Origin of the sequence: Caldicellulosiruptor sp. F32 (assembly GCF_000404025.1) — a bacterium.
Classification (GTDB): Bacteria; Bacillota; Thermoanaerobacteria; order Caldicellulosiruptorales; family Caldicellulosiruptoraceae; genus Caldicellulosiruptor; species Caldicellulosiruptor saccharolyticus.
Genome location: NZ_APGP01000003.1, coordinates 1 through 49,301 on the forward strand (window position 1 = coordinate 1; position 49,301 = coordinate 49,301).

Below are 49,301 nucleotides of genomic sequence, written 5' to 3' on the forward strand. Positions count from 1 at the left end.
CGCCCAATTGCAGAATATGGTAAAACTCTGAAGAAAATCAAGAGTTTTCTGCGCAAGATATTTTGATAGTTTCGGATTTCCCCTTCTTATTGATAAGCTAAAAACAAATTCATCAGTTCTTTTTTGTGCACCAAGCCTTAAGTTTCCAAGCTTATAATCAGAGCACACCAAATACAGTTTATTTAGTCTCTTGCAGTGCCAAATAATTCTTTTCTCAAGCTTTCTGTTTGACACTCCAATAATAACTATGTGCTTATCCTTTAAAAAACTTTTGTGAAACTTTCCCTTCCTGAGCTTAAGATATTCACTTTTCAACTTTCTAAAGCCAATATCAAACGTTGGTGATAAAACTTCAACCTTGCAACCAGCTCCTAAAAAGGTTTTGGTTTTTATTAAAGAAGCTTTTCCTGCTCCTATAACCCCCACCTTAATGTTACTTGCTACAAGCCCAATATGCATAAGATTTTCAAAGCCCGAATCTATTTCAAGAATATCTTCTTTATTAGGTTTGAGCAAATTTCACCACTTCCCTTTTTGTGGGCTTCTTTTAAAACCTCAATTGCCCTATCAATATATAGATTTGCCACCCTTATCAAGAGCCTTTCAATTTTTTCTATTTCTTCGCTATTAACATTCTTTAGGTGCTTCACCTGCATTTTGCACAACTGTTCTGCATGCTTTTTCATATCCATAATTAATTCTTTATATTTCCTAAACTCAAGCCAATCAACAAATTCATCAATATATTTTTCAATTATATGGTAGTTCTCTTGCATCTTGGAAATCCTAAATTCCCTGTTGATGGTATCCATCTTATGAACTTGGTCTATATCAATTACCTTAACATTTGGAAGTTTATATACCTCAGCATCCACATCTCTTGGTACAGCAAGGTCAAATATAAGCAGGCTTTTTTCCTCTGGGATATCATCTTTATGGACAACTGCATGTGGTGCAGATGTTGAGCATATCAGACACTGTGCTTCTGAGATTGCATCCTTTTTATCGCAATACTCAAACTTTTCAGGATATAGCTTGACAAATTGATCAATTCTCTCGTTTTTGCGCCCAATTAAAAATACTTTGTCTACATCTGAGTTTTTAAAGTAGTTGCAAAATAAAAGTCCAATATTTCCAAGTCCAATTATAGCGACTTTTCTAATATTTGATTCTTTCAAAACTTTCCCAACAACTGATGCAATCGTGATGGGATGCTCGTTTAATCTTGACTTTGTTCGAAACTCCTTTGAACATTTTAAGGCTACCTCAAAAAGCCTTTCAAGGACTGGATTTTTACCGCCCACCAGCTTTGAAATCTCTTTTGCTTCTTTTACCTGAGCAACAATTTGTTCTTCGCCAATTAAAAGTGAATCAAAGCCACATACAACTTCAAATAGGTGTTTCATACAATCTTTGTCTTTGTAAATATAAAATAAATGCATATATTTCTTATCCCAGCCAAGTTCAGCGAAAATTTTTTCTATGTCCACATCCTCATCTGAAAAGAAGTAGATTTCTGTTCTGTTGCACGTACTGAGGATTATAACTTCATTTGCTAATTTTTTTAAGCTAATTAACTTTTCTTGTAGCTTGGTCTTTGTTAGAGAAAATTTTTGTCTGATATCAACTTCTACTTTGTGATTGATTCCTACGACCCATAGCACAAAACATCATCTCCGAAGGTTTTGGACTATACAAATGCTTATATTAAAAAAAAAGCCCTATAAACGATTTTCCTCCATTGGTTAAAACTATAATTTTTTTGAATGTTAAATTTCCCTCAAGAGAAATTTTATCACGTTGCACATCTTGGTGCAAATTTTCTTGAGGGATCAGCAAGTTGGCTTAAGCTTCTTTCAAGCCTACCGAGTTTGAACTTTCTGTGTAAAATCATTATAGGGGCCATTTCACCTCTTCGGATACTCGATGCCCAAATTAATATCAATTTTCTTCTTAGCTTCTCTTAAAAAAAGTTCTCCTTCCCTGGTAAGCTCATAATATGTGTGATTTCGATGTTTAACACTTTTTCGTCGACGATGGTAATATTTAACTATTCTTCTTTCCACTCGCTTGATAAGCCCTCTCTCCTCCAGACTTTGAAGTCGCTTTCTGCTTTCTTCCAAGGACAAACCCAGACGTATCGCTAAAAGTTTTGCGTATTCTGGTCCAAGCTTTTTGAGGTAAGCAAGGATTGTCAGATCAAGAAGTTCATCTTGGTCATGCCTGACCGGCATACTTTCATCTCCTCATTTTATGGAGCTACTTCTTGCATAGGATTTAAATACCAAAAACTTCCTCAGCATTGTATCTTGCGATTCGCTCAATAATTTCTGGGCAAGCTCGATTCAATTCTAAGTATCTTACTGTCTTGGGCACACTCAGTGGGTCATTGGGTCTGAGATTACTGTAGTCGCTATTAAGTACTCCTCGCTGGAAACGTTCCAGATGATTTAGCAACATTTGAGGAGTAAGACCATCTTGGCGAATTGTAAGACCGGGCACAGCACCAAATCCTCCAATCAGGTCAATAATATCTAAATTAGCATGGTCTATTATCACTTTTCGAGGTTCAATTCCTACCTTTGCAGCAATCTCAATTGTTTTATTGGTAATTTCAATCCTGTTTTCTGGCGGAGTATGAAGAATTACTGCAGCCCCATATTCCTTGGCAATCTTCAATTGCTCATGGAGGACCTCCTGCTCCCGCTGGTTTCCCTCATGTAGCCCAATCTCACCAAGCCCAACGACACCACTCATTTTAAGGTAGTCTGGAAGAGCATCGATCACCCTGAACCAATCGTCCGGTATTCCCATAGGGTGAATTCCAATGGTAATGTAAAGTTTAATACCATTTTTAGCAGCAATACTCATAGAAAGAGTTAACATCTGATGGAAATGATCAAAGAGCGTTTCGGCATGTTTTGCTCCAAAAAATAGAGAGCAGCCAATAACTTTCTTTACTCCTGCCAGGGCCATATTTTCCCATCCTTCGAATGGGAGTAATGAAACATGTACATGAGAATCTACAATCTCTTTCATCAACCTCATTCACCTGCCTTATTTTAGATTTAAGACAACATAAATCAAGGCTTGATATAAGCATACCCTTCTGCCTGTTTTCTTACAATTTCTGTTATGCCAGCTGGCACAACTGTCACAAAATCAGGAAGGCTCTCTTCATCGATAAGCTGCGCTTTGAGAGCATTTCGGCATGCTACAAATTTTACTCCTACCTTTGATAATTTCTCCATCTGTTCTAAAAGCGATAAATTAGATGATATACTGCACAAATTACCACTTTCTACTTGCTTACATTTATCTTTAAAAATAGAAACTGCCTCACCATTAATCACTACTTCAATGTGAGCATTGTCTTGCCCAACATCATTCAAAAGATTGGTGATATTTCCAAGCACTATCTGCCACCTGCTTAATTCGTTAATATGGAAGAGAACCTTCAAGCCATTCATCCAAACACCCACTTTCTGCAAAGTTTTAGCTATCTGACAAAATGTAAAAAATATTTTTTGCCCCGCTTTTATTTTACTTTATTTTAAAATATCATTTTCTCTAAAATACTCCGGTAACTGGTCCCCATTGATAACTACCATATCGCCGTTTTTATTATATACCCATACTCTATCTTTCAAAACAACAACATTGTAATCTGCTTCCTTATCCATAGCACATGCATTACCACAACCACTGATAGTTATATTTCCTTGTAAATTGCCTGAAGATACTATATGCTCGGCTATAGCATGGACATCACCAACACCATTTTTGCAATAGCGCGCACCCATGCATGTCTTTATTCCTTCACTATTCCATGCCAATGCTATTTTGAGGAATGGCAAAAGCCCCATGTGGTTAATAACTTCGGCCAATCGTTCGTTTTGCGCAACCTTAATATAGCTATTAACAATCCTTTTAACAGTGTCGATTAGATATTCTTCTTTTATAACCACATCTAACCGAGTACCTAACTGTGGCTGACGGCCTCCTTTGCCTCCAACGTAAATCCAATAGCCATCTTTGACTGCAATAATTCCTAAATCATTTAGTTGCGCCTCAACGCACGAATTAGGACAACCATTTACAGCAATCTTAAATTTTTTGGGCGTCGCAAGCCCTGCAAGGCACTGATTGATTTGCGCTGCCAGAGGTGTAACATCGCGAATTACACGTTTGCAATGTTCACAAGAACATACTTTAACATTTCGTACAACTGGCCCAATATCAGCCAAAGGCAAGCGAACTTTCTCTAACTCTTCAGCTATTTTGTCAAAATCCTCTGGCTTTATGCCAAAAATCATTATAGCCTGAGTAACTGTAAGCTTCGCACCTCCATATTGTTTGCTCAGTCTCCAGATAGTCTCCAGCTGTTCTGGGTCAAGATATCCATTTACAGGATGAATTATAACAGCGTAACTACCATCTAACTGTTGTATAAACCCTTTATTGATGTACTTTTTAACCATCAGTTACTCTCCTCCCTTAACACAAATATCAACATCTGGTTTACAGGTTTTAAATTAAAGTTAGATCTATATTCGGTTTCTGTCCACAAAACTCTTTGAGCTACCATAGCTTCTGGGTTTAGCTGAACATCTTTTCAATTCTTCAAATTTCTTATTCTCATTACTTTGTCAAATAATTAACTTTAACATTAAGTATAACACCTGTAAAAATACCAGTCCAATAAGAAATAGTTATAACATTAATAACAGTTTCTTATATATCTACAAATACCAGTTTTTACATGTCAATATAAAAAGCATGAGGTATAACTTACTTTTGTAAGAAAACAATAAAAACGTTTATTTTGCCTTTGTTATTAGTAAAATAATATGATACTATTATTCTTGATAACATTGAGGTTATATGAGGTGACAGATATGACCTTAAGAGATATAGAGATTTTTGTCACTGTTTGCGAGCTAAAAAGTATGTCCGCTGCCGCAAAAAAACTCTATATGTCACAACCTGCTGTAAGCCAGGCTATATCACAAATAGAAGGAGAATTTCAGATCAAACTCTTTGACAGAATAGGCAAAAGGCTTAGCCTCACATACCCAGGTGAGATACTTTATAGCTACGGAAGGCGTATACTCAATCTTGTCAAAGAAGCAGAAAATATCCTTTATGATGTGAGAAACATGAGGATGGGAAGACTGAATGTAGGAGCAAGTACCACAGTAGGAATTTATCTGCTTCCGAAAATAATTGGTGATTTCAGAGAAAAATATAGTGTGGATGTGTATTTTACAATTGACAACACAGCAGGAATAGAAAAGCTAATACTTGACAATGCTATAGATCTTGGTATTGTGGAAGGACCAGTCCATTCAAGAGATATTATTGTAATACCTTATATTGACGATGAACTGTATCTTGTATCCTCAAAAAACCACAGATGGGCAGAGAAAAGAAGTATTTCTCCTGAAGAGATTGAAAATGAGGATATAATCATGCGAGAAAAGGGAAGCGGAACAAGGGAAGTCTTTGAACAAACAATGGCAAGAAATAATGTAAGGTACAAAATAAAATATGTTCTTAACAGTACCGAGGCAATAAAAAAGGCTGTTGAAGCTAATATCGGTGTTTCGGTAATCTCAAGACTGGCTGTGGAAAAGGAAATAAAAAATGGTAGACTTGTGAAGATCAATATTGAAAACATGAGATTTGAAAGAAAGTTTAGTATTATTTATCATAAGGACAAGTTCAGGTCGAACTTATTTGAAGAATTTATAAAACATCTTTACAATTACATTGCAAAGTAGTTATGAAATTGTAAGAATATAATCTATCACCCCCTTTTCTCTTTAAAATGGATAAAATATGTTTAGACTGTAAATTTGAAACTTCTATTTGCAGATATATCATACCACTTGTTAGCAAACATGGCTAAATGAAAGTTATCGTTTTTTTGTAATTGAACTAATTCATTCTTAAAATCCTTAAATTCATCAATTGAGTTCACTTTCAAGTAAAATCCATCTGCCGTTATAATTGGAAGTTCACTGTAAATATACTGATCAATATCTACTAAGTCGCTTAATTGACCTTTTCTAACTTTTGCAACAAGTTTACCATTTATGTCAATGACATCAAAACTTTCAGGGTAAGAATAAGTTTCACCCTCAATAGGAACCGCATCTCCTACTTTAAATGTTCTTTTGTACTTAGAATGTTTTCTAATAAGACCTTCAGACAATGAATAATAATATTCATCAAAGCAATGAACTATCATCTCTTTGTCATCTTTTACAAATTTAGTTGCCTCTTCTTTTAGGTTAGCTAAGCCTGATATGATGCCACCGCCAGAGACATCATACTCGTCTACTAAAACAAACCTACCTGTTGTAGGATTTACTTTAAATTCATCAAAGCAAATCTTTTCCTTAGTTTTTATAGTCACTTCTGCAACATCGTTTGTTCGAACCTCAAGAGCATTTTCTACTGTCTCAAGAGTTGTCGCATCTATAACTTTGTCTATAGAAACAATTTCACATTCTGTCTCTTGTGTAACAAGCTTTAGTTTATATGTTTTATTCTTCACAAGATTTCTTTTTCCAAGCCAAAACAAATTTGCCCTGAACGTATCTGAAACATATAAAGTATTATCGTTTTTGTGAACAATAACTTCTCCTCTCTTGTTAAAGAACTCATCTTCAATAGTAATTCCAATAGACATTCCTGCCACTACTTCATCTTTTTTATTATTTTCTGGCCAAAACTCAATTGATTTGACTTTGCTAACCTTTCCTTCTGGCAGAATTTTTATTTCATCTCCCACTTTTAACCTTCCAGACTCAAGTCTACCAGCAATTATTCTTCTGTGGTCAAATTTGTACACATCCTGTATAGGAAATCTTAAGGGTCTGTCTTCCAATTCTTTGTCTTTTTCAAAAAGATCCAAAGCTTCTAATAAAGTCTCGCCTTTGTACCATGGCATTTTATCAGACTTTCTTGTTATGTTCTCTCCTAAAAATCCTGACACTGGAATGTACTTCTGAGGATATACGTTGAGCTTGTCCAAAAAGCTGGATATTTCGTATTTTATTTCTTTGAACTTTTCTTCTGAAAAGTCTATCATGTCCATTTTATTGACTATAACATATACCTTTTGGATACCCAAAAGTGATAGAATATATGCATGTCTTTTTGACTGTTCCTGTACACCTTCAGCAGCGTCAATAACAAGAAGTGCTGCTTCTGCATTTGCAGCACCTGAAACCATGTTTTTGAGAAATTCTTTGTGCCCCGGAGCATCTATAATCAAATAGTCTCTTTTTGGTGTTGAAAATTTTATCTGGGTTGTATCAATTGTAATTCCTTGTTTTTGTTCTTCTTCTAATGCGTCTAAAAGATAAGCATATTCAAAAGGTCTGCCTTTTTCTTTGCTTATCTTCTTCACTCTTTCTATTGCAGTCTCTGGGACAGATTTAGTATCATACAAAAGTCTTCCAATTATCGTTGATTTACCATGGTCAACGTGACCTACTACTACAATCTTGAGTAGTTCTCTTGCTGTCATAACTCCCGTGTACCTCCTCAAGTAAATTTTACATGTACCCTTCTTTTCTAAGCTTTTGCATTGCATATGCATCTTCTTGGTCTTGAGCTCGTCCTGCTCTTTCATTTATTTTGGTGTTTTTTAGCTCTTCAATTATCTCATCAATTGTTGTTGCATTTGACTCAACAGGGAATGTGCATGGCGCACATCCAAGAGATCTATACCTCTTACCGTTTTTAGCAAAGTACAAATCAATAACCGGAATGTTTTCACGTTTGATGTACATCCAAATATCAATCTCTGTCCAGCTAAGCAAAGGATGAACCCTTATATGGCTTCCTTTGGGAAAATCTGTATTGAACTGGTTCCAAAACTCAGGTGGCTGATTTGTATAGTCCCATTCTAAATCTTCGTTTCTTAAGCTAAAGAACCTCTCTTTTGACCTTGAACCTTCTTCGTCTCTTCTTATGCCAAGTATCAAAGCTTCAAATTTGTATTTATTAATCACCTGCTGAAGTGCGTCAGTCTTTAGTGCTTTGCAGCAAACAAGTCTTCCCTTCTCAGGCCCCATCCCTTGTTTTATAGCTTCTTCATTTATGTGGACAATTAAATCAAGGTTGTATTCCTTTGCCAATTTATCCCTGTACTTTATCATTTCTGGAATTTTGTAGGTTGTATCTATATGAATTAGCGGGAATGGGCAATGTCCGAAGAACGCTTTTTTAGCAAGCCACAAAAGCACTGTTGAGTCTTTTCCTATTGACCATAGCATTGCTATCTTGCTAAATTTGCTATAAGCCTCTCTCAAAATGTATATGCTTTCTACTTCCAATCTATCTAAGTGATCCATTTTACTCTTCCCTCCCTAATACGTGGTGTTATCATTAGGATTTTGTACAATTACTTCTTTTTCGCCATTTGGCTTTTCAAAAAACCAATAAAGTAAATTATTTTCTTTTTTAACATACATAATAGTTCCTCTGCCACCAATATCTGCCCCTAAGAAGTATTGTATTGCTTGAAATGTACACTCTTTTACACACGCAGCACAGCCCCAGCAATCACGCGGGTCTCTGACAAATGCTTTCTTATCTTCATCTATCACAATTAAATTGCCTGGACAAATTTCAGCACATTTTCCACAGCCAATACATCTTTGTCTGTCAATCCTTATGCTCATATACCTCATCCTTTTTTACTAAGCTTCTAAAGATTATCTTGACTTGGCCATCTTCAAATCGGGAATTCACATACTTCAAAAAGTTCTCATCGTCCTTATAAGGATAATCAACAAATTCTTGGAATGCTCTCCATCTTGTTTCTTTCCTTGCTTCTAAATGATGTAGCAAAACTTTGCAAACATAGAGTCTGTCAATAAGCTCATAAATTTTCATAAGCTGGTAAGTATCTTCTGCTCTCAATCTCTGAGCAAGTGTAAAAAGTTCTTCTATTCTTTCTTTAGCAATTTGTAGCCCTTTTAGATTGTACGCATAACCTGTCGAAATCCCACCAGCATAAACATCCATTACTTTTTGCATAGCTTCTTCTAATTCTTCTGTGGTGTACAAAGGAGAAGTATTGGTGAAAAATCTCTGCACCTCATTGAGTTTTTGTTCTATTGAGGATATATCTAAGGTTTCAAACCCTTTGTCTTTTATATACTTTAGCGCAGAATTTGCAGCTATTTCAGCCTCTGCAAAACAGCCTGTTACATACTTGTGAGGACATCCTCCAACAACATCGCCTGCTGCAAACAAACCTTTCAAAGTTGTTTGTCTTTTTGTATCTACCCAATAACCACTTGCTGAATGACCACCAACGATGTATGGTTCTGAGCCTTCAATTTCGACATTCTCAACCGCCGGTCCTCTGCCACTGTCGATCCACTTAAGTGTCTGCGATGGTGCCATGTGAAGATATGCTTTTATTAGCCTCTGCTCGTCCTCTTTAGAAATCCCAACTGTTTTTAAATAACACGGACCTCGGCCTGCTTTCAATTCCTCAACCGTTGAAAATACTCTGTTGTATGTGGTAGGTCTTCCATATCTTTTTTCATAGTACTCACCTTTTGAATTGATAAACTCAGCTTTTACCTCTTGAGCTATTGTTCCCGTCGGCGCTAAAGTATCCTTGCAGCGAAGAGCTATAAATCTAACTTCGTAACTTGTCATCTCGCAACCTGCTCTGATTCCCATTGCATATCCTGAACCTACATTAAAAGGTGGATACCACATCTTGTGTCTTGAAAATTCAGGGTTGTTAGGCCTGTAGAGTCCTGCAGCACCACCTGTTGCACAAATCACTGCTTTGGCGATGATAATGTAGAAAACATTGCTAATTATAGAGAATCCATATGCCCCTATTACTTTACTGTCTTTGACGATGTAATCAATGATATTCACATGATTTAGCACTTTAACATTTTTTTTACTCTCAACTGCTTTTGCTAAAATTGGTTTTATATTTTCGCCGTTTATTTTTATGTTTCTTTTACCTCTTGCTAAATATTTTCCATTTGAATCTTTTAAGATGACAAGACCCATATCTTCAATCTTCTTTGTAACCTCATTTAATCTTAAGGCCATAGTGTATACCAAATCTTCTCTTACGATATTTTCGTAATCCTCCTTGACATACTGCAGGTACGTCTCGGGAGTTTCTCCTTCTGTGATATAGGCATTAAGAGCATTGACACCTGCAGCAAGGCATCCGCTTCGCTTAATGTTTGCCTTTTCTACAATTAAAACACTAACGTTTGGCGCTTTTTCAGCAATTGCTATGGCAGCAAAACACCCAGCTGTTCCACCACCAATTATGAGTATGTCGGTTTTGAGCATCTTCACTTCAAAGTTCATCTTACTTTATCACCCTTCTTTAGTTTTGGGAGGCATGCCATTTTAAATCTTTTCAAGTGCCTGGTAAAAATCTTCTATTATGTCTTCTACATCCTCAAGGCCAACACATATTCTTATCATATCTTCATAAACACCCATAGCTTCTTTTTCTTCAGCAGAAAAACCTACATATATAGTTGATGCGGGATGTACAACAAGTGTCCTTACATCTCCTATATTGGTTGAGTTTACGGCATACCTTAGTGAATCTATCACTTTAAACGCATTTTCCTTGGTTCCAACCCGTATTGTTAAAATTGCTCCATATTTGCCTCCAAACTGTTCTGTTGCAAGCTGATAATATATACTTTCCTCAAGCCCAGGATAATTTACTGAAACTACCTTTTTATTTTCCTTTAAGGCCTTGGCAAGACTAAGAGCATTTTCGCAAATCTTTTGCATACGAACACCAAGAGTTTCAAGCCCAATTGTATTTAAAAATGCATTAAAAGGCGATATACAGGCACCAAAATCTTTAAGCAAATTATTTCGAAGTCGTGCAATGTACGCAAATTCACCATACTTTTTGTATTCCTTAATAAGCGGATACCTATCATAATCAATTTTCATGTTGCTGCTTGCAACTATAACTCCGCCAATACAGCTGCCGCTTCCATTTATAAACTTTGATGTAGAATGAACCACTACATCAGCACCAAGTTTTATGGGTTTTACAAGATACGGCGTTGTGACAGTGCTATCAACAACAAGTGCAATACCATGCTCATGTGCAAGATCAGCTATTTGCCTAATATTTGGAACATCAAGTTTTGGATTTCCTATCGTTTCTATAAAAATTACTTTAGTTTTATCTGTTATATACTTTTCAAAGCTTTCAACGCTACTGTCCTCTGCAAATCTTGTTTTGATACCAAAATTCTCAAATGATTTGAACAATGAATATGTGCCACCAAAAATGCCGCTTGCTGAGACCATTTCATCTCCACTTTTCACCAAATTCAATATTGCTAAGGCAATTGCTGCCATGCCAGACGATGCGGCAACAGCAGCAATGCCTTCTTCTAAAAATGCTATTCTCCTCTCAAATGCCTCAACTGTAGGATTATTAATCCTTGTATATACAAAACCTGGCTTTTTCCCAGAAAAAACCTCTTCCAGTTCGTGTGCAGTTTCGTATTGGAAAGAATTACACAGGTATATTGGAATATTTGTTGAACCCCTTTCTTCCTTTGGACCAACATTTCCGTGAATCAAAGAAGTATTAAGTCTCATTCTTGTCCACCCTTTTTTACAAATACTGTATATGTTCCATCGTTGTTATTTATCACTTTTAAAATCTCATGACCTTCTTCTTTTAAACTTCTCGGGACATTTTGAATAGGCTCACCTTCGTTCATTCTTATCTCTATGATTTGTCCTACCTCCATGTCCTCCATTGTGGCTTTTGCTTTTACAAACGTCATTGGACACACAAGATTTGTAATATCCAAAAAAACATCAGCTTTGATGTCACTCATTAAAATCACCCCTTTTATTTTCTATTGCTTTTTCTAACTCTTTTTTGAATACATCCCATCCAACTCTCTCTAAGGTATTTCTAAACCTTTCGCCTTGTTTGCCATATTTTTTGTAAAACTCAAGTGTAGCTTGAATGACCTTGTGAACATCCTCTTTTGAAAATAGGATCGGCAAAATCTGTTTTCCAAGTGCTATATTGTTTCCAAACATACCACCAAAATAGAGAAGATAGCCAGGCTTGCCTTTCCACGAATTAGTTGGACACGACTTTACACACCTTCCACAATAGGTGCACTTGTCTCTATCTATGGTAATCTCTTTATTCTTCTCATCTATTTGTATTGCCTTTGTTGGACATACAGCCTGGCAAAGTCCGCAAAACGTGCAGCTGCTCTTTTCCCACTCAGGTTTTACTGCTCCTTTTATACCTAAATCATTTTCTTCAGCTTTAAGGCAATTATTACCACAACCTGTTATTCCGATTTTAAATTTGTGTGGAAGTTCCTGGGCATAATATCTCTTGTCGCACTCGTTTGCAAGCTCTGTTGTGTCTATAATTCCATTTGGGCAAATGTTACTGCCTTGGCAAGCAGTAATTGTCCTTACTCTTGGTCCGCATGCACCAGGCTCAATGCCTGCTTCTGATAACTCTTTTTTTACTGCTTCTATATCCTCCAGTTTGATAAACGGTATTTCTACTCCCTGTCGTGCAGTCAGGTGCACATATCCTCTACCATATTTGTTTGCAACCTCGTATATTTTTTTTAATTGTTCGGCACTTAGTCTTCCACCAACTACTCTTAGTCTCATAGAAAAATAACCTTTTTGGACTTGTCGCATAAACCCCCCTTTTTTTAGCTCATTGTAATTTATCTCTTTCACCTCAGATTACCCCCTAATCCTTTAAATGATGTGGATTTCTTCCTCTTCTACATGAGTTTCATATATCCTAAATGATTTTAAAACAGGATTTTTTTCGTCCATTAGTGATAATATGAGATAGCTCAAACTCTTATCAAAAGCAAGCCTTTTGTCCTCTTCAGACGGCCTTGCGGGTGTGGTTGGATGGCTATGAAAATTACCAAGTAATACCCAGCCATTTTTTCTCATGTCTTTTACAGCTGCAAACTGTTCAAGTGGGTCCATTGAAAAATGCTCTGGACTTTGGTCTACATTGGTAAGCAAGTAAACTTTCTTGACAATTCTCTTTTCATCCTCAATAACTCCACCCAGAAGTCCACACGCCTCCATAGGTAAGGAGTTTAAACAATGATTTAACATCTCCTCATATAATGTTTTTGGCAATATTATCAATTCTAATTTATCCCTCCTGTTTTTTGGCATTCACTTTTGGAACTCTTATCCTTAGCCTTTTAAATCACACTGAGGCTGTTCATAGTCGATTAATTCTTTTATTGTTGGATTTTTACCGCATACCTCACAGCTTTCTCTCTTGTTTATCTTTACTTTTCTAAATTCCATCTTCAAAGCGTTGTAAATTAAGATATATCCTGTTAACAGGTCACCAATTCCAAGCAAATATTTAATTGCTTCTGTTGCCTGGATTGTGCCAATTATTCCACCCATCACACCTAAAACTCCTGCCTGTCTGCAAGTTGGAACTGCATCAGGTGGTGGTGGGTTTTGAAAAATACATCTAAAGCACGGCCCTTTCTCTGGCACATAAGTCATGGTTTGCCCATCAAATCTTATGATACCTGCATGTGAAAATGGTTTTTTTAGCATTACACAGGCATCGTTTATTAAAAATTTTGTTGGAAAGTTGTCTGTGCCGTCGATTATAAAATCATAATCTCTATCCTTGATGATGTCTATTATGTTATTTGAGTTTACCATTTCACGATAAGTTACTACCTCCACATCAGGATTCATTTGGTTTATCTTTTCCTTTGCAGAAAACACCTTTGGCTTGCCTACATCAGGTGTAAAGTGTATTATTTGTCTTTGAAGATTGGAAAGCTCAACTGCGTCAAAATCGACAAGCCCGATTGTTCCAACACCGGCAGCTGCCAAAAACATTGCAGCAGGGGAACCAAGTCCCCCAGTACCAATGATCAAAACCTTAGATTCCAAAAGTTTTTGCTGTCCTTTTGCGCCAACCTCGTTCAGGATGATATGTCTTGAGTATCTTTCAAGTTGTGTATCTGTTAACTTCATAATAGTCCCCCTCCCATGAAATATAGAAACTCAACCTCATCACCATCTTTTACTGTAACCTTATCATATTCACTTCTGGGGATAATTTGACCGTTGAGCTGCACTGTTACGTATTCTTTCATTGAGACATTTAAAACATCTAACATCTCAAAGATTGTCATCTCTCTTTCAATTTGTACTTCATTACCATTTGCCTTAATTTTCATTCTTTTCTACCTCCCTCATAAATTTTCATGTATTTTAAGGCCCCATCTAAGTCTTATCTGATTTTCTAAAGGGCCAAATATTGCCTTTTCTACAACAAGTCCGAAAATAATTGTTACTATCATCACGCTAATGACCTGACTCATATCTGCAAGGTCTCTCCCAACCATAAGTACTTGCCCTAAACCTTTTGTGGCAAAGAGCATCTCACCTGCCATCAGCGCCCTGAATGCAAACGACCAACCTTGTTTCATGCCTGAAATAATATACGGAAGGCTTGCAGGGATAATTACATTTAAGTAAAGGGTTATACCTTTTGCACCCATCGTTTTTGCTGCTTTTATATAAAGTGGATTTACATTTTTAATGCCTGACTCAACTGCAAGTGTTATAGAAAATAGAGAACCAATTGCAGTTACAAATATAATGGCTTTTTCTGAAAGACCATACCATAGTATGGCAAATGGTAGCCAGCAGACGCTCGGCAATGTCTGAAAACCAAGAATAAGTGGTCTTAAATTTCTATCTAAAAATCCGAACTTTACTATTGAAAGTCCAAGAATAATTCCCGCAATAAGAGAAATCAAATAACCTATAACCATTCTTTTAGTTGTTGCCCAGATTGCTATGAACAAAACATTGTTATCCAGAAGTCTTATAAAAGTTTCTGCTACTGATACAGGAGATGGAAACACATAAGGTTTCCATATCTTAAAAAGCTCAACAAAAATTCTATAGACCAATTCCCAAGCTACTATCAGAGCTATATAAAACAGTGTCCTTTTCAAAACTCCAATCGCTATCGTATTCTGCTTTTGCAATCTTTTCCACCTCATCTTTTAACTCTTTCATAATAGCAGATATCATATAGACTATGTCAGGATTATCAAGAAGTCGCGGCCTTGCAAGTCTTATTTCAAAAACCTTTTTGATTTTTCCCGGGTTTGAAGACATAACCACAACTTTGTCTGCTAAAAGAACCGCTTCTTCTATATTGTGTGTCACAAATATAATTGTCTTTTTAGTCTCCCACCAGATTCGCTGAAGTTCAAGCAGCAGGATATTTTTTGTCTGGCTGTCAAGTGCTGCAAAAGGTTCATCCATAAGAAGAACTTCAGAGTCAAGCGTCAATGCCCTTGCTAATGCAACTCTTTGTTTCATTCCACCTGATAATTGGTGAACATAAACGTCTTTAAACTTAGTCAGGTGAACCATCTTTAAGTATTTAAGCGCCCTTTCATTTCTCTCTTTTTTGGGCACACCTCGTATTTTCATACCAAATTCAACATTGTCAATTACTTTTAGCCATGGAAATAAAGCTGACTCTTGAAACATTACAACTCTATCTGGACCAGGTGACAAGACTTCTCTGCCGTTTAAAAAAACCTTTCCCTCAGTGGGTTTTTCAAGCCCAGCTATTATATTCAAAAGTGTAGATTTGCCACAGCCAGATGGACCGAGAATGCATATAAACTCTCCATTTTGTACTTCTAAATTTATTTTTTCTAACACATTTATTTCTTTGTTTTTTGATTGAAATCTCTTACTTACATTTTCAATCATCAATGCCAATTTTTAGTACACCTCTTTGTTTTTGATTCTATCTAAAATTTCTCTATTCACTAATTCTTCAATATTTGGTTTTCCTCTTAAGTATCCCAAGTCAAAATATGACTCAATGGCTTTCTCCAAAGGCTCTCTTTGTATTTCACTTGTAAGTTTGATATTTTTGAATGACTCATTTAAAACATCTTCGGGCAATGGCTTAGAAGTTATCTCAGAAATCTGTCTATTTATCATCTTGCATGATTTTTCAGGATTTTTTTCAATATAATCTGTTATCTCTAAATGTGCTATGAGAAACTTTTCTACAATATCAGAATGCTCTTTTAAAAACTTTGAAGTTGTTATAATTACTGTTGTAGGAATATCTATGTATTGTGCTATTTGACTACTGTCAAGCACAATATTGGCATTTACTTCTTTTTTCAATCTTGTTCCCCAAGGTTCAGGAACAAGTGCTACATCTATCTCATTTCTGTCAAGCAGAGTTTTAATATCTGGATTTTCAGCTTGAATAATCTCAACATTTCCACCTTTGGTAGTATCTTTAAGTCCAGCTTTGTTTAATAAAAACCTTAATACAATATCCTGGGTATTCCCAAATTGAGGAACTGCAATTTTCTTACCTTTTAAGTCACCTAATTTTTTTATATTCAAGCCCTGCCTTGAGACCAGCATCATTCCTCCATTTGCAGCTCCTGCGATAATCTTTATTTCACCGTTTGTCTTTTCAAAGCCGTTTATCGCAGGAATTGGCCCAATATAACCTATGTCAACCTCATCAGCTAAAAACGCTTCTATCTCGGCCGGACCTGCATTGAAAACCTTATATTCAACCTTTACATCTTTGCCTATCCTTTTTTGGAAAATGCCAAGTTCTTTCCCTACCAACGCTTGGGCATGAGTTATATTCGGGAAAAATGCAATTCTTACCTTTATATCTTTGTCTTCTTTTCTTGCATAACATCCTGAAAGGAGAAATAACAAAGTAATTGGCAGTATAATTAAGGCAGCCACTTTATAATATCTTTTTATTGCCATTTATGTGCCCCCCTAATATCAACTATTTTTATCGAAATACTCTGAATTAAAGTTATTTTTTTACCTCTGCCCACACCTGCTTTTGAGCAGAGGCAAATTGTTATTTTTTGTATTCTTAAATTTCTATCTAAATACTTGGTTATTAAAATTATAATATAGCATTATTTCCATGTCAATACCCATTCAAAAATTTATAATCCAAAGTTGCAACAACGATACTAAAGATTGTTAAGTACAGCTGTTATATAGGATTAAAAACATAGCTACCAAATAGCTCACGTATCAAACCAGAGACTAAATTCTACAAAATAGCCCCATCTTTATCGCTACTAAAAAGAAAACTATTTGCTATAATGAAGCATTCAAAAAACATGGCAGTAACACCCAGTTGGATTGAAAGCCAAACATGCTGCCTTACCCATCCTGCCTTCTCTTAAGATACTCTTTGTACCCTGCTTCCTCTAACTCTTTTGCCTTTTCTTCAACTTCATTTTTCATCCTCTCTTTGTACTCGGCTATTTTTTTTCTTATTTCAGGATACTTCACCCCTAAAATCTCAGCAGCCAAAATTCCGGCATTTTTAGCATTGTTGATTGCAACTGTTGCAACAGGAATACCTGCCGGCATCTGAACAATGGATAAAAGAGAATCAAGTCCATTTAAAGAAGATGTCTTTACAGGAACACCAATAACGGGCAAAGAAGAAATTGAAGCAACCATTCCTGGAAGATGGGCAGCTCCGCCAGCACCAGCAATAATTACCTCAATTCCCCTTTCCTCTGCCTCTTTTGCATATTTGAACATCCTCTCAGGTGTCCTGTGTGCAGACACAATTGTCATCTCATACTCAACTCCAAAATCTTCTAAGACTTTTGCTGCCTCTTTCATAACAGGCAAATCTGAGTCGCTTCCCATAATTATTCCAACAAGTGGTTTCTTCATTACATTTTACACCTCCGATTTTATTTTTAACACTTCCTTTACTTTCTTTGCCTTTTCTATAGCTCTTTCTAAATTATCGTCGAGTATTGTTATATGTCCCATTTTTCTGAAAGGTGCGGTTACTTTTTTGCCATAGAAGTGAAAAGAAACACCTTCTATTGAAAGTGCATTAATCAACCCCTCTATGACAGGCGTCCCTTTGTACCCATCTTCACCTAATAGATTTATCATCACAGCAGGAGACAAAAGCTTGGTAGAACCCAGTGGCAAATCACAAATGGCCCGAAGGTGCTGTTCAAACTGACTCGTAATGCAGGCTTCTATGGTATAGTGGCCTGAATTATGCGGCCTTGGAGCAATCTCGTTTATTAAGATTTTTCTGTCTTTTGTCAAAAAGAGCTCAACTCCAAACACACCAACACCTTGGAGTGCTTCAACTGCCTTGATTGCTATCTTCTTTGCCTCATCCTCTATATCCTTTTCAACTCTTGCCGGCACAATGAGCATATCAAGAATGTTTGCAGTCTCATCGAAAACCATTTCTACAACAGGATATGAAACAACATCTCCTTTTTTATTTCTTGCAACAACAACAGCAAGTTCTTTTTCCACGTCTACAAATTCTTCTATATAAGATTCAGTTTTGAGAACTTTATTTATATCATCTTTACTTTTTATAACCACAACTCCTCTACCATCATATCCGCCTTTTGTTGCTTTCTGAACAAGCGGAAAACCGAAGCTTTCAAAAAAAGATATATCAAAGCTCTCTACCCTTTCAAACCTCGGCACAGGAAGCCCTGCACTTTGTAACACCTGTTTTTGCTTCAGTTTGTCTTGAATTATCTCTAAGCAATATGGGGATGGCAGAATATTGTATCCCTTATCATAAAGTTCTTTTAGAACGCTTGTGTTGATATGCTCTATTTCATAGGTTGTAATGTCACTTTTTTCAACAAGCTCTTTTAATTTTTCTGGATTGTAAAAATCACTTACAATCAGCTCGTCTGAAACTGAAGCTGCAGGACACGCAACACTTGGGTCTAAAGAGATAACATAAAACCCCATCTGCTTTGCCTTTTGAGAGAGCATCTTTCCAAGCTGTCCACCGCCAATTATGCCTATTTTCATAAGAGGATAGCCAAAAACTCTTTTGTCCATTCTTTTCCCTCATCTCTCCTTTTAAAAGTGTAGCTGTTTTTAAAATTTTCAAAAAATGACCTCCTCATAGAATTAAGAATATTTTATCTTCAATTCCATGAGGAGGTCAACAGCTTGAAAGTGTATTCTATTTATTTTTAGATATATTCTACTTTATCAACGAAACATAATCCTCTAAACTCCCGTCATCTAAGCAACATTCTATAATCTGTCTTCCAAGAGGATGCAAATCCAATGTTTTGAACTTGACAATCTCTTTCTTGAAGAAATCTATCAAAATCTTTGCACCTTCCATATATCCTTCTTCACCAACTTCTGGCTGAAGGTCAACTTGAAGTAAAAACTTCGGAATATATGTCCCTTCAACCTTCATGTACTCAAGAGCATACCCTAAAAGTGGAAGCTTTGCTGGCTTTAGCTGATCGGACCTTAGTCTCACATTTCCTCTTTTTGCTAAGTACTCTCTTGTAATCCATTGGGGCATAAAGCCTACTTTATACGCACCAATGTATTGATTTGGAATGAGAATATACTGAGTTCTTGTAAATTGTAATATTTGCTCTAAAAGAAGGTTTGCCTGTTTCACCATAAGGCCTGTTGCAAATGGCCAGTAAGAACCAACACCTTCAGAGCTCAAAGCCTCAGCCTGCGTTATGCTTGGGTTAGCATGGCCACGGGGGCTAACAAGCCTCCATAGCCATGCCAGTGCAGGTGGTAGAAGGTGAAATATGCCTACTATTCCATATGTGGGTTTTGACTTTGTGCAAGGTGGTGTTCTTACCCCAAAACTTCGTATATCAACCTCAACAGGCTCATCTACAATATTAGGGATGAACCTGCGAGGTAAAATCACTCTCGGATTTGGACAGGGCTTGCCTGGTTCATCCATTGTATGGTCCCAAATAAGACAAGTTGAACCAGGCACACCTTCTAAGTTTAAGAAAATAAGAGGCTCTGGAGGATGAATGCAAAGCCTTTCTAATTGCGGGTCTGTGCCATAATGAGTGATATTGTCAAGCCTTACAAACCAGCCTTGTTCTGCATCCTTTACAATCATTTTAGAACCTGTTTGAAGGCTGGGATGAACAAGAGCGATATCATCTGTAACAGGATGGATTTCGCAAGACTCTTTTATCTCAAGGTATATTTTCTCTTTTGTAATAATGTTTTCGCCCAAAAGAACCCTGTTGTCTTTTTCTCTATGCATCTGCTGGCACATCTCGCTTTTGCCGCCACCGCTTGCACCTTCGTGCATGATTGTTATGACATTGTCATATGGTGTGACAATTCTGACAGTTGAGGCGTGCGCAGCTACCCAACCTTCCATCTCACCAATGTTTAAAAGTACACCATATACGCCTTTTTTAGCACTCGGTCCTGGATACAGATTATACGAAAATATCTCATGAACACCGTTTACCCTATTGTGTACAACCACTTGTTTGCCGTTAAAATGTGTGTGTCTGAATGGTGGAGCAACGTAAATTACCGCTTTCGGCTCAAAAAGCTCAATCTTTTCGAATTCACTTCTTGGAATAAACCCCTGAATATCAGCAAGTGCAAAACCAAAAAACGCAGCATTAAGCGGTGCTATCACAAGCGCAGGATAGCCGTGTTCTTCCCCACCGGCATAAAAACCATATACAATCAGTTCCTGTGTTTTTAACCATTCAAATGTTTCTTTTCTGACCTCTTCAAAATTATCTCCGTATACATCTTTATACCTTGGCTTATCTGTCTCACCTTCATCACCGATAATCAAACTATCAGGGTCTCTTCGTCTCATGTATACATCTGGATAATTGACAACAATGCCATTTTTGCACCTTGTGACAATTGCCTCAACTACTTCATCCTTGCCTTCAACCTCATATTTGACCTCAAAAATCATATTGTCTTTTCCACCAAGTGATAGGTCAATAAAGTCAGATCTTTTTTCAGGCATAGTTATTCCCTTGCAGCTATTTAAAATATCAAAAACTTCATCTTTTATTTTCAAGTTCAGTAATTTATTCATTGTAATAAATACCTCCTGTTCAAAATTTTAGTTACCCTCAATAAACTCTATTTTCTCACGCACAAGCCTCAAGATGTATCTGTAATCGTCTACAGTTTCCTTTGTTTTCTTGATATCGTCAGAATTATCCTTCAAAAATTCTACAACATAACCTTCTAAACACTGCACAACAATCTTTAAATCTTTGAGAAAGTTTTTGTCTCTGTTTGTGTAGAAGGTAAGTGTCTTTGTGTTGAGGTGAAATACATCCAACAAGACAAGTGGCAATGCCCATATATCAACATAGCTCCCGTCCCAAAAGTATTTGTAAAAGAAGCTTGCTAAAAAAGGATTTGTTTCACAATAATCTTTAAAAAATTTCTCTATAAGTATAAAAAAACTCTTTCTTGTCAAAAGTTTTGAAGCCAAATCTTTTGTTCTGTGGAGGTTTACCTCATAAATCTCAGCAAACAATACAAATACCTCCTTAAATTACATTTTCAACCTTAACACAACAACAAAAAAAGCCAATATTTGCAAAGCTTTTTGCCTTGCAAATATTGGCCTACCTTGCAACTGGCCATTTTTCTGGCCCTTTGCCCGGTCTGCCAATTTTTTACTTTAGACGTTTTTCTAAATTTTCGTTTAGAGTTACTACTATCACCTTTTCTCCATTGATAGTATTGACATCAGAGTATATTCCTGCAATGTCAACATCTATAACCTCTTTTATGAGTTTTTCTAACACATCTTTTGCATTTTCAAATAAAGTCGCTCTTACCTTTTTGATAAGCTCAACTCCCTCTTTTGTCTGGGCAAGCTTTTTTTCTGTAGGGCTTAGAAACCCAATTAATCTTACAACTATTACATCTTCTGTGATTATTGTCTTTATTTGTTTTGGACCCCTGCCCATATACTCCATCTCAAACTTGCTGACTGCTTCACTGATTTTTGCTTCTATCTGTCCTTTTGTCATCCCTTTTTGTTTTTCGCTACAACATTAGTCTGGTTATTAGTATAGCAAAATGAAATTTGAATGTCAAGATTATTCAAAAATTTTTTGTAGTAAACTTTTAACAGATTGATATTAAAGCTATTTTGGACAATCAATCTGTAAATTCTGCAAGTTTACATTTTTATTTTTTCATCGTCAAACAAAAAAAATAGTGCCACCCAAGCTGTTGTCGGGCAGCACCACTTTAGATTTTCGTAAATCTCAAAAGAATATTATTTTTTATCTAAAATCTCATTTAAGTCATTTTCAGGATTTGATATTGGCTTTATGTTGAATTTTTCAACAAGAACTTGAAGAATATTTGGTGATACAAAAGCTGGCAATGATGGACCTAAATAGATGTTCTTTAAGCCTAAGGATAGCAGTGTCAATAAAATTGCAACAGCTTTTTGTTCAAACCATGAGAGAACTAAGGTAAGTGGTAAGTCATTTACATCACAATTGAATGCCTTTCCAAGCTCGATTGCAATGACAAGAGCTGAGTATGCATCATTGCACTGACCAATATCCAAAAGTCTTGGAAACTCGCCAATAGTACCAAAATCCTTTTTGTTAAATCTGTACTTGCCACATGCTAAGGTTAAAATCAACGTATCTTTTGGCGTCTTTTCTGCAAACTCTGTATAGTAGTTTCTGCCTGGTTTTGCACCATCACATCCACCAATTAAGAAGAAGTGTTTAATTTGGCCACTTTTAACTGCATCAATTATCTTGTTTGCAAGGCCAAGCACAGTGTGATGTCCAAAGCCAACAAGTATCTTTTTTTCCTCTTCATCCTCTTGCCAGCCACCAAGTTCAAGCGCTTTCTGGATTATTGGTGTAAAGTCCTTTTTGTCATCCACTTCCTCAATATGTGCAACTCCATCAAAGCCGACAACACCTGTTGTGAAAATTCTATCTTTGTAACTATCTTTTGGCTTTTGCAGACAGTTTGTTGTCATTAAGATACAACCTGGAATTCCGTCAAATTCTTTTTGCTGGTCTTGCCATGCTCCACCATAGTTTCCTACTAAATGTTTATATTTTTTGAGCTCTGGATAGCCATGTGCAGGTAACATCTCGCCATGGGTGTAGATATTAATACCTTTACCTTCTGTCTGCTCTAATAGATCTTTTAGGTCTTTTAAATCGTGTCCAGAGACAATTATAAATGGCCCCTTCTTCTTTGAAATCAAAACCTCTGTTGGCTGTGGATGACCAAAGGTTTGTGTGTGTGCTTCATCAAGTATCTGCATACACCTGAAGTTCATCTTACCAAGTTCCATGCATAGGTTAAACAGTTCATCTGCTGAGATGTTGTTGTCTAAGGTTCTTGCAAGCGCTGTAAAGAAGAAGTTGTTTACATTTTCATCTTGCTTTCCAAGCCTTGCTGCATGATGAGCGTATGCTGCCATCCCTTTTATTCCATATATTAGCAGTTCTCTGAGTGACCTTATATCCTCGTCAATCTCGTCCGCTAAAATCCCAACCTTTTTCCCATCTTCAATCATCTTTTCTACATCTTCTGGTGCTCTGTAATCTACTGCAGCAGGTACGTTTTGTAAGTTACCCACCTGATTTTTGAGATTTTCTTTTACTGTTTGTGCTTCAAGGATATACTTTACAAATCTTTTCTCATCAAAGTTTACGTTTGTAAGTGTTGAAAACAGGGCATCCATCATGAACCTTGTTGTGTACTGTTCAATTTTTCTTCCCTGTTTCAAAAGTTGGTCACCTAAGTAAGCAATACCTTTTAATTGGTACAAAAGTAGGTCTTGCAAGTTAGCAACTCTACTGTCTTTTCCACAAACACCAACCTTTGTGCAGCCTTTTCCACCTGCTGTCTGTTCACATTGAAAACAAAACATTTCTGTTTGAATCATTTCAAACAACACCTCCTAAAAGTTTTCAATAGTCTTTTACCCAAAATTTATTCTTTTATACCACCTTCGGTGGTAATCGTAACCTCAGAATACGGTACAATCTTTTGTGCCTGAAGCATAGCTTTTTTAACTATATTTGCAATACCAGTACAGCACGGCACTTCCATCTTGACAACTGTTATACTCTTGATTTCATGATTTTGGATTATCTCTAAAATCTTTTCATAGTAATATTCAATATCGTCAAGTTTGGGACACCCTATTATTGTAACCTTTCCTTTCATAAAGTCCTTGTGAAAAGACGCATAAGCATACGCAACACAGTCAGCTGCAATCAAAAGGTGGCTACCTTCAAAAAACTTAGCATATGGATTGACAAGAGCAAGTTGCACAGGCCAGTTAATAAGCTCAGACGAATCTTGCACCTCTTGCACTGAAGGTTTAGCTTCCGAAGGTGCAGCAGCTTCTTTTTTCTCAATAATCCTTTCTTGTGAACCTGGACACATACATGAAAATTCTCTCTTAGATTTAGTTTTTTCAATTCTCTCTTTTACAGCCTTTTCATTAAAAGGCTTCACATCTGCCTCAATTATCTCAATTGCCCCAGTTGGACAAACAGGAAGACAGTTCCCAAGTCCATCACAGTACTCTTCGCTCACAAGCTTTGCCTTGCCATCTACCAGCTCAATTGCACCCTCAACGCAGGCATTTACACAAAGACCACAACCATTGCATTTTTCTTCATCAATTTTGATTATTTTTCTCATCATATCCAATCATCCCTCTCTGTTTAGTTGCAATTATATTTTATATGGTTTAGAATATATTTGCGGTAACATATGTTACAGTTTTAAATTTTGAGAGGAGAAATTTTTATGAACTATTCTAAACTATCCAAAACGAAATTATTTAAAGGTATAGAAGAAAATGATATCGAAAGGCTTTTGTGTGGCTGCAGCTTGGTCCAAAAGAGTTTTGAAAAAGATGAGATAATTGCGTTTGAAGGAGATGAATGTACATCAATAGGATTAATTCTTGATGGAATGGTGGATATTAAAAAGGCCTCTGCATCTGGCAAAGAATATACAATAACAACTTTGCTTCCCGGAGATACATTTGGAGAAGCCGTAGTATTTTCTTCATCAAATTTTTTCCCAGCAATGGTTGTTGCAAAATGTAATACTACAATCTTGTTCATACCAAAAGAAGCTATTATCAATATGAGCAAAAAATGTGAAAGGTTCTTGCACAACTATCTAAATATATTGTCAGATAGAATTTTACTTCTAAACTCAAAACTAAAAGAATCTACACTTGTAACTCTGCGACAAAAAATCTGTAATTTTTTGCTTGAAGAGTTCAAAAAGCAAAAAAGCCTCAAGATAAAGCTTTCTCTTTCAAAGCAGGAACTTGCAGAAAAGTTCAATGTGCAAAGACCTTCTTTGTCAAGAGAGCTGATAAAGATGAGAGAAGAGGGACTTATAGATTTTTGGGGAAAGGAAATTTGGATTAAAAATCTGGAAAGAATTGAAGATTGTCTGTATGAAATTCACTAACTTAAAGGAATCAAACCAAAAAAGAGGCTGCCATTTTAGTAAATTTGTGACAGCCTCTTTTTTTATTCAAAAAGCGCATCAATAAATTCTTTTGCATTGAACTCTTGGAGGTCGTCTATCTTTTCACCAACACCAATGAATTTCACAGGAATTTTTAGTTCATCACAGATAGAAACAACAATTCCACCTTTTGCTGTACCATCAAGCTTGGTAAGAACAATTCCCGAAATGTTTACTGCTTGGTTAAATTCCTTTGCTTGAATGAGCCCATTTTGACCAGTTGTTGCGTCAATCACAAGCAATGTTTCTTTTTCGGCCTCTGGAATTTGCTGATTTATCACACGGTCAATCTTTCTAAGCTCTTCAATCAAGTTTTTCTTTGTATGAAGTCTTCCTGCTGTGTCTACAATTAAAACATCAGCCTTTCTTGCTCTCATTGCTTGAATGCCGTCAAACACAACTGCTGCAGGGTCAGCACCCTCAACGTGTTTTATAATATCACATCCAACTCTCTTTGCCCAAATTTCAAGCTGGTCAATTGCAGCTGCCCTGAATGTATCTGCTGCTGCAATGATAACCTTTTTCCCATTTGATTTTAAAAGGTTTGCAATTTTGCCAATTGAGGTTGTCTTTCCAACCCCATTGACACCAACCATGAGAATAATTAGCGGATATCTTTCCCTTAATTTATTCGGCAAGTTTATGATATTAAACATCTCTTCTTTTAAAAGTTCTTTCACAGCTTGGCTATCTGAAATCTTGTTCATCTTAACTTTTTCTTTGAGGTTTTCTATAATCTTTTGAGATGTTTTTACCCCAACATCAGACAGTACTAAAACCTCTTCAAGCTCATCAAATAACTCATCATCCACCTGTTTGAATGCTTTTAACAAATTTTCAACCCTTTCAGTAAAGTTCTTTTTTGTCTTTGAAAGTCCTTCTTTTAATTTGTCAAAAAAACCCCATTTCTCATCATCCTTTCTGTATTTTTTCTAATTTGAGTGACAGCACCTTTGACACCCCTTGCTCTTCCATTGTAACACCATAGAGTACATCTGCAATCTCCATGGTAGGCTTTCTATGAGTGACAATTATAATCTGGCTCTGATTATTGAGATTTTTGAGAAACTGCGCAAATCTCTGAACATTTGCCTCATCTAAGCTTGAGTCAATCTCATCTAATATACACAAAAGAGAACCTTTGAACATTAAAAATGCGAACAGAAGAGCTATTGCAGTTAAAGCTTTTCCCCTCCAGATAGAAGGTTTATATTCTGAAGCTTTTTGCCAGGTGGTTTTACATCAATGTCAACACCAAACTCCTCCCCATCTTGGATTAGTTTTAAGTCGCAGCTACCACCATTGAATAGTTCTTTAAAAATCTCTGAAAACAAGAGCTTTATTTTCTCAAAATTTTCTAAGAATATATTTTTCATATTTTTATCAAGCTCATTTATAAGGTTTTTTAGCTCCTTGCTTGTCTTTTCTAAATCTTCAATTTGCCTTTGCAAAAACTCTACTCTTTCATTCAGTTTCTTTTCTTGCTCTATTGAATAAAGGTTGACTGGTCCAAGCTGTTCAATAGCTGAAGAGATACTTTCAATCTCCTCTTCTTTTTTTTCTGACCACACAATTTCTCCATCTGGCAAATATATCTCTTCGTTAAAAAGATCAAAATATTTTTCTTTTATGGTCCCAATTTGATTTTCCAAGTTGTTTTTTTCAATTATGAGGGTATTTAGCTTTCGCTCTGCATTTTGAATATCCTCTGATATTTTATTTACAATTTCGACCTCCTTAGTAGACATAAAAGCCAAGTTTGAGTGTTCTTTTTCCATTTTCTCAATCTCATCTTTTAGTTTGTCAAGATGATCCTTTTGGACCTCAACCACATGTGAAACTTCACTAATTTGCCCCTCAAGCTCTTTTATCTCTTGATCACACTTTAACTTCTGTTCTTGTTTTTTTGCCTTTTGATCTTCTAAATTTTTTAAGGTTTGCTCTGCACTTTCAAGTTTATGCTTTAAAATAGAAATCTCTGCTTCAATCTGATTTTTTTCTTCTAAAAGTCTCCTGTACTCATTGTCAAACAAGTTGTGATCTTCTTTTAATTTTCTAAGCCTTGACTTTAAATTCGAGGTCACTCTTTCAATCTCTGCTTTTGAATCTTCTAAGATTTGTATGTTTTTTCTGGTAATCTCAATGTCGCTTTGTAGGTTAATTGTCTGATCATTTATAAGTTTTTTTTCATTTTCTAAAGACTGCCTTTTTTGAATAAGCTGCTCTTTTTTGTATTCACACATCTCAATCTCTTTTTGTATACCATCAATCTTAGCAACCAAATCCTTAATTTTACTATCTACTGATTCTTTTTCTTGATTCAAACTATATACTTCTTGATTCTTTTCTAAAATCTGCTTTTCCAGGCTATCGAGTTCAGATGCCAAATTTAAAACTTGGTTTTCCAACTCATCTTTTTCAACTTTTCTTTCAAGCAAAGAAAAGTCAGCTTTTTTTTCACCGCCAACGAAAATTCCACCAGGGTTTATAAGTTCACCAGAAAGAGTTACACATCGTGATCTATATGAAGTTTTTCTTTGATACTCTATAGCATTGTCAATAGTATCAAACACAAGCGTTCGTCCAACCAATAGCTCTATAACCTTCCTAAATTCCTCTTTTGCTTCTACAAATTCATCTGCAAACCCAAGGAAGCCTTCTGCTTTCACATCTTCTTTAGAAGACGAAATTACTACTGTCTCAATTGGAACAATTGTCACTTTCCCAAGCTTTTCATTTTTAGCAAGCTCAATAATACTCTTAGCGTCACTTTCATTTTTAACAACAAGATGCTGTATTGCATTGCCAAGAGCTGATTCAACAGCTTTTACATATTGCCTTTTTACAATGATTAAGCTTCCAACAGTTCCATATAAGTCTATTGGCAAGTTTTTTACCCTTTTGAATATTTCTTTTATGGTTTTACTATATCCTTCTAAATTCTCCTCCATTGCCTTTAATACATTTAGTTTCTCTTTTTTCTTTATCATCTCGCTTGAAAGTTCATGTACTTTGTTTTGTATATCTAAAAGTTGTTTTTCTCTTTCCTTTATATCTTGTTTTATGTTATCAAGCTCTTTTGCTAGTCTTTCTTTCTCAGCTTCCAACTTATTTTTTTGTAACTCTTTCTCTGTCTTTATCATATCCAGTCTTTGAAGTTCATTTAAAATCTCTTTTTCTTCCTCATCTATTCTGTTTTCTCTTTCAAGCAAAGCGTTCTTGAGATGCAAAAGGCCGTTTAACTTTTGATTATCCTTTTCAATCTGAGATATCTTCTCTATTAGCTCTGTTTCCTTGTTTTGAATCTCATTTTCAATCTGAAAAATTCCATCTTTTACATCTTCCAATTCTTCCAAAAGTTTGCTTTGTTTTTCGACAATCTGATTGTAAATATGATCTTTTTTAGAAAGCTTTTCTTTATAATCTGACAAAACTCTTACAATTTCCTGACCTTCTTCATCAATCTTTTTGAGGTCATTTGTTATATCCCCAAGGAGCTGAAATTTGCCTTCAAGCTGTTTTTTTAAAAATTTCAGTTTTGAAGTATTCTCAGCAAGTTCATCTTTCAGTCTACTGTAATTTTCTTTAGCACTTTCATGTTGCTGAGTCAATAAATCAAGTTGAAGCTTCTTTTCGCTCAATCTTTTCTCAATTTCCAGTTTGTTATTTGTAAGCTTTTCAAGATCTTCTTTTAAACTTTCAATTTGTGCTATTGTAGATTTGTAGTTCTCGTTTGCCAGTTTATAGCTAAAAAGATACTTTTCTCTTTTTAAATCTGACAGTTTTCTGTTCAGCTCTATGTATACCTTTGCTTTTTCAACTTCAGGGGCTATTTCTTCAAGCTGAGATTTTAACTCAAATATTACGTCCTGAAGTCTTAAGATGTTTTCGTGAGTATTTTTTAACTTCCTCTCAGCCTCTTCTTTTCTGTATTTGTACTTTGTAATACCACACGCCTCTTCAAATATCTTATATCTTTCAAATGGCCTTGCATTTATTATCTCATCAACTCTACCCTGTGAGATAATTGAATAACCATCTTTGCCAAGACCCGAATCAAGAAAAAGCTCGTAGATGTCTTTTAACCTGCAGGCTGTCTTGTTGATAAAAAATTCGCTCTCACCGCTTCTAAAAAGCCTTCTTGTAATTACAACCTCTTCAAAATCAATAGGTAGCTTTCCATCAGAGTTGTCAAAGTATATAGAAACCTCCGCAAACCCCTGTGACCTTCTCTTTTCTGTCCCGGCAAAAATTAAATCTTCAAGTTTACTTGCACGCAAAAGTTTAAGGCTCTGCTCGCCCAAAGCCCACCTTATTGCATCTGTAATATTGCTCTTTCCACATCCATTAGGTCCAACAATAGCTGTAATTCCTTTTTGAAATTCAATCCTTGTCTTTTCACAAAAAGATTTAAAACCATAGATTTCAAGCCATTTTATGTACATCTTTAGCTCTTCCCCCATAAAGATTAAAACAACAATTATTTTAGCAAAAATACAGGGACAATTCTATATTACTATTGCAACTGGCTCAGAATGATTATTTAAGAATACAAATTAAAAAGAGGCTGTCCATTTGTTTATTGAACAGCCCCTCATAATTTTTGGATTAAATATTACATTCTTGCAACTTTTATGGCTCATACCCGGGAAGATAATTAAAGTCTTCCGAAATTATTTTCCACTCTCCGTTTTCTTTTTCTAAACTATATTGGTAGCGCATACCATATTTTATTTTGTACTCACGTATTTTCTTAGGTAGTTTTTCAGTTTTCTCGACAAATCTTTTCTGTTCTTCAGGTGACATTTTATAACCTTTTGCATTGGTTATTTCATTCAATTCAGAAGCTGGTATTTTATCAGTATCCAAGGCAAGACCAATTGATTTGCTTTCACCAAATACATCCACAGTAGCTGTTGCTTTGTCTCCATCAATTTTTATTTCTAAAAATTTTATATCAGTCATTTTATCTTCAACAAATCTAAGATCGCTATACGCTGAACCAACAACAGCATTCTTGTAAACTTCCAGTCTATTATTAAGCCAACCAGATTTGTTACTAAAATACTTTTTACATGCTTGTTCAACCTCATTCAGTTTCTTATTTATAACTTCTTGAGGAATTTTAATGTCCGGTGCTTTTGCATATTCAGCAGGAAAGATACTTGCCTGGTCGTATATCTTTAAAGCACCTATTATTGTCTCTTTTATTTGTTTTTCATTATTTAATTGTTGATTACTTTTTACACTAATACCAATTATTATTGTACTGCTTACAACTAAAATTAAAGAAATAATTAAAACTATACTTTTCTTCTTTCTTTTCATTTTTTAACACCTCTCTATTTTTATTTTGGGCGAATTGCAACTATTGTTGTTGTAGTACGTTTTTGGTTATACGGACTTAAATGCCAAATTGCATGAAATCTATCATAAGTGTGTTGATCTTGAACATTGCCAGTTCTCCCATAAGTAGAATCGTACCCTAAACCTACAGAAACACCAGCATGATCAAATCTTCCATCTGAATTCCAATCATAAAATAGAATATCACCAGGTTGAAGTACATCATTATAATCGTTAAAGCCTATTTGCCCCTCATATTTCCATCTACCTAAAATCGTTCCCCTGGCTGAGTTTGATAGATATCTGTACAAATCATCAGCTACACTCCAAGCTGTTCCCCAATTCCACCACCAAAGAACTTTCTCGCAATACCAACCATTTTGTTTATCAAATGGCAAAGTTCCTCCCTCATGCATTGCTTGAGATGCAAAATTTGTGCAATCTGCGTCAAAACTAGGGTAGTTTGAATTTCTGCTTAGTGCCCAAATATCTGCATATGAAGCAGCCCCAAAGCTATTGTAAGCTGCTTCAACTTTTACGCAATTGAAACAGTTTATCAGAACAAAACAGATAAGCATTAAAGATATCGCAATGTTTCTTTTCATAGTCTATCCCCTCCATCCACACAAAATACCATGTTTGATTTTAGGCTCTTAAGTATTGCATTTTCAATTTGCTAATGTTGTACTCTTATGTTTCTTAATAATTTCAGCAGAAATATAAATAGTTATACAAAACGGAAATATATTATTTTAGTATACTAAAGTTTTAATGGAATAATATCACCTCTTTGGTAATTTATTTGTCTTTATAATAAAAAAAAGAAAAAAATCAATGTGTACTTTTCACAAAATTCAGAGTTATATTTTATTATCTTTTACCATTTCCGCAACTGGCTTCAGTGATATGAAGACATTCTGAATTTAACAACAGAACAAAGATGTTAAAGAGAAGAGCATACCGAGTTTAGGAATTTGAAAAGTTCAAAAAGAGGATACTGGTAAGTCTTACAAATTAAGAAGGTAGCAAATGTAAATATTTAAAAATTCCCTTTTTAGTATGGAATGGAATTGGTCGATAAGCTTTCGCAATCAAATATTTATAATAGTCATAGCTATAATATTGTATTATTGTTGTAATTAAACACATGCTTAATTAAACTGAAAGGTGGGCATTCAGAACACCCACCCCAACTCTTGACAAAGAGTCAATGATTACACCCAGGTTTAAATTTTCCTGGTGGTCCATATAATTTAAATTAATTTCTGTATTCATAACTCTTTAGAAAGCAGGTACAACAGCACCTTTATACTTATTATTAATGAATTTCTTTACTTCTGGAGAATTCAACGCTTTGGCCAACTCTTTTAGTTCAGGTCTGGATTCATCACCTTTGCGAACTGCTAATACATTAACATATGGAGAATTAGCATTTTCAATAAACAACGCGTCTTTTGTTGGAACAAGTTTTGCCTCTAAAGCATAATTAGTGTTTATAACTGCTGCATCAACATCCGGTAACACTCTTGGTAAAGTTGCAGCTTCAAGTTCAATGATTTTTATCTTTTTAGGATTTTTAATAATATCACTTACTTTGGCTTTAATACCGGCATTCGGTTTTAGTTTTATTAATCCCGCTGATTGTAAAAGCAGCAAAGCTCTACCACCATTTGTAGCATCATTTGGTATAGCAATTGTAGCCCCCTGTTTTAATTGGCTAAGTTTTTTTACTTTTCGAGAATATATTCCCATCGGCTCAATATGCACCTTAGCAATATATGTTAGATTAAGTCTATGTTGTTTTGAAAAATCCTCAAGATAAGGTATATGTTGGAAGAAATTAGCGTCTAACTCTTTGTCAGCCAGTTTAAGATTTGGCTGAACATAATCTGTGAACTCCACAATCACTAATCTGATTCCCTTTTTCTCAAGAATAGGTTTTACGACATTTAAAATTTCTGCATGAGGCACAGGTGTTGCACCAACTTTTATGGTTATTTTTTTCTTTACAGTAGTTTGTGTCTGTTTAGCAAAGGTATTTGCCTGCTTTGCGCCATACCCAACAAGTGAAACTATTAAAAGTCCAAATATTAATAATGTAATCAAAATTCTTTTCCTTACAAGTCTGTTCATAATTAAATCCCTCCTTCTACAATAAATTTTAATGTTACCTATTTCTTGATAGCCGTCGAACAAAAAAATCTCCTATAAGCTGCGTCAACTGCACCATAGCAATCAAAATTGCTACAGTCCAAAGCATTATATCAATCATAAACCGCTGATACCCATACCTGACAGCCAAATCTCCTAATCCACCACCACCTATAACACCTGCCATAGCCGAATACCCTATCAGATTTATAGCTGTAATAGTTATTCCTGAAACTATCGAAGGCAAGGCTTCAGGAATTAACACTTTTATTACAATTTGAAATGGGGAAGCCCCCATAGCTTGTGCTGCTTCGATAACACCACGGTCTACCTCTCTTAAAGCTGTTTCTGTAAGCCTGCCCATAAAAGGAATAGCTGCAACTGATAAAGGTACAATAGCTGCGGTAGTTCCAATTGATGTTCCAACTATCAGTCGAGTAAAAGGCATAAGTACTATCAAAAGAATCACAAATGGTATTGAACGAAATATATTTACAATGGTACTCAATATCTTATTTAAAATATCATTTTGAAGTATTTGCCCCTTGTCAGTCACCATAAGGAGTACACCAAGTGGTATTCCCAACACTGTTGCAATAAGGGTTGAAATAAGCACCATGTATATAGTTTGCCATGTAGAAACTAATAACAGCTGCAAAGTTTCAGACATTATCTATCACCTCCACCTCCAGCCCCAACTCCCTCAGATATCTTAAAACACCTTCAATTTTACTGCTACCTCTCAGTTCAACTATAAGAGTACCATAAGGTATACCTTGAATTTGATCAATATTCCCATAGAGCACATTGATATCCATGTCAAACTTTTTAATGATACTGCTCAAGATAGGCTCAGCAGTAACCTCACCAAAAAAGTCAATCTTGATAATTTTCCATTCCAAATGGCTACGGTGGAGGTTTCTAATTTTATCTTTTAATTCCTCTGGAAGTTCAGAAAAAGTCAAAGATCTTAAGAAATTTCGAGCAATTCTTGTCTTTGGATTTGCAAATATTTCTGTAAGCAATCCTTGTTCAACAATTTGACCTTTTTCCATCACTGCCACTTTGTTGCAAATTTGTTTAACAACATTCATCTCGTGCGTTACCACTACAATGGTAATTCCAAACTCTCTGTTAATTTCTTTAAGAAGATTCAAAATAGACAAAGTGGTCTCCGGATCTAACGCTGAGGTTGCCTCATCACACAAAAGTACTTTTGGATTGTTAGCCAGTGCTCTGGCTATGCCTACGCGCTGTTTTTGTCCACCTGACAGCTGCGAAGGATAGCTATCTGCTTTATTAGTAAGCCCAACCAATTCTAAAAGCTCTTTTACTCTGTTGTCTATTGTTTTTTTGCCCAGCCCCGCAATTTCTAAAGGAAACGCTACATTTCCTTTAACAGTTCGGGATGACAAAAGGTTAAAATGTTGAAATATTATGCCTACCTTTTTTCGCATTTCTTTCAGCTCAGTAGGAGAAAGCTTTGTCATTTCAACACCATCTATTTCTATCGATCCATGGGTGGGTTTTTCTAACATATTTATACATCGTATAAGTGTACTTTTACCAGCACCACTTGGACCTATTATTCCAAAAATATCACCTTTTTCTATGTCCAGATTGATATTATCTAATGCTTTGATAGCTATTCCATTTGAATAGTAGATTTTTGTAAGATTTCTAATTCGAATCAACAAAATTCCTCCCCTGAGAATACTTACTATAACTTTGCTTTAGTTTTATAAAACACTATCTTTACTATGAGCTCCCGTTAAGACCTATTTCTTCTGCAACACTTTGCATCCCTATAATTGTTTGCTCAATTATATAATCTAAGTCCATTTGAAGCATTTTGGCACCATCTTCTATCACTTGACGGTTAATCCCGCTTGCAAAAGACTTCTGTTTCCACTTCTTTTTTACAGAGCTTACTTTGAGATCAACCAAACTTCGACTTGGTCTTAATATAGCAACTGCTGTAATAAGTCCAGTTAATTCATCTATTGTATAAAGTACTTTTTCCATCTGGTGAATAGGCTTTACATCATTAACAATATTGTATCCATGGCTCTCAATAGCCCTTATATACTCTTCAGGATATCCATGATTTGTCAATATCTCTCGAACTTTTTTACAGTGTTGTTCGGGATACATCTCATAATCAAGGTCATGTAATAATCCAATTATACCCCATTTTGTTACTTCATCCTCACCCAGACCAAACAATCTTGCAAAATGTTTCATAACCGCTTCCACAGCCAAAGCATGTTTAATAAGGCTCTCACTTTTTGTGTATCTTTTTAAAAGCTCAAATGCTCCCTCTCTGGTTATTTGAGTTTCACTCACTGTGCTGCACCCCGCTTTTTTGCCTATTCTTTAGGTGTTGAGATAAAGTTGCTGTGATGATTGTGTTAACAAACTCTCATATTAATGCCTACTTAGTTGTCTTTCATTTTAATATCTTGAAAAATGTTTGTCAATAGATTTTAAAATAAAAATTTTGATAATTTAAATCGAAATACTATGAATTTATTTTAAAACATTTTATCTTCCAAACTGAAAACAGCTCACAAAGAAACGTTACTTTGCTCAAAAGATTATTTACTAAAAACAAACAAAAAAAGCAGGTAGTTTTTTTCTACCTGCCTACTTTAAAAAGTCCCCTTTGTTATCTTGCTTGAACTATGAACTTTATTGCCGTTCTCTCTTCCCCATCGATATTAATTTCTGAAAACGCAGGGATTACAATCAAATCAATACCATTTGGTGCCACTTTACCTCTTGCAATTGCAATGGCTTTAACAGCCTGATTTACAGCACCTGCTCCAACTGCCTGAAGTTCTGCGCACCTTTTTTCTTTAATCACAGCAGTCAGAGCCCCTGCCACCTTCTGTGGTTTTGATGTAGCAGCAACTTTTAGAACTTCCATCCTTTCCATACCTCCTGAATATGGTGTTATGACAGCTTGTTCAACTATTCAGTTATATAATTCTACATGATTTAAAAAATTCCTTCTTGGCAAGTAGAAAATTTTTTAAATATCAATGTCCCAAAATTTTATTGTATCTTCTTATTATCATGTTTGCACAGGTATTTATAATAAGGACAATGATAATCAACAGTGTTGCCGTAGCATAAGAGTTCACTTTTGAAAGACCTTCAGAAGAAAGGATATACAAGTGCACAGCCATTGTCCTTGCCGGGCTAAATATGCTTGTTGGAAGGTTCAAAGAACTTCCTGCTGTCAAAAGCACCGCAGCTGTCTCACCTATCGCCCTTCCAACACCTAAAATTACACCTGTCAAAATACCTGGCATTGCAGGAGGTATGACCACTTTTGCAATTGTCTGCCATTTTGTGGCACCAAGGGCAAGACTGCCTTCTCTAAAGGACATAGGAACTGTCTTTATTGCTTCTTCGGATGTCCTCACAATTGTTGGCAAAATCATTATTGACAAAGTAAGCGCACCAGACAAGATAGACCATCTAAATCCAAGAGCAATGACAAAAAAAGCAAAACCAAAAAGCCCATAGATAATTGAAGGGATTCCAGCTAATGTTTCAGTACCAAATCTAATAAGCGACAATATCTTCCCTTTTTTTGCGTATTCTGTAAGATAGATTGCAGCCAAAACACCAATTGGCGCAGCAATAATCACTGCCAAGATTGTAATGTAAATGGTACCAACTATTATAGGAAAGATTCCTCCGCTTTTTCCCATCTCTTCAGGATAGTCAATAATAAATGACAATTTCAATCCTTGTATTCCATTTATTACAATGTGAAATAAGATCGCTAAAAGAATAGCTATTGTTATCAATGTAAATATTCCAATAATGGCAAACACGATACCCTGTATTATTTTATTTTTCTTTATCATCTTTCTTCACCAACTCTTCTTGCAATTACATTTGCAATTGTATTTAAAATCATAATAATTACAAAAAGTACAATACCAGTTGCAAAAAGTGCCTGGGCATGTTTTCCTGATGCATACCCCATCTCAATTGCAATATTTCCTGTGAGAGTTCTTACCTGGTCAAATATCCCTTTTGGAATCTTGGGACTGTTACCTGCAACCATAATTACTGCCATTGTCTCACCAATTGCTCTTCCCATCCCCAATATCACTGAGGCAATTATACCTGACCTTGCAGCTGGTAAAATTACTCCTTTTATTGTCTGCCAGTGGGTTGCACCAAGTGCCAATGAACCTTCCTTATACTCCTTTGGCACAGACCTAATCGAAACTTCTGATATGTTTATAATAGTTGGTAGAATCATAATTCCCAAGATTATTGATGAAGCTAAAACTGAAAAACCTGAACCGCCAAACATTTTTCTTATAAGTGGGACAATTACAACAAGTCCGTAAAATCCATACACAACAGAAGGAATACCAGCAAGAAGTTCAACAAAAGGTCGAACTGCCCTCGCAACTTTTTCGCTCACAAGCTCACCCAAAAATATTGCAGTTGCAATACCAATAGGAACTCCTATTATAATTGCCCCCAATGTTACATACACAGAGCCAATTATCATTGGCAAAATACCAAACTTGCCACTCAAGGGTGCCCATTTTGTGCCAAGAACAAAATTGAAAAGCCCATATTCTTTGATTATTGAAAAGCCTTCTTTGAATATAAATATTGTTATCAACAAGACAGAGATGACAGAAATCGCAGCAGCAAGGAGCAAAATTAACTCGATTAGACCACCCTTTTTGGACATTCCCTTCTTCTCCCTATTTTCAAAATTTTCTGTCAAATTTATTCTATATTAATATCCAAAACCTTATTTAACTCTTATATAATGATACTTTTCTACTATAGCCTGACCCTCACTGCTGAGCGCAAAGTCAATAAAGTCTTTTACAAGTCCTGTTGGCTTGTCCTTTGTCAAGAATAGAAACGGCCTTTGTAGTTTGTACTTGCCGTTTTTGACATTTTCTTCTGTTGCCTCAACACCCTCAATACTTACAGCTTTGACAGTTGAGTCAACAACCCCCATCGAAATAAATCCAATTGCATTTGGGTCTTGTGAAATTGACTGCTTTACAGCACCAGTTGATGGCTGTACAACTGCAGAGTCTGTTATGCTTTCACCTTTCATAACAAGCTCTTCGAATGCACCACGTGTACCTGAACCTTCTTCACGTGTTACAACAACAATTTGAGCATCTTTCCCGCCAACTTCCTTCCAATTTTTGATTTTGCCTGTATAAATATTTCTTATCTGCTGCAAGGTAAGATTTTTGATTGGGTTTGAAGGATGGACAACAACTGCTATTCCATCGACTGCAATCTTAAATTCATTCAAACCTTTTTCTTCAGGTTTTAGTTCACGAGAAGACATTCCGATGTCAGCAACACCGTCTCTTGCAGATTTTATTCCAACCGCAGACCCACCACCCTGAACTTCAATCTTTGTCTCAGGATGCTCTTGCATAAACGCTTTTGCCAAATCGTCTGCCAAAGGTTGAACAGAAGTAGAACCCGCAACTGTAATTGACTTTTTAGTAGATGGACCCTGAACATTTGCGCTTTTACAACCAAACAAGATAACACTTAACATACTTACTATCAAAAACAGAACAGCAATTTTTTTGTTCATCTTTTCACTCCTCAATAAAAATTTTGTTTACAAAATATTTTTACCCTTTGTATCGATTCTTATATTTTTAATTTTATAGTACCAATGTTAAATCAATTTAAAATGAATGTTAAATCTATGTTAAAAACACCTCACAGCCCTTTAATATCAATAATCACCTCTTTTTCACCAGCCAAAATTCTTATCGTATCTGTGTCTTCATATTCGTTTATGATCTTTATTGCATCTAAATTGTACATTTCTTTCAGACGCTCAATATTTCTTTTCTTCTGCCCTACGAGTCTTGAAAAGTTTTTTGGATGCACAAAAATCTCAAAATATTCTAAGTTTTTTTGTAACAACGCATTTTTTATTCTTCTAAATATTATTTCTGAATCAACAAGTTCACCAAATGAAGGATGAAATGGACCTGCAATCACCTTAGCGTTATAATTTATCTCTTCTGTTGGCTGAAGGCCTACTCTTATGACCTTCACACTATTGTCTATAAAAATTTCTTTTATTTGACTACTAATTAAAACTGCATCCTCCAAAGACAAAGGTTGATACTCACCTTTTTGATACATCTCAGCAAGATATGTGTCTTCTATAACCAAGGTAGGATAGATTCTTGCAATGTTGGGCTGATAACGGCATAAAATTTCTGCACTTTTTATATCTTTCTCAGGGGTTGAGTTTGGAAGCCCTACCATAAGCTGCACACCTAATAAAAAATCAAATGATTTTATAAGTTCTATTGCCTTAACTGAATCTTTTGCAGTGTGCCCCCTTTTTGAAGCTTCTAAAACATCATCAAACATGCTCTGTATACCAAGCTCTATTGTTTTTACATTGTAATCTTTCAAAAATCCCAAAATTTCTTTATCTATACAATCTGGTCTTGTGGAAATTCGAATACTTTTTATATTTTCAAAGCTTTTTGCAAGCTCAAGAAGTTTTTGCTGCATTTTGATATCAATAGCCGTAAAATTCCCTCCATAATATGCAAGTTCTACATCTTCACCTTTATTTTTACTAAGTCCTTCTTCAATCTGACGTTTTATTCTCTGCACAGTCACATCCTCTTTTTCACCTGAGATTATCTTCTGGTTGCAGAATATACACTTAAAAGGGCAGCCGTATTGAGGAATAAAAATAGGAAGAATCCTGCTCTTCAATCTTCTATCACTCCCAGCTTTTTAAGTGCATTTAAAGCTGCCTCCTGCTGCGCTTCCTTCTTGCTATTTCCATACCCTTCTGAAATTTTATTTTTTCCAATGTAGAGCTCTGACTTAAACCTTGATAAATTATTTTCAAGGTTTTCATAATCTATATACTTAATCTCAATGTTTTTCTCTCTCTGAATAAATTCTTGAAGCTTTGTTTTGTAATCATAAAAGAGTTTTCCCTCAGCAGCCTTTTTAATAAACGGTTCTAAAAGATTTATCACTATTTTTTCAGCCATCTTGTATCCTGATTCCAGAAAAATACCACCAAATATTGCCTCAAGCACATCTGACCAAATTGATTTGTTATTCTCAAAACCTTCTTCTTTTTCATTCTTTCCAAATACAATATATCTTTTCAGATTCAGCGTTTCAGCAACCTTTGAGAGTGTCTCACTGCACACAATTGTTGCGCGAAGATTTGTAAGCTCACCTTCTGAAAGTTGCGGAAAATGTTCAAAAAGATATTTGCTCACAACAAGCTCTAATACAGCATCTCCTAAAAATTCAAGTCTCTCGTAGCAATTTTTGTCATCATGGGTTGCTGATTTGTGAGTAAGTGCAAGCTTTAATAAATTCGGATTTTTAAATCTATAACCAAGTTTTTTCTCTATGTGTGTCATTTCTGTACTTCTCATTGTCGTATTTCTCCTACCTCATACAAAATATTCAAAATACTCAATAAATATAAAATGCCCCAACCACTAACACACTCAATTGGGGCATTTTAAATATCAACCTTCATATCTTTTTAAAACAAGAACTGCGTTGTGCCCACCAAATCCAAATGAATTTGTCATTGCATACTTGATACTTCTCTCTTTCCCTTGGTTTACTGTATAATCTAAATCACATTCCTCATCTTTTGTAGCATAGTTTATAGTTGGCGGAACAAACTGGTCATATACTGCTAAAGCTGTAATCAAAGTCTCAACAGCTCCTGCTGCACCAAGCCAGTGCCCTGTCATTGACTTTGTTGAGCTAATTGAAAGTTTATATGCATGATCTCCAAACACCTTTTTGATCGCTAGTGTTTCGAATTTGTCGTTGTATGGTGTGGATGTACCATGTGCGTTTATATAATCAATCTCCTGAGGTTCAATTCCCGCATCCCTTATTGCTTTTTGCATTGCAAGCATAGGCCCTTCGCCCTCTGGATCAGGTGCTGTTATATGATATGCATCATCTGATGCACCATATCCAACAACCTCAGCATAAATCTTAGCACCGCGCTTTTTGGCATGCTCAAGCTCTTCCAAAATCAGTATCGCTGAACCTTCGCCCATTACAAACCCATCTCTATCCTTGTCAAAAGGCCTGCAGGCAGTCTGCGGGTCAGGGTTTGTTGACATTGCCTTCATAGCACAAAATCCTGCAAACGAAAGCGGAGTTATTGCTGCTTCAGCTCCCCCTGTGATGATAATATCAGCATCTTCGCGCTGAATCATCTTAAACGCCTCACCAATTGCATGAGCAGATGATGCACATGCTGTGACAATTGTTTCATTAATTCCTTTTAAACCATAAGTTATGGCAATGTGCCCTGCTGCAATGTTTGCTATCATCATTGGAACAAAAAATGGACTTACCCTTGATGGTCCTTTTTCTCTCAATATGTTGGCCTGCTCTTCTAATGTTTCAATTCCACCAATTCCACTTCCAATCACAACCCCAACTTTTGTCTTGTCGATATCTTCCAAGTTCAATTTGCTATCCTCAATAGCAAGCTTTGTTGCTGCCAAAGCAAAGTGTGTGAATCTGTCCATTCTCCTTGCTTCTTTTTTATCTATGTAATTTGTTGGGTCAAAGTCAACAATCTCTGCTGCAACCTTTGTTGGGTAGTTTGAAACGTCAAACTTTTCCACAACTTTGATACCATTTTTCCCAGACTTTATCGCACTCCAGAAGGTATCTATATCAAACCCTAAGGAGGATATAACACCAAGGCCAGTTATAACAATTCTTCTTTTCAATGTAAGCAACCTCCTAAGTTTTAAAGTTGAATACTTTACCCCTGCTTTTTTAGGTATCTAAAGCAGGGGTAAGTACTTTCTTATTGATGCTCTTCAATATATTTCACTGCATCGGCAACTGTTCTAATCTTTTCCGCATCTTCATCTGGAATTTCAATGTTGAATTCCTCTTCAAGCTCCATGATAAGTTCAACAATGTCCAATGAGTCTGCTCCAAGGTCGTCTAAAAATGATGATTCAGGTGTGATTTTGTCCTCTTCAATGTCAAGTTTGTCAGCTATAATCTTCTTTACCTTTTCAAAGATTTCACTGTTCACAAAAAACACCTCCAAAAATTTTGGATTTTAAAATAATGCTCACTATAAGAATATTATTACATAACCATCCCACCGTCAACAACAATAACCTGCCCGGTAATATATGACGACAAACTTGATGCCAAAAACAGGGCTACATTTGCAACCTCCTCAGCCTCACCAAACCGACCAAGTGGGATGGAAGAAAGCATCATTTCTTTTACCTTGTCACTTAAAACCTCCGTCATGTCAGTTTTTATAAACCCTGGTGCAATAGCATTCACTCTGATATTTCGAGAAGCAAGCTCTTTTGCAAGCGACTTTGTAAGACCTATTATACCAGCTTTTGACGCAGCATAATTTGTTTGCCCTACATTTCCTATAATCCCAACAACAGATGAAATATTTATAATATTACCTTCTCTTTGCTTTACCATTATCTTTGATGCTGCTTTTGCGCACAAAAAGGCACCTTTTAGATTAATAGCAATCACCTTGTCAAAATCTTCCTCATTCATTCTAAGAATTAATCCATCCTTAGTAATCCCAGCATTGTTCACAAGAATGTCAAGTCTTCCGAACTCTTTTTCTATTTGTGAAAACATAGCATTTACTTCCTCTGAGTTTGAAACATCACACTTAATTGTAAGTGCTTTTACTCCCAATTTTTCTATTTCCTCTTTTAGAGTTTGGGCCTGAAACTCACTGGAAGAGTAGTTGATAACTACATTTGCACCATTTTGACCAAACTTTAAAGCTATCGCCCTTCCAATACCCCTTGAAGCACCTGTTATCAGTGCTACTTTGTCTTTTAAAAGCTGCATATCCTAATTTCCTCCTATTTTAAAATCTACTTATTGCCATTACAGGTTTTTTACATCTTCCACCTTATTTATATTGACAATCTTCAAATCTTTCTTTATTTTCTTAACAAGTCCGCTCAAAACATTTCCTGGACCAATTTCAACAAATGTGTCAAATCCCTCTTCAATCAGCTTATTTACACATCCTAAGAAATTGACCGTTGTATATACCTGTTTTTCAAGAAGGGCTACAATAGTGTCTTTTGATAGATACTCTGCTGTAACATTTGACAGCACAGGAATTTGAGGCTCTTTAATATCAATCTCCAAAAGATGCTTTTTCAATTTTTCTCCTGCTCCTTTAATTAAGCTGCAATGAAACGGAGCTGAGACATTGAGCTCGACACACCTTTTTGCTCCCTTTTGCTTTGCTATTTCCATTGCAAAATGTACAGCTTCTTTGTGCCCAGAGATGACAGTCTGGTCAGGTGAGTTTATATTTGAAATCTCAACAACACCTTTGCTACTTGCTTCTTGGCAAACCTCTTTTACAGCGTCTATTGAGAGCCCAATCACTGCCGCCATTGTGCCAATGCCCTCTGGTACTTCATTTTGCATGTACTCACCTCTTTTTGAAACAAGCAACACTGCACTTTTAAACTCAATGCTTCCTGCAGCAACCAATGCTGAATATTCGCCCAAGCTCTGACCAAAAGCAGCATCTGGTTTTATTTTGTCTTTCACAGCTTCATATATTGCAATTGAAGTTGTCAAAATTGCTGGCTGCGTTATCTTTGTAAGTTTTAGTTCTTCCTCTGGCCCATTAAATATGATGTGCTTCAAATCAAAGCCAAGCGCTTCATTTGCCAAATCAAAAATCTTCTTTGACTCATCAAAGTTTTGATAAAAGTCAAATCCCATTCCAACAAACTGCGCACCTTGCCCAGGAAACATTACCGCAACCTTTCCCATTTCCCTTTTACACCTTTCCTTTCTATACCCATTTAATAACAGTGGATGCCCATGTCAAACCACCGCCAAATCCAACCAAAACAACCTTGTCACCTTTTTTAATTCTTCCTTCTTCGACTGCTTCGTCAAGAGCAATAGGGATTGACGCAGCAGAGGTATTGCCATACTTGTGAAGGTTTACAAAGACCTTCTCCATAGGTATTTTTAATCTCTTTGCAGCACTTTCTATTATTCTTATATTTGCCTGATGAGGAATAAAAACATCTATATCAGATGAAGAAAGTCCCACCTTTTCTAAAACCTTTTCAACTGCATATGGCATAATCTTGACTGCAAATTTATAGACCTCATTACCCTCCATATAGATTTTTCTGAAGTTTGGATTTTCTTTTACCTGTGAATAAGTTACATCACTCAGTCCAAATGCATGACAGTAAAGCAAAAGCCCGTTTTCTCCATCCGAACCCAGCTCAAATCCCAAAATACCTTGCTCATCACCGCTACTCAAAATTGCTGCACCAGCTCCATCGCCAAACAAAACACATGTTGACCTGTCAGACCAGTTTGTTATTCTGGAGAGCGCCTCTGCTCCTATTACAAGTGCGTTTTTACAAAACCCGTTTTGAATAAAGTGGGTTGCAATTGCCATCGCATAGATAAAACCAGAACACGCAGCTGAAATGTCAAAAGCAAATGCATTTTTTAGTTTTAGCTCTTTTTGAACAAGGCAAGCTGTTGAAGGAAAAAACATCTCCGGTGTAACCGTTGCAACAATCACAAGGTCAATGTCATCTGGTAAAATACCTGCTTTGTCCATTGCATTTTTGGCAGCTCTCACTGCCAAATCAGTTGTGGAAGTTGTGCCATCAACAATCCTTCGCTCTTTTATACCTGTTCTTTGAGTTATCCATTCATCTGAAGTGTCAACCATCTTCTCTAAATCATAATTCGTAAGGACTCTGTCTGGAACATATCTTCCAGTTGAAAGAATCTTGACATTTTGAGCCATTTTTAGACCTCGCTTTCGGCTGTGATTTCTTCCTTAAGTAACTCTAATACATTATTTTCATAAAAAGTTTTAGCTTGATTTATGCCATTGAAAATGGCTTGGCCGTCAGAAGAACCATGGCATTTAATTATAATTCCATCTATACCTAAAAGAGGAGCTCCTCCTACTTCCTTGTAATCATACTTGCCTTTTAAGTTTTTTAAGTATGGTTTTAACAAAAGTGCACCTATTTTAGCTTTAACGCTCTGTTTTGCTATATCCTTTAATATATCAAAAAAGAGAAGTCCAAAACCTTCTGTGAGTTTCAAAACAATGTTTCCTACAAATCCATCACAAACAACTATATCAGGTGGTGAAAATGGCAAATCTCGTGCCTCCACATTCCCAACAAAGTTTATATTCTTTGCATTTTTCAGAATTTCATAAGACTGTTTAGAAAGGTCATTTCCTTTCGTTTCTTCTGTGCCTATATTCAAAAGTCCTACTGTAGGGTTGTTTTTACCAAGGACTTTGCTGGCATACACAGTTGCCATCTGAGCAAATTGCAGGATGTTAATAGGTCTGCAATCTGTGTTAGAACCAACATCAATTAAAAGATACTGGCCACTTTTGTAAGGAAGTTTTGTTGTAAGTGCAGGTCTGTCTATACCTTTAATTCTTCCAACTATCAAAAGTCCGCCTGCCATGAGCGCGCCTGTGCTGCCAGCTGACACAAATGCGTCTATTTGCCTTTCTTTTAAGTATTTTAGTCCAACAACAATTGATGAGTCTTTCTTTTGCCTTATAGCTTTCACTGGCTCATCATCAAATTCTATCTTTTCTTTGCAGTCAACTATCTCAACTCTTGAAAGGTCTTTTATCCTATCTACACACTCTTTCTCAATCACACTTTTATTTCCGAAAAGAACAACGTTGTCTTGACCATTTTGAGCAAGATATATCGCAACTCCTTCAATAACCGAAGATGGTGCATTATCTCCGCCCATTGTATCAATACCTATCTTCATAAGTCTTACACTCCTGTCTGGCCTGTTTCTTTGTTTTCATCATCTATTGCAACAAGAATAAACTTGCCTCTAAAAACCTCTTCATTGTTCCTTTTGATAAACACCCACACTATATACTTGTTATTTCTCTTTTTCTTAAGCTCAGCCCTGGCAACAAGCCTGTCATTTGCAAAGACAGGCGTTTTGTATTTGATATTCGCAATACCGATGAGTGCTGCTTTCGCGTCAATCACAGACATTGCAATGGACTCTGCAAACGCATAGATATGCTGCCCTTTTACCATCTGAGAATTTGAAAATGTCGTCCAAAGTTCCGGTTCAAATGTGGCAATAGCATAGCTGCCAAGTTCTATGTCAATTATCTCACCAACAACATCCCGTGGTGAGATAGTCTTGAGTTTTCCAAGACTTTCTTTTGCCATCTCTTTTATTCTTTCTCTTACCTCTTTGATGTCCAATATAGCCCTGTCAAGCCTAATTGTCTGGACAGAACAACCAAACTCCTCTGCGAGTTCCTCATCTGTTATAAACGGATTTTCTTTTATTTTCTGCAGTAGCAACCTGTGTCTTTCCTTTCTGGATAACTTTGCCATATTTTTATCACCATGATTTAATATTTGATATTAATATCAGGTATTAAATTTTTATGCCAATATTATATAAAAATATGACTTAATTTTCAATAACAAAAAAGCCACTTTTTGAAAGTGGCCAGGAAAAAGGTCTTAAATCTTTTCTAATTGACTTAATTTTTCTTTATAATCTTTAGCATTTACAATTGTGACAAGATAGTTATAAAAATCTTTTCCGATATCTTCTCTTGAAAGTGCAATTTCAACTGTTGCCTGCAAGAACCCAAGTTTGTTTCCAACATCATATCTTTTTCCTTCAAACTCATAAGCGTACATAGCCTCTTTCTTTGAAAGCTCTCTTAAGGCATCAGTTAGTTGAATCTCTCCTCCAATTCCTTCTTTTGTGTGTTCCAATATGTTTAAAATCTCTGGTGTGATTATGTACCTTCCCAAAACAGCAATATTTGAAGGTGATTCTTCCTTCTTTGGCTTCTCAACAAGGTCTTTTACCTTGTAAATTCTATCTTCAATCTGCTTTCCTGCAACAATTCCGTATTTGCTAACATCTTCTTCTGGTACCTTTTGAACACCCAAAATTGTTGTCCTGTACTCTTCGTACACCTCAATTAGCTGTTTTAAACAAGGCTTGTCCGATATAATTATGTCATCACCTAAAAGTACAGCAAAAGGTTCATTGTCAATAAAAAGTCTTGCACAGTAAACAGCATCACCCAAACCCCTTGGCTCTTTTTGACGGATATAATGCACATTGTAGTCAGCAATCTTTCTTATCATCTGAAGGTTATCAAAGTCCTTTTTGTTCTCAAGAGCAACCTCAAGCTCAAACGACTTGTCAAAATGGTCTTCTATAGCTCTTTTGCCGCGTCCTGTGACTATTAAAATGCTCTCTATTCCCGATTCTAACGCCTCTTCAACTATATACTGTATTGTAGGCTTGTCAACAATAGGAAGCATCTCTTTGGGCTGGGCCTTTGTTGCAGGCAAAAATCTTGTCCCAAGTCCTGCCGCAGGAATGATTGCCTTTTTTATAAGCCTTTTCATTCTACTTGCCACCCTCTTCAAATTTTTTGTCAAGAATAAAATTTAACTTTATAGTTATTATTATACCATATTTTACAACAAAAAAAATAAAGCACGACCATAAAAATTGGTCGTGCTTTATTTTCTCAATTATTCTTCGTCTTCTTCATCATACACGTCAAAGTCTTCATCATCAAAGCGGGACTGGAAAATTTCAAATACGTTTTCAAGCTCCTCCTCATCTTCTACACCAACATAGACCTCTTCTCCGTCTCTATCTTCAATTCGCAGTATGATGACCTCTGCCTCTTCGTCTTCCTTTTCAATCTCTTCTAAAGGAAGAAGGACTATATAGTCATTACCATTGTAATTGACCTTATCAAGCATTTCAAATGATATCTCTCTTCCTTCCTCGTCTACTAATGTTACAACATTGTCTGCAAACATATCCATATAATTTCACCTCTTTTCTAAATATAGATTATTGTAATACAAAAAATGGCACATGTCAACATGAAATTCATTTACAATATATTATCCCCACCAAATTTCATCATAACCATCATCCTCATCCTTTGGCCCTTCGTAAAAGTCTACAAAGCAGGTCTTACCAGTAGCCGTGTCAATCAATTTTAACCTGAACATAAAATCTGGATGTTCTATCTTATTAACTGCATCGTAATCATAGCTATTTTCTTTGGCAACCTCAAATCCGTACATTTTTAGGTCAGATATAACCTCTTCAATCTCCCTCTCAAAGTCAATGTCAACCTCAGGAATATTGCCTTCTTTCAAAAGCTTTGCAATCTCTTCAATCTCACCTGTTTGATATCTAAAGCCTCTTTTTATCATCTCAAAACTACCCCTTTTCTAAAGATGGTTTTGTTTTTTTAACAATATAATGATACCCATATTTATCCTTTGCTAAACAGTTCTATTTTTAAAATATTCAATGGTTTTTGTAAGCCCTTCTTTTAACGAATATTTTGGACTCCATGAAAGCAGACTTTTTAGTAAACTGTTGTCAAGCGTGCTGTGTTGAATATCCCCTGGTCTTTTTTGCGTATATACAGCGCTTTTTTGATATCCTGTCAAGCCTGAAATTATTCCAAATAGCTCATTTATAGAAACTCTTGTATTTGTACTCAAATTAAATGTACCTTTTATCGGATTTTGAAGTGCAAGATAATTTGCTTCAGCAACATCTTCTACAAATATAAAATCTCGAGTTTGATTGCCATCACCAAAAATCATAACATCTTTGCCATTTTGCATTCTCTCACAAAATATTGAAACAACTCCACCTTCTCCAAATGGATCTTGTCTTGGTCCATAGACATTTGAATATCTGAAGATAACGTACTCAAAGCCATAACTTTGTGCAAATCTCTCTATATACTTTTCTGCCGTGAGCTTAGATATCCCGTAAAATGACATCGGATTTTTTGGGTGACTTTCATCTATAGGAAGATACTGAGGCTCTCCATAGACTGCAGCTGATGAAGCATAGATAAACTTTTTTATCTCGTACTTTGCGCAAAAACTCAATAAATTCAGCGTACCCAAAATATTCACGCTACAGTCCAAAATTGGGTTTTCCATTGACTTTGTCACACTTACCTGTGCTGCCTGATGAATACAATATTCAATTTTGTTCTCTTTAAATACATCTTCTAAGTTATCTCGAATGTCAAGTTTATAAAATTCGGCTTTCGGATTTATATTTTTGAGATTTCCTGAACTCAGGTTATCAACAACACACACATCATAGTTCTTTTCAATCAGCTTGTCTACAATATGTGAGCCAATAAAGCCTGCACCACCTGTCACAAGTACAGCCAA

The 49,301-nt window shown here is 35.9% G+C and carries 51 protein-coding genes and 2 pseudogenes; 2 read left to right on the top strand and 51 right to left on the bottom strand.

Annotated elements, in window-relative coordinates; all coding sequences use genetic code 11:
• From H964_RS00085 to H964_RS00110, 6 genes are all read right to left on the bottom strand, one after another.
• The coding region (locus H964_RS00085; protein WP_039763501.1) for an NAD(P)-dependent oxidoreductase at positions 1 to 516 on the bottom strand (516 nt) is incomplete at its 3' end.
• Positions 480 to 1,664 carry a glutamyl-tRNA reductase gene (gene hemA, locus H964_RS00090; protein ID WP_039763503.1) on the bottom strand — a complete coding sequence of 395 codons (1,185 nt, stop codon included), beginning with the start codon at positions 1,662 to 1,664 and terminating at the stop codon, positions 480 to 482. The genes H964_RS00085 and hemA, both read right to left, overlap by 37 nt.
• A 243-nt stretch (positions 1,665 to 1,907) precedes the next feature.
• Positions 1,908 to 2,234, bottom strand: a complete 327-nt coding sequence (locus H964_RS00095; RefSeq protein ID WP_039763505.1) for a DUF2250 domain-containing protein — start codon at positions 2,232 to 2,234, stop codon at positions 1,908 to 1,910.
• Positions 2,235 to 2,277: 43 nt separating this feature from the next.
• Positions 2,278 to 3,039, bottom strand: coding sequence for a TatD family hydrolase (locus tag H964_RS00100; RefSeq protein WP_039763506.1), 762 nt, complete (start codon positions 3,037 to 3,039; stop codon positions 2,278 to 2,280).
• Positions 3,040 to 3,083: 44 nt separating this feature from the next.
• Positions 3,084 to 3,470, bottom strand: a complete 387-nt coding sequence (locus tag H964_RS00105; protein WP_039763507.1) for a DsrE family protein — start codon at positions 3,468 to 3,470, stop codon at positions 3,084 to 3,086.
• 78 nt (positions 3,471 to 3,548) lie between these two features.
• Positions 3,549 to 4,481, bottom strand: a complete 933-nt coding sequence (locus H964_RS00110; RefSeq protein WP_039763508.1) for a nitrite reductase — start codon at positions 4,479 to 4,481, stop codon at positions 3,549 to 3,551.
• Positions 4,482 to 4,898: 417 nt separating this feature from the next.
• Between H964_RS00110 and H964_RS00115 the strand changes: the two genes are divergently transcribed.
• Complete coding sequence (locus H964_RS00115) at positions 4,899 to 5,783, top strand: selenium metabolism-associated LysR family transcriptional regulator (RefSeq protein ID WP_039763509.1); 885 nt, start codon at positions 4,899 to 4,901, stop codon at positions 5,781 to 5,783.
• Between the two features lie 62 nt (positions 5,784 to 5,845).
• Here H964_RS00115 and H964_RS00120 read toward each other — a convergent pair whose 3' ends face one another.
• The 20 genes from H964_RS00120 to H964_RS00215 form a co-directional block, all read right to left on the bottom strand.
• Positions 5,846 to 7,540 carry a sulfate adenylyltransferase subunit 1 gene (locus H964_RS00120; RefSeq protein WP_039763510.1) on the bottom strand — a complete coding sequence of 565 codons (1,695 nt, stop codon included), beginning with the start codon at positions 7,538 to 7,540 and terminating at the stop codon, positions 5,846 to 5,848.
• 28 nt (positions 7,541 to 7,568) lie between these two features.
• Positions 7,569 to 8,369, bottom strand: a complete 801-nt coding sequence (cysD, locus tag H964_RS00125) for a sulfate adenylyltransferase subunit CysD (protein ID WP_039763511.1) — start codon at positions 8,367 to 8,369, stop codon at positions 7,569 to 7,571.
• Positions 8,370 to 8,384: 15 nt separating this feature from the next.
• Positions 8,385 to 8,699 (bottom strand): 4Fe-4S dicluster domain-containing protein, encoded by a 315-nt coding sequence (locus H964_RS00130; protein WP_039763512.1) that lies wholly within the window; start codon positions 8,697 to 8,699, stop codon positions 8,385 to 8,387.
• A complete protein-coding gene (locus H964_RS00135; protein ID WP_039763515.1) occupies positions 8,683 to 10,374 on the bottom strand; it encodes an adenylyl-sulfate reductase subunit alpha in 1,692 nt (563 codons plus the stop codon). The genes H964_RS00130 and H964_RS00135 overlap by 17 nt, the downstream gene beginning before the upstream one ends.
• Before the next feature lie 42 nt (positions 10,375 to 10,416).
• Positions 10,417 to 11,646: an O-acetylhomoserine aminocarboxypropyltransferase/cysteine synthase family protein gene (locus tag H964_RS00140; RefSeq protein WP_039763517.1), complete on the bottom strand. Its 1,230-nt coding sequence runs from the start codon at positions 11,644 to 11,646 to the stop codon at positions 10,417 to 10,419.
• Entirely contained in the window at positions 11,643 to 11,891 is a 249-nt protein-coding gene (locus tag H964_RS00145) for a sulfurtransferase TusA family protein (RefSeq protein ID WP_011917163.1), read from the bottom strand. Before H964_RS00145 ends, H964_RS00140 begins: the two co-directional genes overlap by 4 nt.
• Positions 11,884 to 12,774 carry a 4Fe-4S binding protein gene (locus H964_RS00150; RefSeq protein ID WP_039763522.1) on the bottom strand — a complete coding sequence of 297 codons (891 nt, stop codon included), beginning with the start codon at positions 12,772 to 12,774 and terminating at the stop codon, positions 11,884 to 11,886. Before H964_RS00150 ends, H964_RS00145 begins: the two co-directional genes overlap by 8 nt.
• Positions 12,775 to 12,795: 21 nt before the next feature.
• Positions 12,796 to 13,206: a M67 family metallopeptidase gene (locus tag H964_RS00155; protein ID WP_039763525.1), complete on the bottom strand. Its 411-nt coding sequence runs from the start codon at positions 13,204 to 13,206 to the stop codon at positions 12,796 to 12,798.
• Between the two features lie 51 nt (positions 13,207 to 13,257).
• Positions 13,258 to 14,070: a HesA/MoeB/ThiF family protein gene (locus tag H964_RS00160; protein WP_039763529.1), complete on the bottom strand. Its 813-nt coding sequence runs from the start codon at positions 14,068 to 14,070 to the stop codon at positions 13,258 to 13,260.
• Positions 14,067 to 14,276 carry a sulfur carrier protein ThiS gene (gene thiS, locus H964_RS00165; protein ID WP_039763533.1) on the bottom strand — a complete coding sequence of 70 codons (210 nt, stop codon included), beginning with the start codon at positions 14,274 to 14,276 and terminating at the stop codon, positions 14,067 to 14,069. Before thiS ends, H964_RS00160 begins: the two co-directional genes overlap by 4 nt.
• Positions 14,277 to 14,291: 15 nt before the next feature.
• Positions 14,292 to 15,017: an ABC transporter permease gene (locus tag H964_RS00170; protein ID WP_039763536.1), complete on the bottom strand. Its 726-nt coding sequence runs from the start codon at positions 15,015 to 15,017 to the stop codon at positions 14,292 to 14,294.
• Positions 15,007 to 15,846, bottom strand: coding sequence for an ABC transporter ATP-binding protein (locus H964_RS00175; RefSeq protein ID WP_039763538.1), 840 nt, complete (start codon positions 15,844 to 15,846; stop codon positions 15,007 to 15,009). Before H964_RS00175 ends, H964_RS00170 begins: the two co-directional genes overlap by 11 nt.
• 3 nt (positions 15,847 to 15,849) lie before the next feature.
• Entirely contained in the window at positions 15,850 to 16,878 is a 1,029-nt protein-coding gene (locus H964_RS00180; protein WP_039763540.1) for an aliphatic sulfonate ABC transporter substrate-binding protein, read from the bottom strand.
• Positions 16,879 to 17,292: 414 nt separating this feature from the next.
• Entirely contained in the window at positions 17,293 to 17,820 is a 528-nt protein-coding gene (gene purE / locus H964_RS00185; protein WP_039763543.1) for a 5-(carboxyamino)imidazole ribonucleotide mutase, read from the bottom strand.
• A gap of 6 nt (positions 17,821 to 17,826) precedes the next feature.
• The gene (locus H964_RS00190; protein ID WP_039763546.1) at positions 17,827 to 18,981 is read right to left on the bottom strand and encodes a 5-(carboxyamino)imidazole ribonucleotide synthase; all 1,155 of its coding nucleotides are present in this window, start codon (positions 18,979 to 18,981) and stop codon (positions 17,827 to 17,829) included.
• Between the two features lie 148 nt (positions 18,982 to 19,129).
• Complete coding sequence (locus H964_RS00195; protein ID WP_039763550.1) at positions 19,130 to 20,998, bottom strand: DUF4914 family protein; 1,869 nt, start codon at positions 20,996 to 20,998, stop codon at positions 19,130 to 19,132.
• 27 nt (positions 20,999 to 21,025) lie between these two features.
• On the bottom strand, positions 21,026 to 21,451 hold the full coding sequence (locus tag H964_RS00200; protein WP_039763553.1) for a hypothetical protein: 426 nt from the start codon (positions 21,449 to 21,451) through the stop codon (positions 21,026 to 21,028).
• Positions 21,452 to 21,593: 142 nt separating this feature from the next.
• A complete protein-coding gene (locus H964_RS00205; RefSeq protein ID WP_039763556.1) occupies positions 21,594 to 21,953 on the bottom strand; it encodes a DUF2294 domain-containing protein in 360 nt (119 codons plus the stop codon).
• A 251-nt stretch (positions 21,954 to 22,204) separates the two neighbouring features.
• A complete protein-coding gene (hcp, locus tag H964_RS00210; RefSeq protein WP_039763559.1) occupies positions 22,205 to 23,854 on the bottom strand; it encodes a hydroxylamine reductase in 1,650 nt (549 codons plus the stop codon).
• A gap of 47 nt (positions 23,855 to 23,901) precedes the next feature.
• Positions 23,902 to 24,624 carry an ATP-binding protein gene (locus tag H964_RS00215; protein ID WP_039763561.1) on the bottom strand — a complete coding sequence of 241 codons (723 nt, stop codon included), beginning with the start codon at positions 24,622 to 24,624 and terminating at the stop codon, positions 23,902 to 23,904.
• 105 nt (positions 24,625 to 24,729) lie between these two features.
• On the opposite strand from H964_RS00215, the gene H964_RS00220 reads away from it, so the two are divergent.
• On the top strand, positions 24,730 to 25,410 hold the full coding sequence (locus H964_RS00220) for a Crp/Fnr family transcriptional regulator (protein WP_039763565.1): 681 nt from the start codon (positions 24,730 to 24,732) through the stop codon (positions 25,408 to 25,410).
• A gap of 62 nt (positions 25,411 to 25,472) precedes the next feature.
• Here H964_RS00220 and ftsY read toward each other — a convergent pair.
• The 25 genes and pseudogenes from ftsY to H964_RS00345 form a co-directional block, all read right to left on the bottom strand.
• Positions 25,473 to 26,372: pseudogene (gene ftsY / locus H964_RS00225) on the bottom strand (signal recognition particle-docking protein FtsY); the annotation flags it as partial.
• A 10-nt stretch (positions 26,373 to 26,382) separates the two neighbouring features.
• Positions 26,383 to 29,933, bottom strand: a pseudogene (gene smc, locus H964_RS00230) (chromosome segregation protein SMC).
• A gap of 169 nt (positions 29,934 to 30,102) precedes the next feature.
• Complete coding sequence (locus H964_RS00235) at positions 30,103 to 30,798, bottom strand: hypothetical protein (RefSeq protein ID WP_011917145.1); 696 nt, start codon at positions 30,796 to 30,798, stop codon at positions 30,103 to 30,105.
• A 20-nt stretch (positions 30,799 to 30,818) separates the two neighbouring features.
• Positions 30,819 to 31,421 carry an amidase domain-containing protein gene (locus H964_RS00240; protein WP_039763570.1) on the bottom strand — a complete coding sequence of 201 codons (603 nt, stop codon included), beginning with the start codon at positions 31,419 to 31,421 and terminating at the stop codon, positions 30,819 to 30,821.
• A gap of 676 nt (positions 31,422 to 32,097) precedes the next feature.
• Positions 32,098 to 32,949: a MetQ/NlpA family ABC transporter substrate-binding protein gene (locus H964_RS00245; RefSeq protein ID WP_039763572.1), complete on the bottom strand. Its 852-nt coding sequence runs from the start codon at positions 32,947 to 32,949 to the stop codon at positions 32,098 to 32,100.
• 34 nt (positions 32,950 to 32,983) lie between these two features.
• Positions 32,984 to 33,637: a methionine ABC transporter permease gene (locus H964_RS00250; RefSeq protein WP_039763574.1), complete on the bottom strand. Its 654-nt coding sequence runs from the start codon at positions 33,635 to 33,637 to the stop codon at positions 32,984 to 32,986.
• Entirely contained in the window at positions 33,630 to 34,661 is a 1,032-nt protein-coding gene (locus H964_RS00255) for a methionine ABC transporter ATP-binding protein (protein ID WP_039763576.1), read from the bottom strand. The genes H964_RS00250 and H964_RS00255 overlap by 8 nt, the downstream gene beginning before the upstream one ends.
• A gap of 64 nt (positions 34,662 to 34,725) precedes the next feature.
• Positions 34,726 to 35,313 carry an HDIG domain-containing metalloprotein gene (locus H964_RS00260; RefSeq protein ID WP_039763579.1) on the bottom strand — a complete coding sequence of 196 codons (588 nt, stop codon included), beginning with the start codon at positions 35,311 to 35,313 and terminating at the stop codon, positions 34,726 to 34,728.
• Positions 35,314 to 35,635: 322 nt separating this feature from the next.
• Positions 35,636 to 35,896 carry a stage V sporulation protein S gene (locus H964_RS00265; RefSeq protein ID WP_011917140.1) on the bottom strand — a complete coding sequence of 87 codons (261 nt, stop codon included), beginning with the start codon at positions 35,894 to 35,896 and terminating at the stop codon, positions 35,636 to 35,638.
• Between the two features lie 112 nt (positions 35,897 to 36,008).
• Positions 36,009 to 36,848, bottom strand: a complete 840-nt coding sequence (gene pstA, locus H964_RS00270) for a phosphate ABC transporter permease PstA (protein ID WP_039763585.1) — start codon at positions 36,846 to 36,848, stop codon at positions 36,009 to 36,011.
• Complete coding sequence (gene pstC / locus H964_RS00275; protein ID WP_039763588.1) at positions 36,845 to 37,699, bottom strand: phosphate ABC transporter permease subunit PstC; 855 nt, start codon at positions 37,697 to 37,699, stop codon at positions 36,845 to 36,847. Before pstC ends, pstA begins: the two co-directional genes overlap by 4 nt.
• Positions 37,700 to 37,762: 63 nt before the next feature.
• Positions 37,763 to 38,581, bottom strand: a complete 819-nt coding sequence (locus H964_RS00280) for a phosphate ABC transporter substrate-binding protein (RefSeq protein ID WP_039763589.1) — start codon at positions 38,579 to 38,581, stop codon at positions 37,763 to 37,765.
• A gap of 131 nt (positions 38,582 to 38,712) precedes the next feature.
• A complete protein-coding gene (locus H964_RS00285) occupies positions 38,713 to 39,738 on the bottom strand; it encodes an elongator complex protein 3 (RefSeq protein ID WP_039763590.1) in 1,026 nt (341 codons plus the stop codon).
• Entirely contained in the window at positions 39,735 to 40,424 is a 690-nt protein-coding gene (gene rnc / locus H964_RS00290) for a ribonuclease III (RefSeq protein WP_237738146.1), read from the bottom strand. The genes H964_RS00285 and rnc overlap by 4 nt, the downstream gene beginning before the upstream one ends.
• 96 nt (positions 40,425 to 40,520) lie before the next feature.
• On the bottom strand, positions 40,521 to 41,759 hold the full coding sequence (fabF, locus tag H964_RS00295) for a beta-ketoacyl-ACP synthase II (RefSeq protein WP_039763592.1): 1,239 nt from the start codon (positions 41,757 to 41,759) through the stop codon (positions 40,521 to 40,523).
• A gap of 80 nt (positions 41,760 to 41,839) precedes the next feature.
• A complete protein-coding gene (locus H964_RS00300) occupies positions 41,840 to 42,076 on the bottom strand; it encodes an acyl carrier protein (protein ID WP_039763594.1) in 237 nt (78 codons plus the stop codon).
• A 56-nt stretch (positions 42,077 to 42,132) separates the two neighbouring features.
• Positions 42,133 to 42,879: a 3-oxoacyl-[acyl-carrier-protein] reductase gene (gene fabG, locus H964_RS00305; protein ID WP_039763596.1), complete on the bottom strand. Its 747-nt coding sequence runs from the start codon at positions 42,877 to 42,879 to the stop codon at positions 42,133 to 42,135.
• Positions 42,880 to 42,918: 39 nt separating this feature from the next.
• The gene (fabD, locus tag H964_RS00310) at positions 42,919 to 43,830 is read right to left on the bottom strand and encodes an ACP S-malonyltransferase (protein ID WP_039763598.1); all 912 of its coding nucleotides are present in this window, start codon (positions 43,828 to 43,830) and stop codon (positions 42,919 to 42,921) included.
• Between the two features lie 22 nt (positions 43,831 to 43,852).
• Positions 43,853 to 44,839 (bottom strand): beta-ketoacyl-ACP synthase III, encoded by a 987-nt coding sequence (locus H964_RS00315; RefSeq protein WP_039763600.1) that lies wholly within the window; start codon positions 44,837 to 44,839, stop codon positions 43,853 to 43,855.
• A 2-nt stretch (positions 44,840 to 44,841) separates the two neighbouring features.
• On the bottom strand, positions 44,842 to 45,846 hold the full coding sequence (plsX, locus tag H964_RS00320; RefSeq protein WP_039763602.1) for a phosphate acyltransferase PlsX: 1,005 nt from the start codon (positions 45,844 to 45,846) through the stop codon (positions 44,842 to 44,844).
• A 5-nt stretch (positions 45,847 to 45,851) separates the two neighbouring features.
• Complete coding sequence (gene fapR, locus H964_RS00325) at positions 45,852 to 46,439, bottom strand: transcription factor FapR (protein ID WP_039763603.1); 588 nt, start codon at positions 46,437 to 46,439, stop codon at positions 45,852 to 45,854.
• 132 nt (positions 46,440 to 46,571) lie between these two features.
• Positions 46,572 to 47,480: a UTP--glucose-1-phosphate uridylyltransferase GalU gene (gene galU, locus H964_RS00330; protein ID WP_039763605.1), complete on the bottom strand. Its 909-nt coding sequence runs from the start codon at positions 47,478 to 47,480 to the stop codon at positions 46,572 to 46,574.
• A gap of 129 nt (positions 47,481 to 47,609) precedes the next feature.
• The gene (locus H964_RS00335; protein WP_039763607.1) at positions 47,610 to 47,912 is read right to left on the bottom strand and encodes a DUF1292 domain-containing protein; all 303 of its coding nucleotides are present in this window, start codon (positions 47,910 to 47,912) and stop codon (positions 47,610 to 47,612) included.
• 81 nt (positions 47,913 to 47,993) lie between these two features.
• The gene (locus tag H964_RS00340; RefSeq protein ID WP_039763609.1) at positions 47,994 to 48,311 is read right to left on the bottom strand and encodes a hypothetical protein; all 318 of its coding nucleotides are present in this window, start codon (positions 48,309 to 48,311) and stop codon (positions 47,994 to 47,996) included.
• Between the two features lie 72 nt (positions 48,312 to 48,383).
• Positions 48,384 to 49,301 (bottom strand): NAD-dependent epimerase/dehydratase family protein (locus H964_RS00345; protein ID WP_237738147.1); only part of this gene is annotated, 918 nt, incomplete at its 5' end.

Bases quoted from the DNA above. Each gene is read 5' to 3' on its own strand.
- H964_RS00095 (WP_039763505.1), bottom strand. From the start codon at position 2,234: ATGCCGGTCAGGCATGACCAAGATGAACTTCTTGATCTGACAATCCTT.
- H964_RS00100 (WP_039763506.1), bottom strand. From the start codon at position 3,039: ATGAAAGAGATTGTAGATTCTCATGTACATGTTTCATTACTCCCATTC.
- H964_RS00105 (WP_039763507.1), bottom strand. From the start codon at position 3,470: ATGAATGGCTTGAAGGTTCTCTTCCATATTAACGAATTAAGCAGGTGG.
- H964_RS00110 (WP_039763508.1), bottom strand. From the start codon at position 4,481: ATGGTTAAAAAGTACATCAATAAAGGGTTTATACAACAGTTAGATGGT.
- H964_RS00115 (WP_039763509.1), top strand. From the start codon at position 4,899: ATGACCTTAAGAGATATAGAGATTTTTGTCACTGTTTGCGAGCTAAAA.
- H964_RS00120 (WP_039763510.1), bottom strand. From the start codon at position 7,540: ATGACAGCAAGAGAACTACTCAAGATTGTAGTAGTAGGTCACGTTGAC.
- cysD (WP_039763511.1), bottom strand. From the start codon at position 8,369: ATGGATCACTTAGATAGATTGGAAGTAGAAAGCATATACATTTTGAGA.
- H964_RS00130 (WP_039763512.1), bottom strand. From the start codon at position 8,699: ATGAGCATAAGGATTGACAGACAAAGATGTATTGGCTGTGGAAAATGT.
- H964_RS00135 (WP_039763515.1), bottom strand. From the start codon at position 10,374: ATGAACTTTGAAGTGAAGATGCTCAAAACCGACATACTCATAATTGGT.
- H964_RS00140 (WP_039763517.1), bottom strand. From the start codon at position 11,646: ATGAGACTTAATACTTCTTTGATTCACGGAAATGTTGGTCCAAAGGAA.
- H964_RS00145 (WP_011917163.1), bottom strand. From the start codon at position 11,891: ATGAGTGACATCAAAGCTGATGTTTTTTTGGATATTACAAATCTTGTG.
- H964_RS00160 (WP_039763529.1), bottom strand. From the start codon at position 14,070: ATGAAGTTAACAGATACACAACTTGAAAGATACTCAAGACATATCATC.
- thiS (WP_039763533.1), bottom strand. From the start codon at position 14,276: ATGAAAATTAAGGCAAATGGTAATGAAGTACAAATTGAAAGAGAGATG.
- H964_RS00180 (WP_039763540.1), bottom strand. From the start codon at position 16,878: ATGGCAATAAAAAGATATTATAAAGTGGCTGCCTTAATTATACTGCCA.
- purE (WP_039763543.1), bottom strand. From the start codon at position 17,820: ATGAAGAAACCACTTGTTGGAATAATTATGGGAAGCGACTCAGATTTG.
- H964_RS00190 (WP_039763546.1), bottom strand. From the start codon at position 18,981: ATGGACAAAAGAGTTTTTGGCTATCCTCTTATGAAAATAGGCATAATT.
- H964_RS00195 (WP_039763550.1), bottom strand. From the start codon at position 20,998: ATGAATAAATTACTGAACTTGAAAATAAAAGATGAAGTTTTTGATATT.
- H964_RS00205 (WP_039763556.1), bottom strand. From the start codon at position 21,953: ATGACAAAAGGACAGATAGAAGCAAAAATCAGTGAAGCAGTCAGCAAG.
- hcp (WP_039763559.1), bottom strand. From the start codon at position 23,854: ATGATTCAAACAGAAATGTTTTGTTTTCAATGTGAACAGACAGCAGGT.
- H964_RS00215 (WP_039763561.1), bottom strand. From the start codon at position 24,624: ATGATGAGAAAAATAATCAAAATTGATGAAGAAAAATGCAATGGTTGT.
- H964_RS00220 (WP_039763565.1), top strand. From the start codon at position 24,730: ATGAACTATTCTAAACTATCCAAAACGAAATTATTTAAAGGTATAGAA.
- H964_RS00235 (WP_011917145.1), bottom strand. From the start codon at position 30,798: ATGAAAAGAAAGAAGAAAAGTATAGTTTTAATTATTTCTTTAATTTTA.
- H964_RS00240 (WP_039763570.1), bottom strand. From the start codon at position 31,421: ATGAAAAGAAACATTGCGATATCTTTAATGCTTATCTGTTTTGTTCTG.
- H964_RS00245 (WP_039763572.1), bottom strand. From the start codon at position 32,949: ATGAACAGACTTGTAAGGAAAAGAATTTTGATTACATTATTAATATTT.
- H964_RS00250 (WP_039763574.1), bottom strand. From the start codon at position 33,637: ATGTCTGAAACTTTGCAGCTGTTATTAGTTTCTACATGGCAAACTATA.
- H964_RS00265 (WP_011917140.1), bottom strand. From the start codon at position 35,896: ATGGAAGTTCTAAAAGTTGCTGCTACATCAAAACCACAGAAGGTGGCA.
- pstA (WP_039763585.1), bottom strand. From the start codon at position 36,848: ATGATAAAGAAAAATAAAATAATACAGGGTATCGTGTTTGCCATTATT.
- pstC (WP_039763588.1), bottom strand. From the start codon at position 37,699: ATGTCCAAAAAGGGTGGTCTAATCGAGTTAATTTTGCTCCTTGCTGCT.
- H964_RS00280 (WP_039763589.1), bottom strand. From the start codon at position 38,581: ATGAACAAAAAAATTGCTGTTCTGTTTTTGATAGTAAGTATGTTAAGT.
- rnc (WP_237738146.1), bottom strand. From the start codon at position 40,424: ATGAGAAGTACAGAAATGACACACATAGAGAAAAAACTTGGTTATAGA.
- fabG (WP_039763596.1), bottom strand. From the start codon at position 42,879: ATGCAGCTTTTAAAAGACAAAGTAGCACTGATAACAGGTGCTTCAAGG.
- fabD (WP_039763598.1), bottom strand. From the start codon at position 43,830: ATGGGAAAGGTTGCGGTAATGTTTCCTGGGCAAGGTGCGCAGTTTGTT.
- H964_RS00315 (WP_039763600.1), bottom strand. From the start codon at position 44,839: ATGGCTCAAAATGTCAAGATTCTTTCAACTGGAAGATATGTTCCAGAC.
- plsX (WP_039763602.1), bottom strand. From the start codon at position 45,846: ATGAAGATAGGTATTGATACAATGGGCGGAGATAATGCACCATCTTCG.
- fapR (WP_039763603.1), bottom strand. From the start codon at position 46,439: ATGGCAAAGTTATCCAGAAAGGAAAGACACAGGTTGCTACTGCAGAAA.
- galU (WP_039763605.1), bottom strand. From the start codon at position 47,480: ATGAAAAGGCTTATAAAAAAGGCAATCATTCCTGCGGCAGGACTTGGG.
- H964_RS00335 (WP_039763607.1), bottom strand. From the start codon at position 47,912: ATGGATATGTTTGCAGACAATGTTGTAACATTAGTAGACGAGGAAGGA.
- H964_RS00340 (WP_039763609.1), bottom strand. From the start codon at position 48,311: ATGATAAAAAGAGGCTTTAGATATCAAACAGGTGAGATTGAAGAGATT.